This window comes from Corallococcus terminator (assembly GCF_049194865.1).
In the GTDB taxonomy this organism is placed as follows: Bacteria; Myxococcota; Myxococcia; order Myxococcales; family Myxococcaceae; genus Myxococcus; species Myxococcus terminator_A.
This window is the reverse complement of the sequence record NZ_JBLZWL010000058.1, coordinates 1-57,671: the sequence shown is the minus strand read 5'-3', so window position 1 is coordinate 57,671 and position 57,671 is coordinate 1. Positions and strand designations below refer to the sequence as shown.

General features: G+C 69.4%; 21 protein-coding genes (1 of these 21 running past the window's edge). 8 read left to right on the top strand and 13 right to left on the bottom strand.

Annotated elements, in window-relative coordinates; all coding sequences use genetic code 11:
- The 3 genes from ACN469_RS19310 to ACN469_RS19300 form a co-directional block, all read right to left on the bottom strand.
- Positions 1-36,435 carry the 5' portion of a non-ribosomal peptide synthase/polyketide synthase gene (locus tag ACN469_RS19310; RefSeq protein ID WP_498770012.1) on the bottom strand. It extends 9,387 nt beyond the left edge of the window, so the window shows 36,435 of its 45,822 coding nt (coding positions 1-36,435); the start codon lies at positions 36,433-36,435; its stop codon lies beyond the left edge, outside the window.
- A gap of 946 nt (positions 36,436-37,381) precedes the next feature.
- Positions 37,382-37,843 carry a hypothetical protein gene (locus ACN469_RS19305; protein ID WP_498770010.1) on the bottom strand — a complete coding sequence of 154 codons (462 nt, stop codon included), beginning with the start codon at positions 37,841-37,843 and terminating at the stop codon, positions 37,382-37,384.
- 207 nt (positions 37,844-38,050) lie between these two features.
- Positions 38,051-38,956 (bottom strand): LysR family transcriptional regulator, encoded by a 906-nt coding sequence (locus ACN469_RS19300; RefSeq protein WP_498770008.1) that lies wholly within the window; start codon positions 38,954-38,956, stop codon positions 38,051-38,053.
- A 207-nt stretch (positions 38,957-39,163) separates the two neighbouring features.
- Here ACN469_RS19300 and ACN469_RS19295 point away from each other — a divergent pair, with 207 nt between their 5' ends.
- The 3 genes from ACN469_RS19295 to ACN469_RS19285 all read left to right on the top strand — a co-directional run bounded on the left by ACN469_RS19295 (position 39,164) and on the right by ACN469_RS19285 (position 41,854).
- The gene (locus tag ACN469_RS19295; RefSeq protein ID WP_498770006.1) at positions 39,164-40,234 is read left to right on the top strand and encodes an alpha/beta hydrolase; all 1,071 of its coding nucleotides are present in this window, start codon (positions 39,164-39,166) and stop codon (positions 40,232-40,234) included.
- Between the two features lie 187 nt (positions 40,235-40,421).
- Positions 40,422-41,318, top strand: coding sequence for a signal peptidase I (lepB, locus tag ACN469_RS19290; protein WP_498770005.1), 897 nt, complete (start codon positions 40,422-40,424; stop codon positions 41,316-41,318).
- 173 nt (positions 41,319-41,491) lie between these two features.
- A complete protein-coding gene (locus ACN469_RS19285; RefSeq protein ID WP_498770003.1) occupies positions 41,492-41,854 on the top strand; it encodes a cytochrome c oxidase assembly factor Coa1 family protein in 363 nt (120 codons plus the stop codon).
- Between the two features lie 19 nt (positions 41,855-41,873).
- Here ACN469_RS19285 and ACN469_RS19280 read toward each other — a convergent pair whose 3' ends face one another.
- Positions 41,874-42,656, bottom strand: a complete 783-nt coding sequence (locus ACN469_RS19280) for an SDR family oxidoreductase (protein ID WP_498770001.1) — start codon at positions 42,654-42,656, stop codon at positions 41,874-41,876.
- A 116-nt stretch (positions 42,657-42,772) separates the two neighbouring features.
- Between ACN469_RS19280 and ACN469_RS19275 the strand changes: the two genes are divergently transcribed.
- Positions 42,773-43,570 carry a helix-turn-helix domain-containing protein gene (locus tag ACN469_RS19275; protein WP_498769999.1) on the top strand — a complete coding sequence of 266 codons (798 nt, stop codon included), beginning with the start codon at positions 42,773-42,775 and terminating at the stop codon, positions 43,568-43,570.
- Positions 43,571-43,573: 3 nt separating this feature from the next.
- On the opposite strand, the gene ACN469_RS19270 is transcribed toward ACN469_RS19275, so the two are convergent.
- Complete coding sequence (locus tag ACN469_RS19270) at positions 43,574-44,458, bottom strand: aldo/keto reductase family oxidoreductase (protein ID WP_498769997.1); 885 nt, start codon at positions 44,456-44,458, stop codon at positions 43,574-43,576.
- A gap of 133 nt (positions 44,459-44,591) precedes the next feature.
- Positions 44,592-45,464: an SDR family oxidoreductase gene (locus ACN469_RS19265; RefSeq protein ID WP_498769995.1), complete on the bottom strand. Its 873-nt coding sequence runs from the start codon at positions 45,462-45,464 to the stop codon at positions 44,592-44,594.
- A gap of 122 nt (positions 45,465-45,586) precedes the next feature.
- On the opposite strand from ACN469_RS19265, the gene ACN469_RS19260 reads away from it, so the two are divergent.
- Together ACN469_RS19260 and ACN469_RS19255 are read left to right on the top strand one after the other, a co-directional pair.
- A complete protein-coding gene (locus ACN469_RS19260; protein WP_498769993.1) occupies positions 45,587-46,309 on the top strand; it encodes a TetR/AcrR family transcriptional regulator in 723 nt (240 codons plus the stop codon).
- Positions 46,310-46,392: 83 nt separating this feature from the next.
- Positions 46,393-46,647, top strand: coding sequence for a hypothetical protein (locus ACN469_RS19255; RefSeq protein WP_498769991.1), 255 nt, complete (start codon positions 46,393-46,395; stop codon positions 46,645-46,647).
- Positions 46,648-46,684: 37 nt separating this feature from the next.
- Here the strand turns inward: ACN469_RS19255 and ACN469_RS19250 are convergent, their stop codons facing one another.
- Positions 46,685-47,716 (bottom strand): DUF3592 domain-containing protein, encoded by a 1,032-nt coding sequence (locus ACN469_RS19250; protein ID WP_498769989.1) that lies wholly within the window; start codon positions 47,714-47,716, stop codon positions 46,685-46,687.
- Positions 47,717-47,752: 36 nt separating this feature from the next.
- Complete coding sequence (locus ACN469_RS19245; RefSeq protein WP_498769987.1) at positions 47,753-48,415, bottom strand: hypothetical protein; 663 nt, start codon at positions 48,413-48,415, stop codon at positions 47,753-47,755.
- Positions 48,416-48,590: 175 nt separating this feature from the next.
- Between ACN469_RS19245 and ACN469_RS19240 the strand changes: the two genes are divergently transcribed.
- The gene (locus tag ACN469_RS19240) at positions 48,591-48,959 is read left to right on the top strand and encodes an integrin alpha (protein WP_498769985.1); all 369 of its coding nucleotides are present in this window, start codon (positions 48,591-48,593) and stop codon (positions 48,957-48,959) included.
- A 32-nt stretch (positions 48,960-48,991) separates the two neighbouring features.
- Here ACN469_RS19240 and ACN469_RS19235 read toward each other — a convergent pair whose 3' ends face one another.
- From ACN469_RS19235 to ACN469_RS19225, 3 genes are all read right to left on the bottom strand, one after another.
- On the bottom strand, positions 48,992-49,675 hold the full coding sequence (locus ACN469_RS19235) for an ankyrin repeat domain-containing protein (protein ID WP_498769983.1): 684 nt from the start codon (positions 49,673-49,675) through the stop codon (positions 48,992-48,994).
- Positions 49,676-49,760: 85 nt separating this feature from the next.
- On the bottom strand, positions 49,761-52,715 hold the full coding sequence (locus ACN469_RS19230) for a PQQ-dependent sugar dehydrogenase (protein ID WP_498769981.1): 2,955 nt from the start codon (positions 52,713-52,715) through the stop codon (positions 49,761-49,763).
- A gap of 257 nt (positions 52,716-52,972) precedes the next feature.
- Positions 52,973-53,914: an AraC family transcriptional regulator gene (locus tag ACN469_RS19225; protein ID WP_498769979.1), complete on the bottom strand. Its 942-nt coding sequence runs from the start codon at positions 53,912-53,914 to the stop codon at positions 52,973-52,975.
- Positions 53,915-54,026: 112 nt separating this feature from the next.
- On the opposite strand from ACN469_RS19225, the gene ACN469_RS19220 reads away from it, so the two are divergent.
- Positions 54,027-54,770: an SDR family oxidoreductase gene (locus ACN469_RS19220; RefSeq protein ID WP_498770028.1), complete on the top strand. Its 744-nt coding sequence runs from the start codon at positions 54,027-54,029 to the stop codon at positions 54,768-54,770.
- A gap of 150 nt (positions 54,771-54,920) precedes the next feature.
- Here ACN469_RS19220 and ACN469_RS19215 read toward each other — a convergent pair whose 3' ends face one another.
- Both ACN469_RS19215 and ACN469_RS19210 read right to left on the bottom strand, forming a co-directional pair.
- Positions 54,921-56,999, bottom strand: coding sequence for a PKD domain-containing protein (locus ACN469_RS19215; protein ID WP_498769977.1), 2,079 nt, complete (start codon positions 56,997-56,999; stop codon positions 54,921-54,923).
- A gap of 208 nt (positions 57,000-57,207) precedes the next feature.
- Positions 57,208-57,671, bottom strand: a 464-nt coding sequence (locus ACN469_RS19210; protein ID WP_498769975.1) for a sensor histidine kinase, incomplete at its 5' end; no start/stop codon positions are given.

Here is a 57,671-nt window from a genome sequence, read left to right as displayed (position 1 = left end):
CTGGGCAAGCAGCTCGCGGAAGGTGGCGCGCGGTTCGATGCGGGAGCGCAGGACGAGGGTGTTGACGAAGAAGCCGATGAGGCCCTCGGTCTCCGCGCGGTTGCGGCCTGCGATGGGCGAGCCGACGGAGATGTCGTCCTGCCCGGAGTAACGCGAGATCAGAACCTGGAAGGCGGCCAGCACGCCCATGAAGAGCGTGGCCCCTTCCGCTTGGGTGAAGGACTCCAGGGCCGAGGTCAGCGCGTCGGGCAGGTGGAACGGCAGGGCTCCACCCTTGGAGGACTGGACCGCGGGGCGGGGCCTGTCCGTGGGCAGCTCCAGCACGGCGGGCGCGTCCGCGAGCTGATGCTTCCAGTAGTCGAGCTGTCGCCGGAGCACCTCACCGCGCAGCCACGCGCGCTGCCAGGCGGAGAAGTCGGCGTACTGCACCGGCAGTGGCGCGAGGCCGGGTGACGTGCCCGTGGCCATGGCCGAGTAGAGCGTGACGAGCTCGCGCACCAGCACTTCCATGGACCAGCCGTCGGAGACGATGTGGTGCATCGTCACCAGCAGCACGTGCTCGCTCGCGTCCATCCGGAGCAGCGAAGCGCGCAGGAGCGGGCCGGTGGCCAGGTCGAAGGGCTTGAGGGCTTCTTCGTTGATGAGCCGCTGGGCCCGGGTCGCACGCTCGTCCCCGTGCGTGTCGCTCAGGTCCACGACCGGCAGCGAGAAGGCAGGGGCCGGGCGGATGACTTGCACGGGCTCGCCCTCGTGAGAGGTGAACGTGGTGCGCAGGGCCTCATGACGTCGCACCAGGGCGTCGAAGCTGGCCTCCAGTGCGGTGGTGTCCAGCGCCCCTTCCAGCCGCAGCGCGGCGGGCATGTTGTAGAGGGCGCTGCCGGGCTCGAGCTGGTCGATGAACCACAGCCGCTGCTGCGCGAAGGACAGCGGGAGCGCACCGGTGCGCGGCACGGGCACCAGCGGCGGTGCCGTCAGGGGATTCGACTCGGAGGCGGCGTCGATGCGCGCGGCCAGGGTCGCCGGTGTGGGGCTCTCGAAGAGGGCGCGCAGCGGCAGCTCGACCTGGAGTGACGCGCGAATACGGGAGACGAGCTGGGTGGCGAGGAGGGAGTGGCCACCGAGCGAGAAGAAGGAGTCGCTCGCTCCGACGCGATCGACGCCCAGGAGCTCGGACATGAGCCGAGCCAGGATCTTCTCGGTGGGAGTCGAAGGCGGGCTCCACGCGGGCTGCTCGGAGGCAATGACCGCGGGAGGAGGCAGGGCGCCGCGGTCCACTTCTCCGTCGGGCAGGCGGGGCAGCGCCGCCAGGGGCACGAAGGACGACGGCACCAGGTACTCGGCGAGCCGCTCCTTGAGGAACGCGCGCAGCACCGTCAGGTCGAGCGCACCCTGGGGCACGAGATAGGCGACGAGCCGCTTCTTTCCGGGGACCTCCTCCCGGATGAGGGCGACGGCCTCACGGACCTGCGGGTGGGAGCGCAGCGCGGCCTCGACGTCGCCGAGTTCGCCTCGCGCGTCTCGCGGCGCGGCGCGGGGGGCGACCTGGCCCAGGTGCTCCAGGGAGCCGTCCGCGCGCCAGCGGACCTTGTCGCCGGTGCGGTACAGGCGCGCACCAGACAGGCCACTGAGCGCATCCGGGAGGAAGCGCTCGGCCGTGACTTGCGGGCCCTGCCCGTAGCTGAGAGCGTGGTGCACTCCGCCCAGGAACAGCTCACCCGGGGCTCCCACGGGGACGGGCTCCAGGTGCGCGTCGAGGACGTAGGCCCGCGTGCTCGAGGTGGTGTCGTTCCACTCCACGAGGAGGCGGTGCCGCTCGGCGGAGTCCATGAGCGGCAGGGTGGAGACGGACGCCTCCGGGTGCTTCACGGCGGCACTGAGCAGGGTGAGGAAGTGCACCACCATGCGCGAGGCCGTGGAGGGATCGAAGAGCGCGGTGGCGACCTGGAGTGCGCCCTCGTAGCCAGAGGGCGTTTCGGCGAAGGAGAGGTCGAGGTCGAACTTGGCGGGTGCGTCACCTCGGTCGACGGAGAGCAGGCGCAAGCCGGGCAGCTCCAGGTCTCCCATGGGCGTGTTCAGCAGGGAGAACATGACCTGGAAGAGCGGCGTGACGTCGAGGCTGCGCTCGGGCTGCAGCTCCTCGACGATCTTCTCGAAGGGCACGTCCTGATGCTCGTAGGCCCCCAGCGTCGTGGCGCGGACGCGCTCCAGCAGCTCCAGGAAGGAGCCGCTCGGGTCGATGCGCGCGCGGAGCACCAGCGTGTTGACGAAGAAGCCGATGAGGCCCTCGGTCTCCGCGCGGTTGCGTCCTGCGATGGGCGAGCCCACGGAGACGTCGTCCTGCCCGGAGTAGCGCGAGAGGAGGAGCTGGAAGGTGGCCAGCAGCGTCATGAAGGGCGTGGCGCCCTGGCGCTGCGCGAGTGACCTGACGGCGTCGGAGAGCTCGGTCCCCAGGGAGATGGGGAGGATGGCGGCCTCACGCGACGCGGGGGCGGAGCGCGGTCTGTCGGTGGGCAACTCCAAGAGCGCGGGGGCTCCCTGGAGCTGCTGCTTCCAGTAGGCCAGACGCGTCCGCAGTGCCTCGTCCCGCAGCCAGCCGCGCTGCCACGCCGCGAAGTCGGCGTACTGCACGGTGAGCGCCGGAAGCTCGGCGGGTTCGCCGGACAGGTGCGCCGCGTAGAGCGTCCCCAGCTCGCGCACCAGCACGCCGGAGGACCAGCCGTCGGAGACGATGTGGTGGACGTTGGTGATGAGCAGGTGCTCGCGCTCCGCCAGCTTGACGAGGCAGAGGCGGAACAGGGGACCGGAGGTCAGGTCGAAGGGGCGCTCCACTTCTTCCGCCGTCAGTCGTCGAGCCTCGGCCTGGCGGTCGGCTTCCTCCAGGTGCTGGAGGTCGATGAGCGGAATGGAGACGGGCGCCGCGGGGTGGATGACCTGGGACGGTTGTCCGTCGATGGAGGCGAAGGTGGTGCGGAGCGCCTCGTGGCGAGAGACGACGTCGGAGACAGCGCGCTCCAGGGATGCGACGTCGAGCGCTCCTTCGAGGCGAAGCGCCGTGGGGATGTTGTAGAGGGCGCTGCCGGGCTCGAGCTGGTCGATGAACCACAGTCGCTGCTGCGCGAAGGACAACGGCAAGGCGCCCGTGCGCGACACGGGCGTCAGCGGCGGGACTTCCAGCCCCTGCTGCTCCTGCCGCGAGGCATCCAGGTACCGCGCCAGTCCGGCGACGGTGGGGGCCTCGAAGAGCTCTCGCAACGGAAGCTCGACGTTGAAGGCGGAGCGGATGCGGGAGACGACCTGGGTAGCGAGGAGGGAGTGGCCTCCCAACTCGAAGAAGTCGTCCCGCGGGCCCACTCGCGAGACACCGAGCACCTCGGCGTAGATGCCCGCGAGCGCTGCTTCCGTGGCGGTGCGAGGCGCTTCGGGCGCCTCTTGGGTCGGGGCGCTGGCTCCGGGCGGCGGGAGGGCCTTTCGGTCGACCTTGCCATTCGCCGTGAGCGGCAGCTCCGTCATCGTGACGATGGCCGACGGCACCATGTACGCGGGCAGCCGCTCCTCGACGAAGCCGCGCACGGCGCTCGGGTCCAGTCCCTGCTCCGAAGGCACCACGTAGGCGACGAGTCGCTTGTCGCCCGGCAGGTCCTCGCGCACGACGACGATGACCTCACCGACGCCTGGGTGCTGGCGCAGGGCGCTCTCCACTTCACCGGGCTCGATGCGGAAGCCACGCACCTTGACCTGGAAGTCGGCGCGGCCCTGGAACTCCAGGGTGCCATCCTGCCGCCACCGGGCCCTGTCGCCCGTGCGGTAGAGCCGCGTGCCCGGAGCCCCGAAGGGATGGGGCACGAAGCGCTCCGCCGTGAGGTCCGGCCGCCCGAGGTAGCCCCACGCGAGGCCGTCGCCTCCGACGTACAGCTCTCCCGTCACTCCGGGAGGCACCGGCTGGAAGGAGCCGTCCAACACGAAGGCGGAGGAGTGGGGCACCGGCCCGCCGATGGGGACGGAGTCGCCCACCGTATCCCCCGCGCGCAGGGCGTGGGTGGCGGAGAACGTGGTGTTCTCCGTGGGGCCGTAGCCGTTGATGAGCACGCCGCCCGGAGGCAGCAGCGCGAGGTGTTCACGCACGCGCCGCGCGGGCAGCACGTCTCCACCCGCGAGCACCTGGGAGACGCCAGCCAGGGCTTGCGGCTGGTACGTCACCATCTGCTCGTAGAGGGCCGCGGTGAGCCAGAGCGAGGAGACGCGGTGTCGCGCGAGCAGCGCTCCCAGCTCCTCCAGGGACAGCGCGCCAGCAGGTGCGAGGACGAGCCGGGCGCCGTGCAGCAGCGCGCCCCACAGCTCAAGGGTGGAGGCGTCGAAGGCGACCGGGGCCGCCTGGAGCCAGACCTCGTCGGGCCCGAAGCGGATGACGCCCTGGGGCTGCACGAGTCGGACGACTCCCCGGTGCGGTACGGAGACGCCCTTGGGCTCGCCGGTGCTCCCCGAGGTGAACATGACGTAGGCCAGGGCGTCCGCGCTCGCGGGCACCTCCAGAGCCGAGTCCGGCTGGCGGGCGATATGCGCGGCCTCTTCGTCCAGGACGACGAGCACGACGCCCAGCTCCGGCAGCTCGTCCGCCACCGAGGACTCCGTCAGCAGCACGGCGGCGGAGGACTGGCGCAGGACCCACGCCATGCGCTCGGTCGGCCAGGTGGCATCCAGCGGGACGTAGGCGGCTCCCGCCTTGAGGGTGCCCAGCAGCGCGACCACGAGGTCCACGGAGCGCTTCAGGTGCACGGCGACGCGGCTGCCGGGCTGCACACCCAGGCCGCGAAGATGATGGGCGAGCCGGTTCGCGCGCGCTTCGAGCTGCGCGTACGTGAGGCTCGCGTCCTCGGACTCGACGGCGACGAGGTTCGGCGTGAGCGCGGACTGGCGGGCGAAGAGCTGGTGGATGGTCGCGTCACGCGGGTACTCCGTGGCGGCGGCGTTCCACCGCACGAGGACCTGGTGCCGCTCCTCGGAGGACAGCAGCGACACGAGGCCCAGCGGGCGCTCCGGCGCGGCGGTGACTGCCTCCAGCAGCACGGCGTAGTGGCGCATCAGCCGCGTCACCGTGTCCGCATCGAAGAGGTCGGTGTTGTAGTTGAGGGCGCCGGAGAAGCCCTGGGGCCCCTCTTCCAAAAGGAGGCTGACCTCGTACTGCGACGTGGTGACGTGCGCGGTGAGCGGCGAGAAGGAGAGCCCCGGGAGCTGGGCGGCCTCGACGGGGGTGTTCTGGAGGGTGAGGGTCGCCTGGAAGAGCGGGCTGCGAGCGAGGTCGCGCTGGGGCTGGAGTCCCTCGACGAGCTTCTCGAAGGGGATGTCCTGGTGCTGGTACGCGGCCAGCGTTGAACTCCTCACGTGGGCGAGGAGCTGGAGGAACGAGCCACGGGCGTCGATGCGCGAGCGCAGGACGAGCGTGTTGACGAAGAAGCCGATGAGGCCCTCCGTCTCCCCCTGCTGTCGGTTGGCGATGGGGAAGCCGACCGAGATGTCGTCCTGCCCGGCGTAGCGGGAGAGGACGAGCTGCCAGGCCGCGAGCAGCACCATGAACGGCGTGACGCCCTCGCGCTGGGCCAGCGCGCGCACGGAGGCGCTCAGCCCGCCCGTCAGCTCGACGGGGAGGAGGGTGCCCTTGTGGGACTGGATGGCCGGACGGGGCCTGTCCGTGGGCAACTCGAGCACACCCGAGGAGCCAGAGAGGTGCTCCTTCCAGAAGTCGAGCTGGCGCTGGAGCACGTCTCCACGCAGCCAGGAGCGCTGCCACGCCGCATAGTCGGCGTACTGCACGGGCAGCAGGGGCAGCCTGTCCGGGGTGCCCGTGGTCCGGGCCACGTACAGCGTGGCCAGCTCGCGCACGAGGACGCCCGTGGACCACGCGTCGGAGACGATGTGGTGCATCGTCACCAGGAGCACGTGGGCCCGCGCGCCATGCTTCAGCAACGAGGCTCGCAGGAGCGGCCCCGTCGAGAGGTTGAACGAAGCGAGGGCGTCCGCCTCGATGAGGGCCTGGGTCCGCGCCTGTCGCTCCTCTTCGGACAGCGCGCTCAGGTCCACCACGGGCATGTTGAAGCCCGAGGCGGGACGGATGCGCTGCACGGGCTCACCGTCGCGCACGGCGAAGGTGGTGCGCAGCACCTCGTGACGGTTCACCAGGGCATTGAAGGCATGCTCCAGCGCTCCGACATCCAGGGCCCCCTCCACGCGCAGCGCAGTGGGCAGGTTGAAGAGCGGTGTGCCCGGGGAGAGCTGGTCGATGAACCACAGGCGCTGCTGGGAGAAAGAGAGCGGCAACGCCTCCGTGCGAGGCACGGGCACCAGGGGCGGCACCCCCGGAGTCGTCTCTCCCCGACTGGCGTCGATGCGCGCGGCGAGGCCCGCCACGGTGGGGTCCTCGAAGAGGGCGCGCAGGGGCAGGTCCACCCGGAACGCTGTCCGGATGCGCGAGGCGAGCTGGGTGGCGAGCAGCGAGTGGCCGCCCAGGGTGAAGAAGCTGTCCTCCGCTCCCACCTGCTGGACGCGGAGGATGGCGGCCATCAGCTCCGCCACCGTCTTCTCCGTGGGCGTGCGCGGAGCAATCCACGAGGACTCCGAGTCGACATGCGCGTCCAGCGCGGGCAGCGCCTTGCGGTCCAGCTTGCCGTTCGGCGTGAGGGGCAGCGCATTCAGCACCACGAAGGCCGCGGGCACCATGTACTCCGGCAGGCCCGTCAGCAGTCCTTGCCGGAGCTCCGTGGCCTCGAGCGTGCTCCCCGCTCGTGGCACCACGTAGGAGACCAGCAGGTCATCGCGCACCAGCACGGCGGCCTCCTGGACTCCCGGCTGTCGAAGGAGGGCGGCTTCCACTTCACCCAGCTCGATGCGCAGGCCGCGCAGCTTCACCTGGAAGTCGATGCGGCCCAGGTAGTCGAGGGTGCCATCCGCCCGCCACCGCACCTTGTCTCCGGTGCGGTAGAGGCGAGCGCCGGGGCTGGCGGCGAAGGGGTCGGGGAGGAACCGCTCGGCGGTGAGGTGGGGCTGGTGCAGGTAGCCGCGCGCCAGACCGGCGCCACCCAGGTACAGCTCGCCGGGCACGCTGGTGGGGACTGGCCGCAGGTCCGCGTCCAGGACATAGGCCTGGGCGTTGGCCATGGGCCGACCGATGGGAGACACGGGCCCGGTGAAGGGCTCGACCGCCCACGAGGTGGCGTCGATGGTGGCCTCCGTCGGGCCGTAGTTGTTGTCCAGGCTCACGCGCGGCAGCACCTCGCGCACGCGGGGCGGCAGGTCCGCCGGCAGCGCCTCGCCGCCGGAGATGATGCGGCGCAGGCTCGTGGCGCCGCGCAGTCCGGGCTCCTCCAGCAGGACTCTCAGCAACGACGGCACCACCTGGAGCACGGTGACGTGGTGTCGCACCACGGTCTCCAACAGGAGGGACGGGTCGCGGTGCGCCTCGAGCGGCGCGACGACCAGCGTCGAGCCGGACAGGAGCGTGGCGAACAGCTCGGAGACGGACACGTCGAAGCTGAGGGAGGTGAGCAGCAGTGGCCGCTCACCAGGCCCCAGGTCGAACCGGGAGCGCATCCACGCGGCGTGGTTGGAGAGTGAGCGATGGGTCAACACGGTGCCCTTGGGCCGACCCGTGCTGCCCGACGTGTAGATGACGTACGCCGCGCTCTCGGAGGGCACCTGTTCGCTCAGGGGTGCCTTCGCGTCGGGCAGCCTGGCCTCCCATCCGGAGTCGAGGCACACCACGGAGGGACCTTCGGGCAGCACTCCGACGAGGTGACGCTGGGTGAGCAGCACCGGAGCGGAGGTGTCCTGGAGCATGAAGGCCAGCCGCTCGCGCGGGTAGGCCGGGTCCAGCGGCACGTAGGCGCCACCGGCCTTGAGCACACCGAAGACGGCGACGGGCACCTCCAGCGAGCGCTCCATGCACAGTGCCACGAGCGTCCCGGGCTTCACGCCCAACGAGCGCAGGTGCGCGGCGAGGAGGTGGGAGCGCGCATCGAGCTGCGCGAACGTGAGCGAGCCTGTGTCGGAGACGACGGCGAGCGCGTCCGGGGTGAGGGCGGCCTGGGCGGAGAGCTGGTGGTGGACGCAGGCGTCCTCGGGGACGGGCGCCGAGGTGTCGTTCCACTCCCGGAGGACACGATGCAGCTCGGCCTCGTCCATCAACGGCAGGGCGGAGAGCGACTGCTCGGGGTTCGCCACGACCGCGCGGAGCAGGGTGAGCAGGTGCTCCACCATTCGCTCCATGGTGGCGTTGTCGAACAGGTCGACGTTGTAGTCGAGCGAGCCCACGAAGCCCGCCGGCGTCTCCACCAGGGAGAGGTCCAGGTCGAACTTGAGGGGCATCTCGTTGTCCCCCAGGCCCTCCAGCCGCAGCCCTGGCAACTCCAATGCACCCATGGGGGTGTTGAGCACCGAGAACATGACCTGGAACAGCGGTGAGTAGCTGAGGCTGCGCTCGGGCTGCAGCTCCTCGATGAGCTTCTCGAAGGGCACGTCCTGGTGGTCGAAGGCCTCCAGCGTGGTGCGCTTCACCTGCGTCAGCAGCGAGGCGAAGGAGGCGTGTGGCTCCAGCCGCGCGCGCAGCGCCAGGGTGTTGACGAAGAAGCCGATGAGGCCCTCGGTCTCTCCTCGGTTGCGCCCTGCGATGGGCGAGCCGACGACGATGTCGTCCTGGCCGGAGTAGCGCGCGAGGAGCACCTGGAACGCGGCCAGCAGCGTCATGAAGGGCGTGGCGCCGTGCTGCTGGGACAAGGCCTTGATGGCGTCGGAGAGGTCCGTCGACAGCACGACGGCGCGCTGAGCGGCGTTGCGCGTCTGGACGGCCGGACGGGGCCTGTCGGTGGTCAGCTCCAACAGCGCCGGAGCGCCTTCGAGCTGTCGCTTCCAGTAGCCCAGGCGCGTGTGGAGCGCCTCGTCGCGCAGCCAGCCACGCTGCCAGGCCGCGAAGTCGGCGTACTGCACGGGCAGCGGCGGCAGCTCCGCGCGGGTTCCGGACAGGTGCGCCGCATAGAGGGCGCCCAGCTCTCGCACCAGCACGCCCGTGGACCAGCCGTCGGAGACGATGTGATGCATCGTCGACAGCAACACGTGCTCCCGCGCCTCCACGCGCAGCAGCGTGACGCGGAAGAGCGGACCCGTGGTGAGGTCGAAGGGCTGAAGGGCCTCCTCGCGGGCACGGCGGAGCACCTCGGCCTCGCGCTCGGCGGCGGGCAGGGAGCTCAGGTCCACCACCGGCAACAGCACGGGCGTGGCCGGGTGGATGTGCTGCACGGGCTCACCGTCGCGTGAGGCGAAGGTGGTGCGCAGCGCCTCGTGGCGCTCCACCACGTCGGAGATGGAGCGCTCCAGCGCCTCCACGTCCAGCACGCCCACCAGCCGGAGCGCGGAGGGCATGTTGTACAGGGGGCTGCCCGGCTCCAACTGGTCGATGAACCACAGGCGCTGCTGCGCGAAGGACAACGGCAGCGCGTCCGTGCGAGGCACGGGCACGAGCGGAGGCAGACCCAGGCCTCGCCGCTCCAGGCGCAGGGCATCCACTTGCCCGGCCAGCGCGGAGAGCGTCGGGGACTCGAACAGCTCACGCAGGGCCAGCTCCAGGTCGAACGTCGCCCGGATGCGGGAGACGACCTGGGTGGCGAGGAGCGAGTGTCCGCCCAGCTCGAAGAAGTCGTCATTCCGCCCGACACGCTGGACACCGAGCACGTCGGAGAAGATGCCGGCCAGCGCCACTTCGGTGGCACCGACGGGCGTCATGAAGGCGTCGGCGCCCGAGCCCTCCAGCTCCGGTGCCGGCAGGGCCCTGCGGTCCACCTTGCCGTTCGGCGTCAGCGGCAGGGACTCCAGGCACACCAGGGCCGAGGGCACCATGTACTCGGGCAGCTTCTGGCGCAGGAAGTCCTTCAGCCCCGCCACGTCGACGTCGGGGGCCACGACATAAGCCACCAGGCGCTTGTCGCCGGGCGCGTCCTCGCGCACCACGACGATGGCCTCGCTCACGCTGGCGTGCAGCCGCAGGACGCTCTCCACCTCGCCCGGCTCGATTCGGAAGCCGCGCACCTTGACCTGGAAGTCCGTGCGGCCGAGGAACTCCAGCGCGCCGTCGTCCCGCCAGCGCACCTTGTCGCCCGTGCGGTAGAGGCGCTCTCCCGGGTTGAACGGATGAGGGACGAAGCGCTCGGCGGTGAGGTCCGGACGGCCGAGGTAGCCCCAGGCCAGTCCATCTCCTCCGGTGAACAGCTCGCCCGGCGCTCCGGGGAGCACCGGCTCGAACCGCTCATCCAACACGTAGACGCGGGTGTTGGAGATGGGGCGGCCAATGGGCACGGAGGCGCCGACGACGGCGCCCGACTCCAACCGGTGGCACGCCGTGAAGGTCGTGTTCTCCGTGGGGCCGTAGCCGTTGACGAGCACCGCGTCGGGAGCCATGCGCGACAGGTGCTCGCGCACGCGCCGCACGGGCAGCACGTCGCCTCCCGCCAGCACCTGGCGCACGGAGGCCAGGGCCTCGGGCTGATGAATCGCCATCTGCTCGAAGAGGGCCGCGGTCAGCCACAGGGTGGTGATGCGGTGGCGCACCAGCACCGCGCCCAGCTCTTCCAGAGTGGGCGTGTGAGGCGGGAAGAGGACCAGGCGGGCGCCATGGAGCAGCGCGCCCCAGACCTCCAGCGTCGAGGCGTCGAACGAGATGGGCGCGAGCTGGAGGAAGACCTCCTCGGGACCGAAGTGGATGAAGTCGCCGCTCATCACCAGACGGGTGATGCCTCGGTGGGGAATGGCGACGCCCTTGGGCTGCCCCGTGGAGCCCGAGGTGAACATGACGTACGCGAGGCTGTCCGCGTCCGCGCCAGTGTCGAGCGCCGACACGGGCTGCAGCGCCACCTGCTCCCAATCGGAGTCGAGGCAGACGAGGAGCGGGACGTAGGCGGGCAGCTCGTCGGCGAGCCGCTCCTGCGTCACGAGGACGGAGGCCCCTGTCCCCGCGAGCATGGCGTTCAGGCGCTCCGCCGGGTAGGCGGGGTCGAGCGGAACGAAGGCCGCGCCCGCCTTGAGGATGCCAAGCAGGCCCACGGGCAGCTCCAGGCTTCGTTCCAGGCTCAGGGCCACGCGCGTGCCCGGCGTGACGCCCAGCGTACGCAGGTGGTGCGCGAGCTGGTTGGAGCGCTCGTCGAGCTCCCGGTAGGTGAGCGTGCCCGTCGTGGACTCGACGGCGATGGCGTCCGGCGTGCGCGCCGCCTGCTCGGTGAAGAGCTGGTGCACTCCCGCCTCGCGCGGGAAGGCGCGCTCTGTCCGGTTCCACTCCACCAGCGCGCGCTCGCGCTCCGCCTGGGTCACCAGGGAGAGGGAGGACAGCAGGGCCTGGGGCCGGGCCAGCATGGACTCCAGGGCCGTGGCCCAGTGGCGCAGCACCTGCTCCAGCGCCGACGACTCGAAGCGCTGCGTGTCATGGACGAGGCGCAACTCCATCCGAGGGCCGGGCAGGACGATGGCCACGAAGGGCATGTCGGACTGCTCGGCGCTGGCGAGGTCGCGGACCTGGAAGTCGCTGCCACCGGAGTAGACGGCGTCGTCGACGGGGTAGTTCTCGAAGACGTACAGGCTCTCGAACAGGGGCTGGCCGCGAGGCACGTCGCTCCAGGCCTGGATGCGCGCCAGCGAGGCGTGCTCGTGCTGATTCAGCGCCTGCATCTGCGCATGTTGCGAGGCGAGCCACGTCACCACCGGCATGTCGGGTTCCAGCCGACTGCGCAGGGGCAGCGTGTTGATGAACAGGCCCACCATGTGCTCGATGCCCGTCACGTCGGCGGCGCGGCCCGAGACGGTGGTGCCGAAGACGACATCGCGCTCACCCGAGTAACGGGCGAGCACCAGCGCCCAGGCGCCTTGCAGCACGGTGTTGGCCGTGAGCTGGTGCTGGCGTGCGTACGCCTGCAGGGCATGGGTCGTCTCGACGCTCAGGAAATGCGAGCGCTCGCCCTGCGTGTACGGCGCGTCCTGCGTGTCGGGGAGCCGGGCGCCGGGGAGCGGCGTCGGCGCGGTGAAGCCTTGGAGGGCTTCGCGCCAGTGGGCTTCGCTGTGCGCGCTGGAGTCGTCACGCAGCCAGGAGATGAAGTCCCGGTACGCGGGCGCGGCTCCCAGCTCGGGACGCTGGCCCTTCGACGCGGCGTCGTAGGAGGCGAACAGCTCCTTGAAGACGAGGCCGAGGCTCCAGCCATCCATCAGCAGGTGGTGCGAGGACCAGAGGACGCGGTGCAGCCCATCGTCCAGCTTCACCACTGTCAGGCGCATCAGCGGCGACTGGCGCAGGTTGAAGCCCCGGACGCGGTCGGAGGCCATGAGGGCGTCGAAGCGGGCCTTCTGCTCGTCCGGCGTCAGGCCACGCCAGTCCAGCTCCTCCCAGGGCAGCGCGACGCGCGGGCTCACCACCTGAAGCGGCTCATCCAGCCCTTCCCAAGCGAACGCGGTGCGCAGGGGCGCATGACGCTCCACCACCGTCTCCCAGGCGCGGCGGAAGAGCCCCAGGTCGATGCGAGCGCCGAACGTCCAGCCGAACTGCGTGACGTACACGCCGGAGCCCGGCGCCATCAGCGAGTGGAACAGCATGCCCTGCTGGAGGGCGGACAGCGGGTAGACGTCCTCGACGGGCACGCCCGGTGGGAGCACCCTGTCCTGCGTCGCCTGCGTCAGGCGCGCCAGCGGGAAGTCGGCCGGCGTGTATCGCAGGGCATCGGGTGTCGCTCGGCCCGCGACGAGCAGGCGCAGCGCGTCCCGGAAGGACTCCACGAGCGCTTGCGCGGTGGCCTCGTCGTGGAGGTTCCGGCTGTAGGTGAGGGAGATGCGGAGCTGTCCTCCTTGGACGACGGCCGACACGTCGAGCAGGTGCGCGCGCGGTGCACGCGGGCTGATGGACGCGCCCTGGGACTCCGGAGCGAACGTGAACAGCGAGGCGTCGCTGGAGGTCGAGTCCACCTGGCCCAGGTAGTTGAGGGAGACCTCGGGGACGGGCAGGTCGCGCAGCCGTGCACGGGTGTCGTCCTCGCGCAGGTGGCGCAGCAGGCCGTGCCCCAGGCCGTTGGCGGGCAGGGTGCGCAGCGAGTCCCGCGTGGCGCGAACGGTGTCACCGGGGCTGTCCCCGGCGCCCACCTGGAGCAGCACCGGGTAGAGGGAGGTGAACCAGCCCACCGTGCGTGACAGGTCCACGTCGGTGAAGAGGTCCTCGCGGCCGTGGCCCTCGGCTTCGACGAGGAAGCGCGACTGTCCCGTGCGCGCGGCCAGGGCGCGGCCCAGCGCGGCCAGCAGCACGTCCTGGAGTCGGGCGCGGTACGCCGCGGGCACTTCGCGCAACAGCAGGCCCGTGTCCCCGGCGTCGAGGCTCGTGGAGACGGTGTGCGAGGAGGCGACGGTGTTCGCTCCTTCCGCCCTGTCACGGGGCAGCGGGACAACACGCGCGCGGGCCTCGTCCAGCCAGTAGGCGCGCTCGGCGTCGAGCGCCTCGGACCGGGCATGCTTGTGCAGTCGCTCCGCCCAGGTCTTGAAGGACGTCGTCTTGGCGGGGAGAGAGGGGGCCTCGCCACGCAGGGCCTGCCTGCAGAGGGTCTCCAGGTCCTCGACGAGGATGCGCCACGAGACGGCGTCGACGACGAGGTGGTGGGCCACGAGCAGCAGTCGCGCGGACTCTCCCGGGCCGAATTCGAAGTGGACGGCGTGCAGCAGCGGCGCCGAGCCCAGGTCGAAGGAGCTTTGGGCCTCGGTGGCGATGGCCTCCACCTTCGCGGTCCGCTCCTCCGCGGACAGCGAGGACACGTCCTCCCGGCGCAGCGACGGAGCGTGCTCCAGGCCCGTGCCGTGCTGGCTCCACCGGCCGTCCTCCTGGACGAAGCGGATGCGCAGGGCGTCGTGGTGTTCCACGAGCTTGCGCAGCGCGGCTTCGAGGACGGAGGGCTCCACCGGCTCGCGCAGCCGCAGCATCAGCGCCTGGTTGTAGTGGTGCGGCTCGGGGTTCGCGTCTTCGAGGAAGGCGCGCTGGATGGGCGTGAGGAGCACCGGGCCGACGACGGGCGTCTGCTCGGCGGTGGTGGCCTGGAGTCGGGAGACCTCGGGGGCCAGGGTGGCGACGGTCTGCGACTGGAAGAGCTGCCGGGGCGCGAAGTGCAGACCGGCGCGGCGGGCGCGCGCGACGAGCTGGAGGCTGATGATGGAGTCGCCGCCGAGCTGGAAGAAGTTGTCGTGGATGCCGACGCGCGGGACGCGCAGCACCTGGGCCCAGACCGTGGCGAGGGCCTCCTCCACCTCGTTGCGAGGCGCGACGTAGGAGTCGGTGCTCACGGAGTCCGGCGAAGGCAGCGCGGCGCGGTCGACCTTGCCGTTGGAGGACAGGGGCAGTGCCTCCATCGCGACGATGGCCGAGGGCACCATGTACGCCGGGAGCCGCTCACCCAGGTGCGTCCGCAGCACGCCGAGGTCGGGGAGGGAGGCGCCCGTGTGCGGCGCGACGTAGGCCACGAGCCGTGCACCCGAGGGGCCGTCCTCGCGCACCACCACCACCGCGTCTCCGACGGAGGCATGGGTGCGCAGCGCGGATTCAATCTCTCCCAGCTCGATGCGATAGCCACGCACCTTCACCTGGAAGTCGGCGCGGCCCAGGTACTCCAGCCGCCCGTCGGCGCCCCAGCGGACGCGGTCGCCTGTCCGATACAGCCGGGCTCCGGGCTGCGTGCTGAAGGCGTCGGGGATGAAGCGCTCCGCGGTCAGCTCGGGGCGCCGCCAGTAGCCGCGCGCCACACCCGAGCCGCCGATGAACAGCTCACCGACGACGCCCACCGGCACCGGGCGCAGGTGAGCATCCAGGACGTACAGGCGGGTGTTGGCGATGGGACGGCCGATGGAGATGGGGCCGCTCGCCGCGTCTCCCGGCGCCACGGTGTGGATGCTGCAACCGACCACCGTCTCCGTGGGGCCGTACTCGTTGATGAGCAGGGTGTCCGGAGCGTGCTGGCGCCAGAAGGCCACGCCCTCGGCGGTCAGGGCCTCGCCACCGATGACGAAGGCCCGCGTGCGACCGGCCGCCTCGCCCTGTGTGAGCTGGGAGGCGAGCAGGTGCAGGTGCGTGGGCGTCAGCTTCACGAGGCTGAAGTCGCTGCCCTCGCGCAAGGCTTCACCCAGTCCCTCCACGCCCGCTTCCTCGGGCACGAGCACCACGGGTCTCCCTGCGATGAGCGGAGCGATGAGGCTGGTGACGGTCAGGTCGAAGGAGAGCGGCGAGTGGACCGGTGAGCCGGAGCCCTCGGCGATGCGGTACGCGCGCAGCGCCCAGGTGAGGTAGTTCACGACGCCTCGGTGCTCCACCATGACGCCCTTGGGGAGACCGGTGCTGCCGGAGGTGTAGATGAGGTAGGCGAGGTCGTCGGCGGTGGCCAGGGGCGCGGGCGCCGTCGTGGGCTGCTTCCCCGCCGTGACGTCCCAGTCTTCATCGACGCGGAGGACATTGAGCGCGCTCGCGGGCAGCGCGTCCGCGAGCACCGACTCGGTGAGAACGATGGCGACGTGGGTGTCCTCCAGCAGGAAGGCGATGCGCGAGTCGGGCAGGGCCGGGTCGAGCGGCAGGTAGGCGGCGCCGGCCTTGAGCGTGGCCCAGAGGGCGACGACCATCTCCGGGGAGCGTCGGAAGTACAGGCCCACCCGGGACCCTCGCCCCACACCCAGGTCGTGCAGCGCGTGGGCGAGCTGATTGGCGCGGGCCTCCAGCTCACGGAAGGTGAGCTGCGCGTCGCCCATGGACACGGCGGGCGCGTCGGGAGTGCGAGCGACGGTCTCCTCGAAGAGGGCGTGGACGGTGGTGTGCGCGGGGAAGTCCGCGCGCGTGTCGTTCCACTCCACCAGGACGCGGCGCTGCTCGGCCTCGTCCATGAGCGGAAGAGACGCGACGGGAGCATCCGGCTGGTCCACCGCGGCGCGCAGCAGCGTGAGGAAGTGGGACGCCAGCCGAGTGATGGTGGCGGCGTCGAACAGGGCGGTGGAGAACTGGAGGGCGCCCTGGAAGCCCGACGGCGTCTCGCTGAGGGAGAAGTCGAGGTCGAACTTCGCGACGGCGTTGTCGAAGTCGACGGGGAGGATGCGCAGGCCGGGCAGCTCCAGGTCCCCCATGGGGGTGTTGAGGAGCGAGAAGAAGACCTGGAACAGGGGAGAGAAGCCGAGGCTGCGCTCGGGCTGGAGCTCCTCGACGAGCTTCTCGAAGGGCACGTCCTGGTGCTCGTACGCCTCCAGCGTGGAGGCGCGCACCTGGGCGAGGAGCTCGCGGAAGGAGGCTCGCGAATCGATGCGCGCGCGGAGCACGAGCGTGTTGACGAAGAAGCCGATGAGGGGCTCGGTCTCCGCGTGGTTGCGGCCGGCGATGGGCGAGCCGACGGTGAGGTCGTCCTGCCCGGAGTAGCGCGAGAGCAGGAGCTGGAAGGCAGCCAGCAACGTCATGAAGGGCGTGGCGCCTTCACGCTGGGAGAGCGCCTTGACGGCCTCGGAGAGCCGCGCGCCGAGGGACACCGGATGGGATGAGGCCGTGCGCGATTGAATCGCGGGGCGCGGCCTGTCGATGGGCAGGTCCAGCAGCGCCGGAGCCCCCTGGAGGTGCTGCTTCCAGTAGTCCAGCTCCGTGCGGAGCGCCTCGTCGCGCAGCCAGCCTCGCTGCCAGGACGCGAAGTCGGCGTACTGCACGGGCAGCGGAGGCAGTGAGGCCCGCACGCCGGCCAGGTGCGCCGAGTAGAGCGCGCCCAGCTCCCGCACCAGCACGCCGGAGGACCAGCCATCCGAGACGATGTGGTGGACGGTGAAGAGCAGCAGGTGCGCGTGCTCCTCCAGACGGACGAGGCAGAGGCGGAAGAGGGAGTCCGAGGTCAGGTCGAACGGGCGAGCGGACTCCGCCAGGGCAAGGCTCCGCTCCTCGAATGCGCGAGAGGCCGGGTCGAGGTGACGAAGGTCGACGTGCGCGATGTTGACGGGAGCCGCCGCGCGGATGCGCTGGAGAGGCTGGCCGTCAGCGGAGGCCGCGAAGGTGGTGCGCAGCACTTCATGTCGAGCGACGACCTCGGAGACGGCGCGCTCGAGGGCGACGACATCCAAGGCGCCTTCGAGGCGCAGGGCGATGGGGATGTTGTAGAGGGAACTCCCCGGCTCGAGCTGGTCGATGAACCACAGGCGCTGCTGAGCGAACGACAGCGGCAGTGCCCCGGTGCGAGGCACGGGCGTCAGGGGAGGCGTCTTCGAGGTGCTCCCGCGAGCGCTCGCGTCGATGCGCGCGGCGAGGGCCGCGACGGTGGGCGCCTCGAAGAGGGCCCGGAGGGGCAGCTCGACCTGGAAGGCCGCGCGGAGGCGTGAGGCGAGCTGGGTGGCGAGGAGCGAGTGGCCGCCGAGCGCGAAGAAGGAGTCCTCGGCGCCGACGCGCTCGATGCGCAGCAGCTCCGCCATGAGGGTGGCCAGCGTGCGCTCGGTGTCGGTGCGAGGCGCGACGTAGGTGTCGGTGAGGACAGCGTCGGGAGCCGGCAGGGCGCTCCGGTCGAGCTTGCCGTTGGCCGTGAGAGGCAGGGCCTCCAGCGGCACCAGCGCGGAGGGCACCATGTACTCGGGCAGACGCGCCAGGAGGAAGGTGCGCAGGGCCGCGACGTCCACCGTCTCGCTGGCCACGACGTAGCCCACGAGGTGCTGGTTGCCCGGCGAGTCCTCGCGCACCAGCGCGACGGCTTCACGAACGTCGGCGTGCGCCAGGAGCGCGGCTTCGACTTCACCCAGCTCGATGCGCTGGCCGCGCAGCTTCACCTGGAAGTCGAGGCGACCGAGGTACTCGAGGGTGCTGTCCACGAGCCAGCGCGCCTTGTCTCCGGTGCGGTAGAGGCGGCCACCGGGCTCGGTGCTGAACGGGTCTGGGATGAAGCGCTCCGCGGTGAGGTGCGGGCGGTGGAGGTAGCCGAGCGCGAGCTGGGCGCCGGCGAGGAACAGCTCGCCCGGGACACCCGTGGGGACGGGCTGGAGGAGCGAGTCGAGGACGTAGGCCCGTGTGTTGGAGACCGGCCGGCCGATGGGAATGGCCGCGCGAGACTCCGACGGTGAGGCGACGGCGAACGTCGAGTCGATGGTGACTTCAGTGGGGCCGTAGAGGTTGACGAGCCGGGCCCTGGGGAGCGTGGCGTGGACGCGGCGCGCGAGGTCGGAGGGCAGGGCTTCGCCACCGCAGAAGAGGAAGCGGAGGTGGGAAGCGGTCTCGAGCCCTTCCTCGTCGAGGAGGAAGCGCAGCATCGAGGGGACGACCTGGAGGACCGAGACGCGGTGCCGCAGGACGGTGGCCAGGAGCGCGGCCGGGTCGCGGTGGGCGTCGGCGGGCGCGAGGACCAGGGGGAGTCCCGTGAGGAGCGGCGCCCAGACCTCCCAGATGGACGCGTCGAAGCTGAGCGGCGTCTTGAGGAGGACCCTGTCGCCGGGCAGGAGCGGGAAGGCGGAGAGGAACCACGCCATGTGGTTGGCGAGGGCCTGATGCGAGACGAGTGTGGCCTTGGGCTGGCCGGAGGAGCCGGAGGTGTAGATGAGGTACGCGGGGCTGGAGGGCGCCACGGCCACCTCGGTGACGTAGCGGCTCGGGTCTTCATCACCCTGCTCGCCCCATTGCGAATCGATGCAGATGACCGTGGGGCCCGAGGGCAAGGTCGCCTGGAGGTGGGGCTGGGTGAGGAGCACCGGGGGCGCGGCGTCCTGGAGCATGAAGGCCAGTCGCTCACGGGGGTAGGCCGGGTCGAGCGGGAGCCACGCGGCGCCCGCCTTGAGGATGGCGAGCAGGGCGATGGGCAGCTCGAGTGAGCGCTCCATGAAGACCGCGACGATGGAGCCTGGACGGACACCTCCCTGGAGGAGCCGGGCGGCGAGCCGGCTGGCGCGGGCCTCGAGCTGGGAGAAGGAGAGGCTGCCATCGTCCGAGACGACCGCGGTGGCGTGTGGCGTGATTCCAGCCCACACGGAGACCTGCCGATGGACGGGGCTGTCCAACGGGAAGTCGAACGCGGTGTCGTTCCACTCGACGAGGAGGCGGTGCCGCTCGGCGGTGTCCATGAGCGGCAGGGAGGAGACAGGCACCTCCGGCTGCGCCACGGCGGCGCGGAGCAGGGTGAGGAAGTGCGTCGCCAGCCGCGCGACGGTGTCCGCGTCGAAGAGCGCGGTGGAGAACTGGAGCGCACCCTCGAAGCCCGTGGGGGACTCGGAGAGGGTGAGGTCGAGGTCGAACTTGGCGAGCAGCCCCGTCGGCGCGAGCGGGCGCAGGCTCAGTCCGGGAAGCTCCAGGTCGCCGGTGGGCGCATTGAGCAGGGAGAAGGTGACCTGGAAGAGCGGAGAGAAGCCGAGGCTGCGCTGGGGCTGCAGCTCCTCCACGAGCTTCTCGAAGGGCACGTCCTGGTGCTCGAACGCGCCGAGGGTGGAGTGCTTCACCTGGGTCAGCAGCTCGGAGAACGTCACGCGCGGGGCCACGCGGGCGCGCAGCACCAGGGTGTTGACGAAGAAGCCGATGAGGTCCTCCGTCTCGGCGCGGTTGCGTCCCGCGATGGGCGAGCCGACGACGACATCGTCCTGCCCGGAGTACCGGGCGAGCAGGAGCTGGAACGCCGCCAGCAGCGTCATGAAGGGCGTGGCGCCATGGCGCTGGGAGAGCGCCTTGACGGCCTCGGACAGCTCCGCTCCGAGAGCGACAGGGCGGAGCGCAGCCTCGCGCGAGGGCAACACCGCGCGGGGCCTGTCGGTGGGCAGCTCCAGCACGGCGGGAGCGCCCGCCAGCGACTCACGCCACCACGCGAGTTGCTCCTCCAGGGCCGCGTCTCGCAACCAGCCGCGCTGCCACACGGCGAAGTCCGCGTACTGCACGGCCAGCTCCGGCAGGGGAGACGGAAGGCCCTCGCGGAAGGCCGCGTACAGGGCGACCAGCTCGCGCACCAGGACGCTCATGGACCAGGCGTCGGCGACGCCGTGGTGCAAGGTGACGAGCAGCACGTGCGACGTCGTGGCCCGCCGCAACAACGTGGCGCGCAGCAACGGACCGCGTGCGAGGTCGAACGGGCGCAGGGCCTCCTCCGACGTCAGCCTCCGCGTCTCGCGGGCCTGCTCCTCCGGCGCGAGCGACGCCAGCTCCACCACGGGCAGCGGGAACGGCGCTGCCGGGTGGATGCGCTGGACGGCCTGTCCGTCCATGGCGCCGAAGGTGGTGCGCAGCGACTCGTGGCGCCGCTGGAGTTCGGTGAAGGCGCGCTCCAGCGCGGGGACCTCCAGCGGACCCTCCAGCTCCAGGGCCGTGGGGATGTTGTAGAGCGAGCTGCCGGGCTCCAACTGGTCGATGAACCACAGCCGCTGCTGGGCGAAGGACAGTGGCAAGTCCCCCGTGCGCGGCGCGGGTGTCAGCGCGGGGACCTTCGTGGTGCTCGCGCCTTCCTGAGCCAGCGCTTCCAGCCGCGAGGCCAGCTTCGCCACGGTGGGCGCCTCGAAGAGCTCACGCAGGGGCAGCTCGACCCCGAAGGCGACCTGCACGCGTGAGAGGGCCTGGGTGGCCAGGAGCGAGTGGCCACCCAGCTCGAAGAAGTCGTCATGGACGCCGACGCGCTCGACGTGCAGCAGCTCCTGCCACAGCGTGGCGACTCGCGACTCGGTCTGCGTGCGGGGCGCGACGTACTCCCGGACCTCGGCCTCGCCCGCGCCTTCGGGCGGAGGCAGGGCATTGCGGTCCACCTTCCCGTGGGCCGTGAGCGGCAGCACAGGCAGGACCGCGATGGCGGAGGGCACCATGTGCTCGGGCAGCCGCTCCTTGAGGGCCGCGCGCAGCGAGGCCGGGTCGACCGACTCGTCCTCCTCGGCGACGACATAGGCCACCAGCCGGGTGAGGCCGGGGACATCCTCGCGCACGACGGCGACGGCCTCGCGCACGGTGGGGAGTCGCGAGAGGACGGACTCGACTTCGCCCAGCTCGATGCGGAAGCCGCGCAGCTTCACCTGCGAGTCGAGACGACCCAGGTACTCGAGCGTGCCGTCCGCGCGCCACCGCGCCCGGTCTCCGGTGCGGTAGAGCCGCGCTCCGGGCACTCCAGAGAGTTCGTCTGGGATGAAGCGCTCGGCAGTGAGCGCCGGCTGCCCCAGGTAGCCTCGCGCCAGACCGACGCCACCCACGCACAGCTCGCCAGGAACGCCGATGGGCTGAGGACGCAGCGAAGCATCCAGCACGTACACCTGGAGGTTGGCCCAGGGGCGGCCGATGGTGAGGGGCTGCCCTGCCGTCAGTGGCTCGGTGATGGAGGCGCAAACGGTGGTCTCGGTGGGGCCGTACGCGTTGAGGAAGCGCACGTGAGGGGCCCAGCGACGCACCAGCTCCGGCGTGCAAGCCTCGCCCGCGGAGACGAGCGTCTGGAGCGAAGGGAAGTCCTCGGGCGACAGCTGCGCGAGGACCGAGGGGGTGAGCGTCACGGCGGTGATGGACTCGTCCCGGGCCAGCGCACGCAGGGGTGCTCCGGGGAGGAGTCGCTCACGCGGCGCCAGCACCAGGGTGGCACCCGAGAGCAACGCGCCGAAGAACTCCCAGACCGACGCGTCGAAGCCAGCGGAGAAGAACTGGAGGACGCGGCTTCCGGTGCCGAGCCCCATGGCGCGGCCTGTCTGGAGGGCCGTGTTGCACAATCCACGGTGCTGCAGGAGCGTACCCTTGGGCCTGCCGGTGCTGCCGGAGGTGTAGATGATGTACGCGAGGTTGTCGGCGCCGGTGGCCGGCTCCGGCGCTCGGGTGGGCTGTGCCGCGATGACGTCCGCCTCGGCGTCGAGCAGGACGAGCTGTTCGCTCCCCGCCGGGAGTTCGTCGGAGATGGCCTCGGTGGTGACGAGGACGGGCGCCGCGCAGTCGCGCAGCATGAAGGTGAGGCGCTCGACAGGATAGCTGGGGTCGAGCGGAACGTAGGCTCCGCCCGCCTTGAGGATGCCGAGGATGGCGACGGCGGTGTCGAGCGAGCGCTCCACGCAGAGGGCGACGGGCACGTCCTCGCGGACGCCGAGGCCCCGCAGGTGGTGCGCGAGCTGGTTGGCGCGAGCGTCGAGCTGCGCGTAGGAGAGCTGCTGGTCCTCGAAGCGCACGGCGATGGCGTCCGGGGTCCGCGCGGCCTGCGCCTGGAAGAGCTGGTGTGCGCCGACGTCACGCGGGAAGTCGCGCGCGGTGGCGTTCCAGTCGACCAGGAGCTGGCGCTGCTCCGCCTGGGCCATGAGGGGCAGGTCGGCGATGAGCGTGCCGGGGCTCGCCGAAGCGGCCTCCAGCACCACGCCGAGGTGGCGCACGAGTCCGTCGATGGTGGCGGCCTCGAAGAGGTCCGTGCGGTACTCGCAGGTGCACTCCAGCCCGGCCTCCGTCTCGACGATGGCGAGGGTGAGGTCCAGGCGCGAGGTGCCGGACTGCGAGTATTCGGGGCGCAGCGTGAGGCCGGGCACCTCCAGCGCGGCGGCGGGCTGGTTCTGCAGCACCAGCTTCACCTGGAACAGCGGCGTATGGCCGAGGCTGCGCTCGGGGTTGAGGGCCTTGACCAGCTCCTCGAACGGCAGGTCCTGGTGCGCGTGGGCGCCCAGCGTGACATCGCGCACCTGGGTGAGCAGCTCGCGGAAGGTCATCTCCGGCGAGGTGCGCGCGCGCAGGGCGAGCTGGTTCACGAAGAAGCCGATGAGGCCCTCCGTCTCCACGCGGTTGCGATTGGCGATGTCCGTGCCGACGACGAGGTCCGCCTGCCCTGAGTACCGGGAGAGGACGATGTCGAAGCCGGCCAGCAGCGCCATGAAGAGGGTGGTGCCCTCACGGCGCGAGAGCGCCTGGAGTGACTCGGCCAGCGTGCGCGGCAGCGTGCGGGTGAGGGTTGCGCCCTGGAAGCCCTGGATGGCGGGCCGAGGGAAGTCCGTGGAAAGTTCAAGGAAGCGAGGAGCGCCCTGGAGGTGCTCGCGCCACCAGGAGAGCTGCGAGTCGAGCGCCTCGCCCTGGAGCCAGCCGCGCTGCCACGCCGCGTAGTCCGCGTACTGGATGGACAGCTCGGGCAGCGGAGAGGTGTGGCCCGCGCGGAAGGCGGCATAGAGCGCGGCGGACTCACGCACCAGCACATCGACGGACCAGCCATCCGACACGATGTGGTGCAGGGTCAGCAGCAGGACGTGTCGCGACTCGGACAGCCGAAGCAGCGTGGTGCGCAGCAGCGGTCCACGCGTGAGGTCGAACGGGCGCCGCGCCTCCTCGCGAGCGAGCCGCCGGGCTTCCGCCTCTCCTTCAGCGGAGGCAAGCGCGGAGAGGTCCACGCGAGGCAGCGGAACCGGGGCCGCCGGGTGGATGACTTGAACCGGCCCCTCACGGAAGGTGGTGCGGAGCACCTCGTGGCGGCGCACCAGCTCGGTGAAGGCGTGCTCCAGCGCGGGGATGTCGAGCGTCCCCTCCAGCCGGAGGCCCACGGGCATGTTGTAGAACGGGCTGTCCGGCTCCAGCCTGTCGAGGAACCACAGGCGCTGCTGAGCGAAGGACAGGGGCAGCTCGCCCGAGCGCGCGACAGTCCGAAGCGGCGGCGGGGCGTGACGGTCCACCGTACGAGTCGAGGCCTCGACCCTGCGCGCGAGCTGCGCGACGGTGGGCGCCTCGAAGAGGGTGCGCAGCGGGAGCGTGACTTCGAGCGCCTCACGGACGCGTGAGACGACCTGGGTCGCGAGCAGGGAGTGGCCACCCAGCTCGAAGAAGCTGTCCGAGGTGCCAACGCGCTCCAGGCCGAGCACCTGCGCGAAGAGTCCGGCGAGGACTTCTTCCGTGGGTGTACCCGGTGCGACGTAGGTCCCCGAGGTCTCCGGTCGCTCCGGGGCGGGGAGCGCCTTGCGGTCGAGCTTGCCGTTGGGCGACAGGGGCAGGGCCGGCAGCGTCACGAAGGCCGAGGGCACCATGTACTCGGGCAGTCGCTCCGAGAGGACGGTGCGCAGGGCCTGCGTGTCCACGGCCTGGGATGTACCGACGACGTAGGCGACGAGGCGCTGGTCACCGGGAGAGTCCTCGCGGACGAGGACGACGCAATCGCGGACGCCAGGTGCGGCGAGGAGCGCGGCCTCGATTTCGCCCAGCTCGATGCGGAAGCCGCGCAGCTTGACCTGGAAGTCGGCGCGGCCGAGGTACTCGAGAGAGCCATCGGGCAGCCAGCGAGCGACGTCACCGGTGCGATAGAGGCGCGCGCCAGGAGTGGCGCTGAAGGGGTCCGAGGTGAAGCGCTCGGCGGTGAGGAGAGGCTTGCGCCAGTAGCCGAGGCCGACCTGGACGCCGCCGATGAGGAGCTCGCCCGGGACACCGATGGGAGTGGGGAGGCCGGAGGGGTCGAGGACGTGGAGCTGCGTGTTGGAGACGGGGCGGCCGATGGGGACGAAGTGGCGCGAGTCGCCGCGAGCGCAGTGCCAGAAGGAGACGTCGACGGCGGCTTCGGTGGGGCCGTAGAGGTTGTGGACCTCGGCGGACGCGGGCAGGCGCGCATGGGCGCGAGCCACGAGGTCCGCGGGGAGGGCCTCACCACTGCACACGACATGGCGCAGTCCAGAGAGCCGCTCGATGCCCGGCTCCTCGAGGAAGACGCGGAGCATGGAGGGGACGAAGTGAAGCGTGGAGACGCGCTGCTCGGAGATGAGGCGGACGAGGTAGGCGGGGTCCTGGTGTCCGCCTGGCTTCGCGAGGACGAGACGAGCACCCGTCATGAGCGGCCAGAAGAACTCCCAGACGGAGACGTCGAAGGAGAACGGCGTCTTCTGGAGGACGGTGTCGGAAGGGGTCAGCGTGTACTGCCGCTGCATCCACAGCAGGCGGTTGACGACGCCTGAGTGGCCATTCATGGCCCCCTTGGGGCGACCCGTGGAGCCAGAGGTGAAGATGACGTAGGCGAGGGCGTCGGGACCGGCGAGCGATTCGAGAGACGAGACGGGCTGTCGTGAGACCGCGTCCCACTCCGAGTCGAGGCAGAGCACGCGAGCGGAGTGCTGGGGGAGCGCGGCCTTCAGGTGCTCATGCGTGAGGAGCACGGGCGCGTCCGCGTCCTCGAGCATTCCCGCGAGGCGCTCGCGTGGATACGCGGGGTCCAGGGGAACGTAGGCGGCGCCGGACTTGAGGACGGCGAGGAGCGCGACGACGAGGTCGAACGAGCGCTCCAGGCAGACACCGACGAGGACGCCGGGGCGAGCACCGAGAGCGCGCAGGTGGTGAGCGAGCTGGTTGGTGCGCGAGTCGAGCTGCGCGTAGGTGAGGACACTGTCCTCGAAGCGCAGGGCCTCGGCGTCGGGAGTGCGGCGAGCCTGGGCCTCGATGAGCGAATGCAGGCTCACGTCACGCGGGAGGTCGGCCACGGTGTCATTCCACGCTCGGAGCTGCGCAAGCTCGTCTCCCGTCAGCATCCCCAGCCCGTGCATGGGCCGGTCAGCCTCCGTGGTGACGGCCTCCAGCAGCACCCGGTAGTGGCGCGCGAGCCGCTCCGCCGTCCCCGCGTCGAACAGGTCGGTGTTGTAGGTCAGCGCTCCGGTGAGGACTCCATCGACCTCCTCGACACCCAGGTCGAGGTCGAACTTCGCCGTCTCCGACTGGGGAGGCAGCAGCGCCATCTCCAGGCCGGGAAGCTTCAGCGGTTCGGTCGGCGCGTTCTGGAACGTGAGGGTGACCTGGAACAGCGGACTCCGGCTGAGGTCGCGCTGGGGCTGCAGCTCCTCGACGAGCTTCTCGAAGGGGACATCCTGGTGTTCGTACGCGGCCAGCGTGCGCTCACGGACCTGCGCCAGCAGCTCGCGGAACGACTGTCGGCCATCGATGGTCGACCGCAGCACGAGGGTGTTGACGAAGAAGCCGATGAGGCCCTCCACCTCCGAGCGGTGACGGTTCGCGATGGGCATGCCGACGGAGATGTCGTCCTGCCGCGAGTAGCGTGAGAGCAGCAGCTGCCACGCCGCCAGCATCACCATGAAGGGGGTTGCGCCCGCGCGTTGCGCCAGCGTCTTCACCGCGTCGCTCACCTCACGAGGCAGCACGAGGGGCAGCGTGGCACCCCGGTACGTCTGCGCCGAGGGGCGAGGCCTGTCCGTCGGCAGCTCCAGCGCGTGGGAGGCTCCCGCGAGCTGCTGGCGCCACCACTCGAGTTCCTGCTTCAGCACCTCACCCTGGAGCCACTGCCGCTGCCAGAGGGAGAAGTCCGCGTACTGCACGGGGAGTGGAGCCAGCGCCGAGGGAGGTCCACCCGTCAGCTCGCGGTAGTACGCGCCCAGCTCCTTCACCATGACGGCCGAGGACCAGCCGTCCGAGATGATGTGGTGCAGCGTCACGAGGAGCACGTGTCGTCGAGGCGCCAGGCGCACCAGCGAGGCGCGGACCAGCGGTCCACGCGCGAGGTCGAAGGGACGCTGGGCCTCCTCACGTGCCAGTCGCCGCGCCTCGGCGTCCCGCGCGCCGTCGGCCAGCGAGGACAGGTCCACTACCGGAAGCTCCAGGGAGAGCTCGGCGTGGAGGTGCTGCACGGGCTCGCCATCCCGCGCGATGAAGGTCGTCCGCAGCGACTCATGCCTGCGCACGAGCGCATGCAGCGCGGCGCGCAGGGCCTCCACGTCCAGGGCGCCTTCGAGCTTCAGCGCCGTGGGCAGGTTGTAGGCAGCGCTGCCGGGTTCAAGCTGATCCAGGAACCAGAGCCGCTGCTGCGCGAACGAGAGAGGAATGGCCCCGTCACGCGCACCCGGGCGTAGCAAGGGGAGCCCTGTCGCCGTGCCCTCGCCGCTCCTCGAATCAATCTGTCGGGAGAGCTGCTCGACGGTGGGCGACTCGAAGAGGGCGCGCAGCGGCAGTTCCACCCCGAGCACGGAGTGGATGCGCGAGACGATTTGCGTGGCGAGCAGGGAGTGGCCGCCGAGCGCGAAGAAGCTGTCCTTGGCTCCGACGTGCTCCACGCCCAGCACCTGCTCGAACAGCCGCGCGAGCTGCTCCTCGGTCCGTGAGCGCGGCGCCGTGTAGCGAGGGACGGAGTCGGTCTGCGCCGGCGCGGGAAGGGCCTTGCTGTTGAAGGAGCGAAGGACCTGCTCACGCTCCTCTCCCGAGAGCAGGGAGATGGATCCGAGGCGCGCCTCCGGGGCAGCCATCAGCGCCTGGAGCGCGATGCTCCAGTGGTGAAGGAGGCGCTCGGGGGTGGCGGGCTCGAAGCGCGCGGCGTCGAAGAGCAGGCGCAGCTCCAGCGACTCCCCGGGGATGACGTACGCCTCCAGCGGCGTGTCCGTCTGGTCCACGATGGTGAAGTCGCGGATGCCCAGCGCTTCTCCGGCCGAGTTGACGGCGGCGTCGACAGGGAAGTTCTCGACGATGAAGAGCGACTCGAACAGGGGCGTGCCGCGCGGCACGTCGCTCCACCCGTGCAGGCGCACGAGGGAGGTGTGCTCGAACTGGCGCAGCTCGAGCTGCTGGGTGTGGAGCTGCTGGAGCCAGGAGAGCGCGGTGGTGTCGTCGTCGACGAAGATGCGGACGGGCACCGTGTTGATGAAGAGCCCGATGGCGCGGTCGATGCCGGAGACGTCGGCGGAGCGACCCGAGGTGGTGGCGCCAAAGAGGATGTCCTGCTCACCCGTGTGGCGTGAGAGCACCAGCGTCCAGGCGGCCTGGACCAGCGCATTGAGGGTGAGGTGGTGCTGGCGGACGAAGGCCTGGAGGGCCAACGTGGTTTGCGCGGGCAGGTGGAGCTGGAGGCGCTGACGCTGGAGCACCGAGTCCGGGTTGCGAGGAAGGGCACCGGGCAGGGGCGTGGGGGAGGTGAAGCCACGCAGCGTCTTGCGCCAGTAGAGCTCCGCGGGCTCCATCGGCTGGCGTTCGAGCCAGGTGATGTAGTCGCGGAAGGTCGTCGCTTCACTCCGGACCCACACCAGCCCCGCGCGAACCTGCTCGTAGGTGGCGAAGAGGTCCTGGAAGAGGAGGCCCATGCTCCAGCCGTCCATCAACACGTGATGCGTGGTCCCGATGACTCGCCAGGCCTGCTCATCGGTGCGGATGACCGTCAGTCGCAGCAGCGGCGGCGTGCGCAGGTCGAACCCGCGAGCGCGGTCCTCGGAGAGGAGGACCTGGAAGCGGGACTGTTGCTCGGCTTCCGCCACTCCGCGCCAGTCGAGCTCCTCCCAGGGCAGGGCCGCGCCCGGGTGGACGAGCTGGAGGGGCTCTTGCGCGCCGCCCGCGAGGAAGGACGTGCGTAGCAGGGGCTGGCGCTGGATGACGGCCTCCCAGGTGCGCCGGAACGCCTCCAGGTCCACGGCGCCACCGAAGGTCCACGTCAGCTGGGTGACGTAGACGCCGGAGCCCGGCGCGGCGAGGGTGTGGAAGAGCATGCCCTGCTGCAAGGGCGACAGCGGATAGAGGTCCTCCACCGGCGTGCCCGCGGGGACCAGTCGGTCCGCGATGGCCTGCTTCAACCGATTCAGGACGACGTCCGCCGACTCAGGACCCTTCGAGTCCGCCGACGCGCGCAGGGTGAGCGCGAGCAGCGCCGAGTCCGGCTGCTCGGCCCATGCGCCGCCTTCGAGTTTCACGACACGGGCCAGGGCCTCTAGCGTCGGGTGCTGGAAGAGCTGCTGGGTCGTGAGCTGGACGCCCGCGTTGCGTGCGCGGGAGACAATCTGGATGGAGAGGATGGAGTCGCCACCCAGCGCGAAGAAGTTGTCATGACGCGTGACACGCGGCACGCGCAGGGCCTCGGACCAGATGGCGGCGAGGACCTTCTCCTGCGGTGTCCTCGGCTCGGCGTCGTCGACGACGAAAGCGGACTGCGGGCCCTGGCTCAGCGGCGCGGGGAGGGCCTTGCGGTCGACCTTGCCATTGGGCGTGAGCGGGAGCGCGGGCAGGGCGACGAAGAGGGACGGCACCATGTGCTCGGGCAGGTGCCGTTGGGCGAAGTCGCGGAGCGCGGAGGAGTCGAGCGCGAGCCCAGGTTGAGGGACGAGCCATGCGACGAGACGTCCGTCACCGGAGGCGTCGAGGTGGACACCCGCGACGGCCTGGAGGACGGAGGTGTGGCGTGAGAGGACGGCCTCGACTTCGCCCAACTCGATGCGGAAGCCGCGCAGCTTCACCTGGAAGTCGACGCGGCCGAGGAAGTCGAGGGAGCCGTCAGGGCGCCAGCGAGCGAGGTCTCCGGTGCGGTAGAGGCGAGCGCCGGGGATGCCGGAGAAGGCGTCGGGGAGGAAGCGCTCCGCGGTGAGGTCGGGGCGGCCGAGGTAGCCACGGACGACGCCTTCGCCTGCGATGAAGAGCTCACCGGGCGCGCCGATGGGGCAGGGCTGGCCGGCGGAGTCGAGGACGAAGAGGCGGTTGTTGGTGAGGGGCGTTCCGATGGGAAGGGTGGAGGCACCTTCGTCGGAGCGGGAGGCGGGATGTGACGAGGACCAGACGGTGGTCTCCGTAGGCCCGTACATGTTGAGCAGGGAGGAGTGGGGAAGCGCGGCGCGCAGCTGTGACGCGAGAGGGCCGGGCAGCGCCTCACCGCCGACGAGGAGGAAACGAAGGGACGCGAGCGCGGAGAGCGAGTCGTGCGCGAGCACCCTGGCGCGAGCGAAGGAGGGCGTGCACTGGAGGTGGGAGACGGGGTGGCGGCGAAGGACCTCGGGCAGGGTCAGCGCGGTGCCGAGGCGAGACGCGGCGCGCTCGTCATGAAGGACGACGTGGAAGCCACGGCAGAGCGTCCAGAGCAGCTCGAGGACGGAGATGTCGAAGGAGATGGAGGTGACTGCGAGCCACGTTCCGGGAGTGGAGCCGAGGCGGTCATCCATGGCCGCGAAGAAGTTGGCGGCGGTGCGGTGCGGCACCATGACGCCCTTGGGCCTGCCGGTGGAGCCCGACGTGTAGATGACGTACGCGAGGTTCTCGGCGTCCGCGTTGCCAGGAGTCCGCGCTTCCTCGTCGCCCGTCTCATCGAGAAGGAGGACCTGCGCCTCCGATGAAGGGAGTGAGTCGAGGAGGTGGCGTGAGGTGAGGACGAAGGGAGCGCGAGAGTCCTGGAGCATCCAGGAGAGGCGGTCCGATGGGTAATCGGGGTCGAGAGGAACGTACGCGCCGCCCGCATGGAGGATGGCGAACATGGCGGCGACCATGTCGGCGGAGCGGTGGAGGAAGAGACCGACGGGTGCGTCCGGGCGGAGGCCGAGGGACTGGAGTCGGTGCGAGAGGCGGCGGACACGCTGGAGGAGGTGGCGGTAGGAGAGCGAGACGTCACCGAAGGACAGCGCGGTGGCGTCGGGGGTGAGCGCGGCCTGGGCCTCGAACTGCAAGTGGAGGCAGGACGAGTCGAAGTGGCGCGAGGAGGCGTTGAAGGAGCGAAGGACCTGCTCGCGCTCCTCTCCCGTCAGCAGGGAGAGCGTCCCCAGGCGTGCGTCGGGACGGGAGATGAGGGCCTGGAGCGCGACGCCCCAGTGGCGCAGGAGGCGCTCGGGAGTGGAGGGCTCGAAGCGCGCGGCGTCGAAGAGCAGGCGCAGCTCCAGGGAGTCCCCGGGGATGACGTACGCCTCCAGCGGAGTATCGGCCTGCTCGCGCGCGCTGAAGTCGCGAATCCCCAACTCCGCGCTGGCCGAGTTGACGGCGGCGTCGACGGGGAAGTTCTCGACGATGAAGAGGGACTCGAAGAGGGGCGTGCCACGGGGCACGTCGCTCCACCGCTGGAGATGGGTCAGCGGCGTGTGCTCGAACTGGCGCAGCTCGAGCTGCTGGGTGTGGAGCTGCTGGAGCCAGGCGAGCGCGGTGGTGTCTTCGTCGACGAAGATGCGAACGGGCAGCGTGTTGATGAAGAGGCCGACGGCGTGCTCGATGCCTGAGACTTCGGCGGAGCGACCCGAGGTGGTGGCGCCGAAGAGGATGTCCTGCTCACCCGTGTGACGTGAGAGCACCAGCGTCCAGGCGGCCTGGACCAGTGCATTGAGGGTGAGGTGGTGCTGACGCGCGAAGGCCTGGAGGTCCGCGGTGGTTTTCGTGGGCAGCCACGCGTTCAGTTGCTGGCGTCGGAGCACCGAGTCCGAGCTTCGGGGCAGGGCACCCGGAAGGGGCGTGGGCGCGGTGAAGCCACGCAGTGTCTTTCGCCAGTAGAGCTCCGCGGGCTCCAAGGACTGGCGCTGGAGCCAGGCGATGTAGTCGCGGAAGGAGGTCGATTCGCTCGCGGACGGGAGCCGACCGGAGCGCACCTGCTCGTAGGTGGTGAAGAGGTTTTGGAAGAGGAGCCCGAGGCTCCAGCCATCCACGATGAGGTGGTGCAGCGTCCAGAGGATGCGCCACGTGCGCTCCTCCGTGCGGATGACCGTCAGGCGCAGCAGCGGCGGCGTGAGCAGGTCGAAGCCACGAGCACGGTCCTCGGAGACGAGGATCTCGAAGCGGCGCTGCTGCTCGGCCTCATCCACTCCGCGCCAGTCATGCTCCTCCCATGGGAGGGTGGCCTCGGGGTGGACCCACTGCAGGGGCTCGTCGGCGCCCTCGGCGACGAAGGACGTGCGCAGCAAGGGCTGCCGCTGGATGACGACTTCCCAGGTTCGACGGAAGGTGGCCATGTCCACGGCGCCGCCGAAGGTCCACGCCAGCTGTGTGACGTAGACGCCGGTGCCCGGTGCTGTGAGCGTGTGGAACAGCATGCCCTGCTGCATGGGCGACAGCGGATAGAGGTCGTCCGCCAGCGTCCCCGCGGGCAGCACCCGGTCGAGCACCGACTGGGACACCCGCGTGAGGGGGAAGTCGGCGGGAGTGAAGCGGTGGGCGTCGTCGGAGCCGCGGTCGTCGATGAGCCGCCGCAGCGTGTGCAGGCATCGCTCGGCCAGGGACTGGATGGTCTCTTCGCGGTGCGCGGCCTGGCTGTACGTCCACACCAGGGTCAGCCGGCCCTCGAAGACGTAGCCGTTGATCTCCAGCAGGTGGGAGAGCGCTGCCTCCGGAGCGCGCAGGGCGCCCAGGGGCTCACGCGTCGCGGTGAACGGGTTCAGCACCGAGCCGTCCCCCGCGGACTGGTGGAACTGGCCCAGGTAGTTGAAGAGCACCTGCGCCCGAGGCAGCGCGCGGAGCTCTCGTGTCTGAGCCTCGTCCGCCAGGTGGCGCAGCAGGCCGTAGCCGAGGCCCTTTCGAGGAAGGCGCCGCAGTGAGTCCCGCACCGCGCGCAGCCGGTCGCCCAGGCTGGCGGTGCCCGAGACATCCAGCGTCACGGGATACAGCGTGGTGAGCCAGCCCACCGTGCGAGACAGGTCCACGTCGTCGGAGAACGGCTCGCGGCCGTGGCCCTCCAACTCCACCTGAAGGCGAGGCTGGCCCATCCAGTGCGTCAGGCTGTCGGTCACCGCCGTCAGCAGCACGTCGTTGATGTGCGCCCGCCAGGCCGTCGGCGTCTCCTGCAACAGCAGTCGCGTCTGGGCCTCATCCAGGGAGACCTCCACCGTGCGCGAGGAGGCCACGGACGTGGCCCCTCCAGCGCCATCCCTGGGCAGGGAGGGAGCCACGAGTCGCCCCTCCTCCAGCCAATAGGTCCGCTCACGCGCGACCTCCTCGGAGCGAGCGAAGGTGCTCAGCTTCGAGGCCCAGGTCTTGAAGGAGGTGGACCTGGGCGGCAGCATCACCGGACGGCCCTGCCTCGACTGCACATACGCCGCGCCGAGGTCCTCCAGCAGCGTGCGCCAGGAGACGCCATCCACGCCCAGGTGGTGCACCGACAGCAGGAGCCGAGAGCCTCGCTCGGCGCCGAGGTGGAAGAGGGCGGCACGCAGCAGCAGCCCTTCATCCAGTCTGTGGCTGGCGTGGAGGCGGGAGGCTTCGGACTCCATTGCCGAGCGCAGCTCTGCCTCGGGCATGGAGGAGAGGTCCACCTGCTTCAGGAGGACAGGGGCCTCCAGGCCGGTGAACTCCTGGAGCCAGGTGCCATCCTGTCGGCGCGTGAACCGCAGGCGCAGCGTGTCGTGGTGGGCGACGACAGCGCGCAGCGCCGCTTCCAGGCACGGGACGTCCACCGGCTCGCTCGACGCGAGCATGAAGGCCTGGGCGAAGTGGTGGGGCTCGACGAGCTCCTTCTCGAAGAAATCGAGCTGGATGGGCGTCAGGAGAGAGGTCCCGAGCACCAGGCCCTGGTCGAGCTGAGGTCCATCTTGCTGCTTCGCCACGCGCGCCAGTGCTTCCAATGTCTGGTGTTGGAAGAGCTGGTTGGCGGCCAGATGCAGGCCGGCCTGACGCGCGCGTGCGACGACCTGGATGGCGAGGATGGAGTCGCCGCCCAGCTCGAAGAAGTTGTCGCGGAGGCCGATGCTCGGCACGCCCAGCAACTGGGTCCAGATGGTGGCGAGCGCCTGCTGTCGCGGAGTCTGGGGCTCGAGGAAGTCTCCCGCGTCGCGGGGCTTCAGCTCCGGAGCCGGCAGGGCCCGCCTGTCGACCTTGCCGTTGGGCGAGAGGGGCAGGGCCGGCAGCGACACGAAGGCCGAGGGCACCATGAACTCGGGCAGGCGCTCGGAGAGGGAGGCGCGCAGGGCCTGGAGGTCTAGCTCGGCGGAGGTGACGAGGTAGCCGACGAGGCGCGGAGCTGAAGCGTCCTCGCGGAGGACGACGACGGCATCGGAGACGCCGGGGAAGGCGAGGAGGGCCGCCTCGATTTCACCCAGCTCGATGCGGAAGCCACGCAGCTTGACCTGGAAGTCCGCGCGGCCGAGGTACTCGAGAGAGCCATCCGGCAGCCAGCGAGCGAGGTCCCCGGTGCGGTAGAGGCGCGCGCCAGGAGTGGAGGAATAGGCGTCGGGGAGGAAGCGCTCGGCGGTGAGGGAGGGACGGTTGAGATAGCCGAGGCCGACCTGGATGCCGCCGATGAAGAGTTCGCCCGGGACACCGACGGCAGAGGGGCGGCCGGAGGGGTCGAGGACGTGGAGCTGCGTGTTGGAGACCGGGCGACCGATGGGGACGAAGTGGCGGGAGTCGCCGCGAGCGCAGTGCCAGAAGGAGACGTCGACGGCGGCTTCGGTGGGGCCGTAGAGGTTGTGGACCTCGGCGGACGCGGGCAGGAGTGCGTGCGCGCGGCGGACGAGCTCGGCGGGGAGGGCCTCACCGCTGCAGATGACGCGGTGAAGGGAAGACAGGGACTCCAGGCCCGGCTCCTCGAGGAAGGCGCGGAGCATGGAGGGGACGAAGTGGAGCGTGGAGACGCGCTGCTCGGAGATGAGGCGGACGAGGTAGGCGGGGTCCTGATGTCCACCGGGCTTCGCGAGGACAAGGCGAGCACCTGTCATGAGCGGCCAGAAGAACTCCCAGACGGAGACGTCGAAGGAGAACGGAGTCTTCTGAAGGACGGTGTCGGAAGGGGTCAGCGCGTACTGCTGCTGCATCCACAGCAGGCGGTTGACGATGCCCAGGTGCGAGTTGATGGCGCCCTTGGGGCGGCCGGTGGAGCCCGAGGTGAAGATGACGTAGGCGGGAGCGTCGGCCCCCGCGAGGAGCGGCAGCGCGTCGGAGGAGTGCGCCGCGACGTCCTCCCACTGCGAGTCGAGGCAGAGGACGTGCGCGGCGGAGGGAGGCAGGCCCGCGAGGAGGTGCTGGTGGGTGAGGAGGACGGGGGCCTGGGCATCGTCGAGCATGCCGGCGAGGCGCTCGCGCGGATACGTGGGGTCCAGGGGAACGTAGGCGGCGCCAGACTTGAGGACGGCGAGCAGCGCGACGACGAGGTCGAGGGAGCGCTCCAGGGAGACACCGACCAGGGAGCCAGGGCGAGCGCCGAGGGAGCGCAGGTGGCGGGCGAGCTGGTTGGAGCGTGAGTCGAGCTGGGCGTAGGTGAGGGTGGAGTCCTCGAAGCGCAGGGCCTCGGCGTCGGGAGTGCGGCGAGCCTGGGCCTCGATGAGCGAGTGCAGGCACACGTCGCGCGGGAAGTCGTCCTGCCGGCCCTGGAAATCGGAGAGCAGTTGGAGTTGCTCATCCTGCGTGAGCAGGGGCAGCTCGGACAGCCGCGTGTCTGGGTTCTGCGCCACCGCGCCGAGCAGCGAGTAGAAGTGCCCCCGCAGTCGCTGGATGGTCGCGACGTCGAAGAGGTCGGTGTTGTATTCGAGCCAGCCGAAAATCTCGTCCGGCCGGTCCTCACGCAGCTCCAAGAGCAGGTCGAACTTCGCCGAGCCCGGGTCCACCAACAGATACGTGGACTGCAACCCCGGCATCGACAGGTCCTGTCGCGGGGTGTTCTGGAAGCTGAACATCACCTGGAACAGCGGGTGACGGCTCAAGTCGCGCGGGGGCTTGAGCTCCTCGACCAGCTTCTCGAAGGGCAGCTCCTGGTGCGCATACGCGGCCATGCACACGTCCTTCGCGCGGCGCAGCAGCTCGCGGAAGGTGGGGTTGCCGTCCAGGTCATTGCGCAGCACCAGCGTGTTGACGAAGAAGCCGATCAACGTCTCCAGCTCCGGCACGTTGCGGCCGGCGATGGGGGAGCCGACGGTGATGTCCGTCTGCCGCGAGTGCCGGTGCATCAACGTCTGGAAGGTGGCCAGCAACGTCATGAAGAGGGTGGCGCCCTCCTGCTGGCTGACCTCCTTGAGGGCGCGCGTCAGGGCCACCGGGAGGGTGACGAACTGGCGGGAGCCTCGGTAGGTCTGCTCGGGCGGACGGGGCCTGTCGGTGGGCAGCTCCAGCGGCGCGGGCAGCGTGCGCAGGTGCTGCTTCCAGAACTCCAGCTCCGTGCGCAGCCGCTCGCCTTGCATGCGCTCGCGCTGCCAGACGGCGAAGTCGGAGTACTGGATGGCGGGCTCTGGCAGCTCGGGCGGCTGTCCGGTGACTCCCGAGGCGTAGAAGGCCATCAGCTCGCGGACGAAGACGCCCAGGGACCAGCGGTCCGTCACCAGGTGGTGCATGGTGACGAGGGCCACGTGGTTGTCGGGGCCCAGGCGCAGCACCTTGCCGCGCAGGAGCGGCCCGCGCGCCAGGTCAAACAGGCGCTGCGACTCCTCGCTGGTGCGCCGCTCCACCTCGACGTCCTGCTCCTCCTTCGACAGGTGGGAGACGTCCTCCACGGGGACCTGCAAGCGCAGCTCCGGCAGGACGACTTGCACGGGGATGCCGTCCTCGCGCGCGGCGAACACGGTGCGCAGCGACTCGTGGCGACGGACCACCTGATTCACACACCGTTCCAGCAGGGCGACGTCGAGCGCACCGGTGAACTGGACGGTGATGTGGACGTTGTAGGCGAAGGCGCGACCACCCTCGAGCTGGTCCACCACCCACAGTCGCTGTTGCGGGAAGGAAGCGGGCGCGGGCCCGGTGTCCTCCCGGCGCGGGATGGTCCGCTCCACCGCCTTCGTGGTCGCGTCCTGGAGCTGACCCTTCTTTTCCTTGAGGAGCAGCTCGTACAGCGCACGCTGCTTGGGGGTGAGCTTCTCGAGGTTCTTGGTCCCACCGCTCATAAAGACTCCGAGCGCCAGACCTGGGGGGCCAGGAGGCGCGAGCACCAGCCGACCGACACGTTGTCGATGCGGCGTCACGGGGATGAAAGGGGCCGGGCTACGTCATCAAGCCAGCTTCACGGATGGCTGACGTCCTGGCTGCATCACTCGGTGGCCGAGCCACCCATGAAACATGTCAACAGCTGTATTCAAGTATCCGCGAAGAGCGCGGCAATACGAGACACAGTCTGTCGGCGGGGCTGCGGCGAGTGTCGAGGATGTCGGACATGCTCCCGACAGAATCCCATTGTCCTGGAGATTCGCCAAAATTGGGCGCGAACTAGAGTCTCAGCATGTAGGAGTTTCCAGGCGAGCAAGGGGTCACAGGGATGGCCGGGGCTCGAGGGTGACAGCGCTTCACTGCGCGCCGTCCAGCGCGCCACCTGCGGTGTGGGGATGCAGGTGTCGTTACCGGGTGGGCACACGGTCAGTGCTTCGAACGAGGCGCCTTCCCATTGCGTGGAATTCTTCCCCGGCACCGATGTGGACGAGACCGGTCCATTCAGGGGATGTGACGCGGGAGCCGTGCGAAGGCGACCGCCCGGCAGGGAGGCAGCCCAGGGGCGGGGCCTTGCCCGGAGCACTGGCGGTGATGCCGCCGTCGTCAGCATCCCGGCCGTTTTCGGAAGCTCCACCCACAGTCGTGGCGCAGACTCCGTCTAACGGAGCCAGGGCTGTACCGGTTGTTACTCGCGGCAGCTCGACGACGCATGCCGTGCGTGGGAAATGAAAAGGGCCGGACCCGGAGGTCCAGCCCTGTGCCCGAAGGCCTCACTACGAGGCTTCTCATGGGAGGCACCTGCTGCCTGCTCTGCGCGGGGCAGACTCCCGGAGCCCACGCAAGCGGCGCCGAGAGGTTTCCGGTTGCCGCACCGCTTTCAGGGGCTCGCGGTCCCTCAATCAGGCCTTAGTACCTAGTGAAGCTCCAACCACTATTGCCCAATGAATAAAATTCAAGGAAGGAAGTGGGGGCATTACCGCCGCAGGCGCCATAGGCAATGAATCTCAATGAGATGGGAACCCACGTAGGGGTCGAAGAACACATCTCATACTTCTCGCCAGTGTACCAACGCTCACAGCCGTTTTGAAGATGGCTGAACACGAGGTTCCGATAGATGGGCGAATTGAAAAAACAGTTACCCGGCGGCCATGATGGGGAGGTCGTGATTCCGTTGCCACTTCCGTCAATGGTGATCAGGTGATCGCCGCCGACTCCAAGGTAGTAGTTTCCGATGATGGGGTCGCTCGGGTCAAGATTTGCCTTGTTGATGCCGGGTTCTTGCTCCTGATTGTTGGCGGTGTCTGCCGGTCCTCCACATGCAAAGGTGGAGAGGGCGAGGATGGCGATGAGGAGGCGGGTTGGCTGCATGCTGGGACTCGCGTGCAAGGTGTGAGGCCGTCGGCCTGACGGGTCTTGCGTGTCTATCATGATGTGCGGTTTGATGGCTGGGAGATCTGCAAGCCAAGCCAATCCTTGTCTTGAGCGGAGACAGCTATTTGATGGGTAGCCGTTCGCCGACAGGTGTCCGGTTGAATGGACTGCCCATGGGCTTCGTCATGTCTGAGAGGGCGGTCATCACACCGTCTTCACCGCAAACTCCTTGGCCACGTCGATGAAGAGGCGCAGCGGCCCCGAGCGCTGTGCCCTGCTGGGGAAGTAGAGGAAGAACCCGGGCACGGTGGGCGCGTACTCCTCGAGCACTCGCACGAGCCGTCCGGTGCGCAGTTGCTCCTTCACCGCCGGCTCGAAGGCGTACGCCAACCCGAGACCCTGCTCCACCAGGGTCAGCGTCAGTGCGCGGTCGTTGGTGAGCACGCCGCCCCGCACCGGCACCCGCCAGTTCCTGCGCCCGCGCTCCAGCTCCCAGGCGTAGAGGCCTCCGCTCGACGGCATGCGAATGGTGAAGCACTCGTGGCGCAACAGGTCCTCGGGACGCTGGGGCGTACCGTGTCGCTCGAGATAGGAGGGGGCACCCACCACGACGAAGCGGAAGGCGGGGGTGAGGCGCACCTGCACCATGTCGCGCTCGAGGGCCTCGTGCAGGCGCACGCCCGCGTCGTAGCCCTCCGCGACGATATCCACGAGTCGGTTCTCCGCGACGACCTCCACTTGCACCCGAGGGTGGCGCGCGCGGAAGGCGGGCAGCACCGGGGTGATGACGTAGGGCACCGCGACTTCCGGCACCGTCAGCTTCAACTGTCCCACCGCTTCGCCCGGCTGCGCCGCCACCTCCGTGAGGCTCGCGAGCGCCTGGCTGAGGCCCGGTCCCGCGCCCTCCAGGAGCCGCCGTCCCGCGTCCGTGAGCGACATGCTTCGGGTGGTCCGAGCGAAGAGCACCACCCGCAGCTGCGCCTCGAGCTGGCGCACGGATTGGCTCACGGCGGCCGGAGAGACGTTGAGTTCGCGCGCCGCCGCGCTGAAGCTCTTCAGTCGCGCCACCACGAGGAACACCTGGAGCTGTGGGAGGAGCGTCGTCTTCATGGCGAGTGTCCGTACGGGCCACCGATGCCTCTCCGCGGGCGCGAGGCGCCCCGAGCGTCGGCACCCGTTCAGGGACAGTGTCCTAGCCGCGGCCCATCTTCAATCGCAGCTTCAAGGCCCATGACCGTCTACCCACCTGTCCCTCGGCCCCCGTGACGGCTACGTCTCTTCGCTCCGGCTTCCGCCGAACCCATTGAAAGGACCGACATGAACCGGCTCGCCCTTACCGCGATGGTGCTCCCTCTGGTGGCCTCGGCCTGTGCCCACACCACGACAGGGGCGCGGGCGGTAGACCTCGTGCTCCGAGAGCAGGGGAGCTTCGCCGTTGGCGGGACAGTCGTAACCAGTCCGGGGACCTTCGACCCGCGCCGTCCCTCGCCGGAGGGCGCGACGCTTCACGGCGACCACGCGTATGTCTTCTATCAAGTCCCAAGCGACGCGCGTCGTCTCCCATTGGTGTTCTGGCACGGCGCCGGCCAGTCCTCGAAGACGTGGGAGACCACCGCTGACGGTCGAGAGGGCTTTCAGAACCTCTTCTTGCGACGCAGGTTCTCGGTCTACCTGCTGGACCAGCCACGTCGCGGAGACGCGGGGCGCAGCACCGTCCCGTCGACCCTCCCGGCGACTCCCGACGACCAGACCTGGTTCGGCATGTTCCGGATGGGCGTCTGGCCTGACTACTTCCCTGGGGTGCGGCTCTCTCGTGAGCCGGAGGCGCTCAACCAGTTCTTCCGCTCGATGACGCCGAACACGGGGCCCTTCGATGCGGAGGTGAGCGCGAGCGCTGTCTCCGCGCTGTTCGACCGGGTGGGGCAGGGCATCCTCGTCACGCACTCCCAGGGAGGCGGCCCCGGCTGGCTGGTCGCGATGCGCAACCCGAACGTTCGAGCGGTGGTCTCGTATGAGCCAGGCAGCGGCTTCGTCTTTCCAGAGGGAGAGGTTCCGCCACCCATGCCCAGCCTCACGGGCCCACTGGAAGCCGTCGGTGTTCCGTTGTCTCGGTTCAAGTCGCTGACCCAGGTCCCGATTGTGTTGTACTTCGGGGACAACATTCCGGAGGAGCCCTCGTCGAATCCGGGTCAGGACAACTGGCGTGTTCGGCTCGCGATGGCGCGGCTCTGGCGCGACGCGGTGAATCGCCATGGCGGGGACGTCACGCTCGTCCATCTGCCGGAGCTTGGGATTCGAGGCAACACGCACTTCCCGTTCTCGGACACCAACAACGTGGAGATCGCGGACCTGCTGTCGAAGTTCCTCGCCGACAAGCACCTGGACTGAGCAGGACCCAGGGCGTGTCCCGTCCGACGCCATGGGCGCCTCGGGCGGGACACGGGCGCACCCTCTCAACGAGGAGTGGCACTGAAGGTTGTGCGGCAGCGCAATCTTCATCGATGCTCAGGCGATGACGGTCGACACCGAATTGGCCATGCCTCTACCCCGGCCGCTTTCATCCCGGCGCAGGGTCGTGGCGACCCTCCTCACGCTGGTGGCCAGCCCCGGCGTGGGGCATGTGCTCGTGGGGCGGTGGCCGCGCGGCGCGCTGTGGGTCGGTGCCATGATGGTGCTCAACTCGAGCCTGCCGTTCGTGGGCTTCGCAGGCGTCGTGACGGTGCTGGCACTGCTCATGGCGGCCGTCGTGGATGTGGTGCGTGTGGCTCCACCCGTCTCGGGCGTACCTCCTCGCTGGCGCGCGTTGCTGCTGGTCGCGGGAGTCTGGTTCTTGAGCAGCGTGGCGGTGGCTGGGATTCGCGCCAGCGTCGCGAAATCCTGGCGCATCCCGTCCGGGGGAATGGACCCCTCCCTTCTTCAGGGTGATGTCATCATGGTGGATGCCAGCGTCGCGTCTCCCCTGCGGCGTCGCCTTCCGCGGCGCGGTGAGGTGTTGGTGTTCGACCCTCCGCACGCCCCCGAGAGCCCCTTTCTGCAGCGCCTCATCGCCTCGGGCGGGGACACCGTGCGGATGGAAGGGGGCAGGCTGTGGCTGAACGGCCAGCTCATCCCTCGCCGGCCCACCGAGGATGCGTGCGTCGCGACCGGAGCGACGCAACTGTCGCCCGGGTGCGTGGTGTATGAGGAGACCTTGGGAGAGCTCAGCTACCGCACCCAGGGCGGCGGGGAGGGCGTGTCCGTCCCCCGTGAGGGGGGCCTCTGCCCAGCCCTCCTCGAACCGGAGGGCACGAGCTGCAAGGTGCCCCAGGGGCACCTCTTCCTCGTGGGAGACAACCGTGGCAACAGCTTCGACTCGCGCTACTTCGGTGCCGTGCCGGAAGCCAGCGTCCACGGTGTGGCCGCCTATATCTTCTTCGCGTGGGCCCCCGGTCGCGGGGTGGGTTGGGACAGGCTCGGCCAGTGGCTCCAATAAGCCTGTCCTCCACTATCTGGTTCCTGCGCTCGCATTGCATCGCGGGGCCTTGAACGTCAGTCATTCAGGGACCCCGGTGTGCCGGGGGCCCTGTCTGCTTTCGTGGGTGCTGGCAGACGCTTAGAGTGTTCCCATCCATGCCGTCAGGCCCGAAAGGGCAGGGGGAGCCAGGAATGTCACCGACGCTGAAGTGGGTGCTTGCGGGACTGGTAGGACTTCCATTGATGTGCTGCGGCGGTGGTGGCCTGTGGTTCCGGAGTCAGTTCCCCCACGATGAGGCCCTGGCGCGGGTGGTCAATCATCAGCAGGTCGTCCAGGCCCTGGGCGCGCCTGTGAGTGGCAGCTTTCTCTTCTCGGGCAAGACCCAGTTTCGCGACGATAACGCGGTCGCCGAAATGCAGATTGCTCTGTCCGGAAGCAAACAGGATGGCGTGCTGCAGGTGAAGGCAGTTCAGACAAGCCAGGTCTGGGGATTCAGCCGCCTTCGCGTGATGGCGCAGGACGGCAAGGAGATCAACGTCGTCGGAGGGTATTGATGGCCGGTACCCCCCAGCGTCAACCCGGCTGCTTCTCCAGGTACTCCCGCACGCGCGCGAACGCGTTCGGCTGGGTATAGACGTCCCCGCGACTGCTCAGGGCCGCGTCGCACACCACATGCGCGACTTCTTGCGCCGTCTGCGTCGAGCCGCCGATGGCCGCGAGGACCTCGGCGGGAAGCTTCCCTGCATCCATCATGCGCTGACCCAGCGCGTTCTGACCGAAGTCGGTGGTAATCCGCCCGGGGTAGACGACCACCACGCGGAGCTGGGGATGCGAGCCCGCCAGCTCGATGCGGAACGCCTCCGAGAGCGACATCATCGCTGCCTTCGCCGCGGCGTAGGCGGCGCGCGGAGGGAGCGGGGTGCGGCCGAGGAGCGACGACACGTTCACGATGGCTCCCGTGCCCCGGGCCTGGAGGTGCGGTGTCACGACCTGCATGCCGTAGAGCACCGACTTCATGTTGTCGCGCATCATCGCGTCGACGTCGTCGTCGGTGATTTCGAGCAGGGGGCGGCCGATGCCTCGACCGACGTTGTTGATCCAGATGTCGACACGGCCGAACTTCGCGACGGCCTCGTCGAAGATGTGCTGCACGTCGGCGCGCTTCGTCACGTCGGCGACGACGGCGTGGGCCTGGTTCCCACAACGCCTGGCCACTTCACCGAGGGGACCGGCGCGGCGCGCGGCCAGGACGACGGATGCGCCACGTCTAGCAAGCTCCTCGGCGGAGGCAGCGCCGACTCCCCCGCTTGCCCCGGTGACAACCACGACATGGTCCGCGAAATCTGGGTGGGTCATGCTGCCTCTTGTAGCTCCCGCCGTGGTTCTCCGATTGGAAGGACCGGACATCTCCAGCGCCTCCTCGCCGGCTTGAACGGCCTCGGTGGCCGCGCGAGAGTGCGAGGGTGCCGCGCATGATGGATTCCTCCGCCTTGACGTTCTCGCTCTCCCGCTTCGTCGAGGACGTTCGCGCTGTCGTGCCAGTCGCTGGACGCGCGCGTCACTTCGCACGGTTGCCGGACGGAAGAACGACCCTGGTCATTCGAGTGCTGGAGGAGGGACGGAGCGGGGATGTGTGCGTCGCGGGTCCGCGAACGAGGGCGCTGTTCAAGAACACGACCGGCGTCGCGCGGGCGGTCATCCTTCTGTTCAAGCCCGGCTGGTCGGCGCCGCTCCTGGGCGTGGGAGCAAGCGCGCTGACGGACCGGGTCGTCCCGTTGGAAGACCTCTGGGGCCGTTCGGGCGGCGACCTCCGCCACGAGCTCCTCGCCGCGCGAAGCCTGCCGGAGGTTCTTGAGCGACTCTCCTACGCGATGGCCCTTCGCACCCGCCAGACCTTCGAACCGGCATCGGCTCGACTCGCTCGCCGCGCGGTTCGCCTGCTGGAGGGAGACGCGGTGCGGGTGGAGAGCGTGGCGGAGCGGCTTGGCGTCACGGCGCGGCACCTTCGCCGCGCCTTCACGGAGAGCGTCGGCATCGGGCCGAAGGATTTCGCACGCACCGTTCGGCTGCAGCGCGCCGTGCGGATGGCGGCGACCTCGAAGGACTGGGGACGCATCGCCGTGGATGCGGGCTACTACGACCAGTCGCACCTCATCGCCGACTTCAGGGAACTCATCGGCCTTACACCGGGCGCCTTCCTCAAGCGTGCGGGCGAGCGGTTTGGCTCCGGTGACGCGGAGGCCGAGCTCCACGACGCAACAGGGAGATGAGCCTCACGCTCTGGCGGAGCCGAGGTCCGCCATGGTGTCCAGCGCCCGGACAGTCTCATCCGGGAGCTTGAGCTCGGCGGAGGCGAGGTTCTCTCGCAGGTGCGCGAGGGACGAGGTGCCAGGAATCAAGAGGATGTTGGGCGCGCGACGAAGGAGCCAGGCGAGCGCGACCTGCATGGGCGTGGCGCCGAGGCGCGCGGCGACGTCAGACAAGGTCGACGACTGCAGCGGCGTGAAGCCGCCGAGCGGGAAGAACGGCACATAGGCGATGCCCTCGCGGGCGAGTTCGTCGAGCAACGCATCGTCCCCTCGATGCGCCAGATTGTATTGGTTCTGCACACAGACGATGTCGCAGATGCGGCGTCCTTCCGCGATCTGCGTGCGCGTGACATGGCTCAACCCGATGTGACGGATGAGCCCTTGCTTCTGGAGGTCGGCGAGCACGCGGAGCGGTGCCTCCAGGGAGCCCTCCGCGGGGTGATGCATGTTGAACATGCTGCGAAGGTTGACCACGTGGAGCGCCTCCAGCCCCAGATTGCGGAGGTTGTCGTGGACCGCCTGGGTCAGCTCCTCGCGCGAGAAGGCGGGGCGCCACGAGCCATCCGCTCCCCGCAGGGCGCCGACCTTGGTGACGATGGTGAGCTCATCGCGATAGGGGTGCAGCGCTTCCCGGATCAACTGATTGGTGATGTGCGGGCCATAGAAGTCGCTGGTGTCGATGTGGTCGACCCCGCTCGCGACGGCCTCGCGGAGCACCGCGAGGGCCGCATCCCGGTCCTTGGGAGGGCCGAACACACCGGGCCCCGCCAACTGCATGGCGCCATAGCCGAGCCGCTTCACGCGGCGCTCGCCAAGGCTGAACGTCCCGACCTGATTGATGCTGGACATGCACGCTCCTTCAACGCTGAGGCAGAGATAGGCCTCCGCCGGGCTGGCGAGAACCGGGTACTCTCCGCATGGGCTGTGCGGAGTGGTGAACGGGGCTCCTGGCGGGTTGGAGCCTCCGCGCCTGAATGCGACGTCAGGAATCGCGTGTCCCTCCCTGGGCAATCACCTCGCGCATGCTCGTCGGCGTGCGCCCGAGCAACTCCTGCAATGTGGGGTCGACGGCCGCGAACTCGCCATCGCGGCTCGCGCGGTAGAGGCCAAGCGAGATGTCGACCACGGCCGCGGGCATGCCGGCCGCCTGGAGCCTCGCGCGCATCTCGCCCTCTGACACGATGCTTCGACGGAGCGGACGTCCCAGGAGGCTCGACGCGAGGTCGCACAGCGCTTGGAAGTCGAGCGCCTGCGCGGCCGTGAGCGGCGGCGTGGGCCCGTCGTACCGCCCCTCGTTCGCCAGAATCACGGCCGCCGCCTCCGCGAGGTCCGCGTGCGTGGTCCAGGAGACCTTGCCGTCCTCGGGCGCCTCGAAGACGCCGGCCTCCATGCCCTTCGCCAGCAGGAACATCCCGCTCGTCGCGTAGAAGCCATTGCGAAGCGCGGTCCACTCCAGACCGGAGTCGCTCAGCAGCTGCTCCGTCGCCGCATGGTCGAGCATCGGGGGAAACACCGATGAAGGGCTCGCCGCCATGTGGCTGGTGTAGACGATGCGCCGCACACCCGCGGACCGCGCGGCGTCGATGGCGCAACGATGCTGGGCAAGGGTGTCGCCGCCATACGCACGCGCATTCGAGGAGACGAGCAGGACCTGGGTCGCCCCCTCGAAGGCGTGCGCGAGGCTCGCTGGATTGGCGAAGTCACCGCCTCGCACCCGGACGCCGCGTGCCGCCAGGTCCTGGGCCTTCTTCACGTCGCGGACGCTGACGGCGACCTGCCCTACAGGCACCTGGGTGACGAGTCTCTCCACGATGAGGCGGCCGAGCTGCCCCGTCGCTCCAGTCACGACAATCATCGAACGCTCCTTGGGATAGCGGTGGAATCGAAATTCCGTTTCCGCCGTTAACATAGTTCCCGTTAGCGGCGATATCAAATGCGGGTTAGCGGTGCTCTCGGGCTGCGTGTTATCTCCGTCCCATGACGGACCGCGAGAAGTTCGCCGCCGAAGACGCGGAGGGCTCCGATGTGCGCGCACGCATCATCGAGGCCGCCGCCGAGCTCATCTCCTCCGGCGGGCCCGATGCGGCGACCACGCGTGCCGTGGCCGCCGCCGCGGGGGTGCAGGCTCCGACGCTGTACCGGCTCTTTGGAGACAAGCGCGGCCTGCTCGCGGCCGTCATCGAGCACGTGATGAAGCGCTACGTGTCGGAGAAATCCAGGAAGAGGGCGCACCCGGACCCGCTCCAGGACTTTCGCGATGGCTGGGACATGCACGTCGCGTTCGGCCTCCGCCATCCAGGGCTGTTCGCCATCATGAGCAGTGATCCGCACCTGTCCTCGCACTCGCCCGCGCTCGGCGATGGGGAGGCCGTTCTGCGGCGTCGCATCCGGAACATCGCGCTCGCGGGCAGGCTGCGGGTCAGTGAGGAGCGGGCGCTCGGCCTCGTGTCGGCGATGGGCACCGGGGCGGTGCTCACGCTCCTGTCTCAGCCCGAAGGGAAGCGCGACCTCGGGCTCGCCGATGCCGCGCGCGAGGCGGCCGTGGCGGCGATCACGAGCGAGGCGGTGACTCCGGCGAACGCGGAGGTCCGCGCGGTGGCCACGGCGCTGCGTGCATCCGTGGACCGGCTCCGGGTGCTCTCACGAGGCGAAAGCCTGCTGTTGAGCGAGCTGCTCGAGCGCATCGCCAACGCCGAGTGACACAGGAGTTCGGAGCCGCGCTCGACTCAGGGCCGCGGGCCCTCCTGCTTCAGCACTGCAATGTCCTGGGATAGGTTTCGCGCATGCGCGACCTGCAATCGCACCGCTGGATGTGGGTCAAGGCGATCCTCTTTGTCGTCATCGGCCTTGTCGCGTCGGCGCTCATCCTCCTGGAGCTCCCCGACTGGCGCACCCTGGTGCTGCTCATCCTCGCCAGCTGGGCCTTCTGCCGCGCCTACTACTTCGCCTTCTACGTCATCGAAAAATACATCGACCCCTCGTTCCGCTTCTCCGGTCTCACCTCGGTCCTTCGATACCTCGTCAAGAAGAGCCCCTGACCCAGGCTTCGATGGATGTGATTGGAGCGCCCCTGGGTCAGGCGGAGCGCAGCTCGTCCGGAGCGGTCTCCTCCACCTTGAGGTGCTTTCGCAGCCAGCGTGCCAGCGCTTCCGCATCCTCCTGGCGGGTGAACTCGGCGATGGCTTCCTGGCGCCCTCCGCCGTCGGCGGTGGAGAGTTCGAGTGTGAGACGGTAGCCGCGCACCTCCTTCTCCTTGGGCTTGCGGAGCTGGGGTTCGATGCGGAGCGCGAGCACGTCGCGCCACCGCAGGTCGAGCCGGTGCTTCCGTGCGGAGAAGGGCGGCAGGGAGAGGCTTCGCGCCCGGGTGTGGAGGCGCAGGTCGTAGCGCCCGGCCTTCAGGCGTGCGCGCGCCTTCTGCCCGGCGAACACTCCGCAGGCGATGACGACCCCCCAGGCCCCCACGCCCAGGGGCAACGGCGCGGTGAATCCGCCCAGGGTTCCCCCGAGCGCGAAGCACACCAGGCCGGAGCACCCCAAGGCCAGGGTCGCCCACCTGATCGGCGAGGGTGCATCGAGCGTCACGCCCTCGCCGCCGTCCTCCTGCCTGAAGGGGGACACGAGCGGCTCTGGCTTCGAGGGCGACATCATGATGGCCCACAGCCAGAGCGCTATCAGGTTGAAGGGCAGCATGCCCATGAGCACGAACAGCTCCGTGCTATCCAGGCCCACCTGCAACACCGCTTCCGACGGCTGACCAGGTCGGTAGTACACGGGGACGCTGGCCCCGAGGGGGTAGCGCGCCACCAACTCCTCCGAGTAGGCGCGGACCCCCGAGCGCCCCGAGGCGTAGCGGTGCCGGGTGCCCTCATGGCGCTGCCCGTCGACGGAGTAGTCGTAGGCCACCTTCAGGCCGTACGTGGTGCTCTTGTTCGAGCGCACCGACTCCACCTCGCTCCGGGTGATGGTGCCCTGCACGGAGGGCCAGCTCGCCGCCTGCGTCTGGCGGACCATGGTGGAGATGGCGAAGTAGTCCGCGACCCCCGTGAGGGCCGTCCACGGCAACACGAACACGAGCAACACCAAGGACGAGCCCACGCGAGAAGCCATGGCTCAAGTCTACAGGGATGCTCCGGGCCGGTGTCGTCAGAACCGGCCCGACAGGGCCAGTGTGCTTCCCCGTGCATCCATGGACAGCACCGGCAGCAGGCTCACCGCGTCGTCGGCGGGCCGGGGTGCCATGTTCAAGGCGTGGGACACCTCGTAGCCGATGAGTGAGCCGGCCATGGCGAATGCCGGGAAGAGGAGCGGCGCGACATCCCCGTGCTTCTTCGGAACCAGCGTCGACGCCAACAGCCCAAGGCCGCCTCCGGCTCCAGCCCCCAGGAAGACGCCTTCCAAGCTCCCTTGTCCGCGCGCGGCCCGCCCACCCAGCCAGACGCCCAGCGGAGCACCTATCGCGCAGCCCACGAGAAACCCACGCCCTGCTCCATCAAAGTTCGGGAAGTCGAGGGTGGAGCGTGAGTCCCCCGACGGATTCAGCGCGCCGATGAGCATCCCGGAAACCCCCACCGTCAGCGATGTCGCCGCCATGAGTCCCAGCTCGGCCGCGATGCGCCCCACCTTCCGTCCTCCACTCTCTTCCCGAGGCGCGTCCAATCGCTGGCCTTCGCTGGGAGGCAGTGGGCCTGGCGCCAGGGCCCCTGGTGACTCCTTGGCTTCCGATGCGAGGCCGACTCCTGGCGCGAGGAGGACCCCGCCCAGCGCCACGAGCCATTGGCAGTTCGACAGACTCATGAATGCATTCATGCCGTTGATTCCTAGCAAGAAGCCGGCCCCTGTCCCGTCCTCCTCATCCTCGACAGGCCCGGTGCCTTGCTGTGCAATTCCCTGCACAGTCTGGAGGGAACCGCGAACGCGGCTACGCGGGCTGCGGGTCTACCACGGGAGCGCGACGGGGCTGGCCACCACTCCGGCGCGCACGTTGCCCCTCGGCTCGGCGGTTGTCGGCATCACCGCCGGCAATTTCGATGGCGACCTCTTCGCGGACGTCGTCCCGGGCACTCCGACGTTCGAGGACTATTTCGGTTCAGCGGTGGCTGGGTTGGGCGACATGGATGGGGACACGTTCGGCGAGGTGGCCGTTGGCGCCCCCCACGGCCGTGCGCCGTGGCTCCGACGCTGCACGGTCGATTTTGGAGATGGCTCGTCGCCCGTCACCGTTCAGCCCTGTGGTGACGTGCAGGTAGGCGCGCTGGCGCATCGCTATTGGCTACCGGGGCGCTACACGGTGACGGTCTCCATGACCTCCGGCGAGAGCCAGTCGAGCACGACGGTCGACGTGACGGAGTGATGGGACGACTACGAATCGCTCGGCGCAGGTCTTCAGCGTCCAAGAAGGCCAATGATCCTGTCCCATGTTCGCGGGTCGTGCTTTTCACGGGGGGGTAGTTTGTCGCGCGCGGTCTCGTCGTACTCATCCAGCGCCTGCGGGTCCGCGCCCGCCGCCATCAAGAGCTCGATGATGGGGAGGTTGAACTTGCGAGCGCCCATGCCGAGCGGCGTCAATCCGCGAAGCCCTCCCCACTCGTTCATGGTTCTTCCTGCGCCATGGCGCAGGAGCAGCGCCGTCATCTCCAGATGTTCATGCTCGACGGCCAGCTGCAAAGGCGACTCATGCGTCGACCTGCGGACGTTCGGATCCGCGCCAGCTTCGAGAAGAACCCGTGCGACCTCGAGCTCCGGAGGTTCCATGGCGCTAAGGATCGGCGTCTCGTGATGATTGGCATCCCATGCGTTGACGTCCGCACCGTGCTCGAGCAACAGCTTGATGAAGTCAATCGTTCCCCCAGCGCCAATCTGGCCGATGGCGACATGCAGAGGTCGCCAGCCATCGTCCCTGGGCAGGTTGGGGTCCGCACCGCGCTCGAGCAGCGCGCGAACACGTTCCAGTTCATGCTGGACGATGGCCTCCAACAAGTCAGATGACCGCATTGAGCTCATGACCGCTCTCGAATCTGGGAGGAGCCGCCGCTTCGCCTTCGCGACGAAGCGGCGGTGCTTGAGCAACTCCTACTCCAGCCGAGGCCACTCAGGCGAGGAGCGAAGCACGTCTCGCTCCTTCACCCACCGGATGCGTCCCTGCGCGAGCGCGCTATCGTCCTGCTGTCGGGCAGGTCGCGGGCTCGAGGTAGAAGGCCTCCCACGAGCCAGCATCGGTGGGATTGCAGATGCCCCCGTTGCCGCCATTCCCGCTCTGGATGGGAGCGCCGAGGGTGTTCTCCTTCCAGTTGCGCGCGGTGCCCGTCGACGCTTCGAAGCCATATCGATTGCGGCCACCGTGGATGCCGCAGTCGTGGCGGGTGAACGGCTCCGCCGTGCCGAGCGTGGCGCTCACGGTGAGCTGGTCCGTGACCACCGCCAGGTACGTGCCGCTCGCTCCCTTGAGCTTGTATTTCGTGCCGCTCGTGACGAGCTCGAAGATCTCTCCACCGGCCTGCGTCGTGCTGATGGCGGCCACCTTGCCAGCGCCGTCGACGGTGAACCACTTGTCGCTGCGCTCGCTCTGGATGCGGAAGCAGCCCGCGGCGCCGGTCTCGATGCGGCACGTCGCATCGCAGCCATCGCCCGACTGGGTGTTGCCATCGTCGCACTGCTCGCCGCTCTCCACGGTGCCGTTGCCGCACACGGGGCCGGAGCCGCCACCCGGGCAGGTCACCGGTTCGAGATAGAAGCCCTCCCAGGCGCCGCCATCGGCCGCGTTGCAGGCGCCGCCATTGCCGCCGTCACCGCTCTGGATGGGCCCGTCCGCCGTGGTCTCCTTCCAATGGGGCGCGCTCCCCGCTGAGGCCTGGAACCCGACACGGGTGCGCCCGCCAAAGCCGCAGGGGATTTGCGTGAACGACTCCCCGCTGGCGAAGTTGGCGCTCATCGCGAGCTGGTTCGTCACCACCGCCAGGAACGCGTCACCCGAGCCCTTGAGCTTGTACCCGGTGCCGGTCGGAACGAGCTGGAAGATCTGCCCTCCTGCCTGCGTCGCGCTGCTGGCGACGACCTTGCCCGCGATGTCCACGGCGAGCCACTTGTCGCTGCGCTCGCTTTGAATCTGGTAGCAGCTCCCGCCCGACGTCTCCGTGAAGGTGGCCGTGTAGGTGGCCGCGCTGCCCGGCGTGGTGAAGGCATGCGTTTTCGCGCCGCCGTCAGACCACGACGAGAACGCCCAGAATCTTCCGTTCGCGTACTGCGGCGAGTCGACGCCCACCGAGCGCATGACGCCCACCACGCCCGTCGTGGCGTGCGGCGCGGCGAACGGCTGACCGTCCATCAGCACTTGCAGCCCGCTCGGCACGCTGGTCACCGTGAGCGGTACGGTGACTGGGTGGACGTCGCGATACGTCGTGTGGGTGAGGCCGACGGAGTCGCGCACCGTGAGCCACACGCGATACCAGACATTGGCCGAGCTCTCGCCGACGTTCGGGATGGGCCAGCTTCCGCTCGTGATGCCGGTGGTATCGGGCATGGCTGGGTGCGTGTGGGTATCGTGATGGAAGACGATGCCCCAGGTCATCGCGCTCGGCGGCAGCGCGCCATCCTCCAGGTCGCTGGCCGAGCCGGAGAACAGCAGGTCGGTGGCCGCGATGTAGGTCGCGCCCGTGGCCGGCGTCACAATCGTGGCCACCGGCGGCTTGTTGGACGTCACCGTCAGCACCGCCTCGGCGCTGGTGACCGAGCCAATCCCGTTGGTCACGACCACTCGGAAGCGCGCGCCGCTGTCGGAGAGCTGCGCGGCATTCAACACGTAGCTCGGCGAGGTCGCGCCGGCGATGTCCACGCCGTTGCGCTGCCACCGGTAGGTGAGGGGCTGCTCGCCGCTCGCGGACACCGTGAAGGTCGCCGGAGTGCCCACGGAGACCAGCGTGCTCGCCGGCTGCTGCGCGATGCTCGGCGGCAGCGAAGCCGTGTAGGCGATGCGACCCACCTGGCCCGAGCTGCGCGCCAGATAATAGAGCGCGCCGTCAGGTCCCACGTCGAGGTCCACGGGCCCCGGGACGGCTGTCGCGAACAGCGACCTCGCGCCGGAGTTCGGGTCGATGCGGGCGATCCAATCGTTGGTGTAGTCCGCGAAGAAGAATTGACCGACGTACGCGCTGGGGAACGCGGGAATCGGTGGGTTGTAGAAGGCACCCCCGGCGATGCAGTTGCCGGAGGCCGTGCCGGGGCCATGCGGGTACGCGAAGAACGGCTGCGTGAGCCCCGGGCGGTTCGTGAAATAGCCTTCCGTCATCGGCCAGCCGTAGTTGGCGCCGGCCTGTCCGCGGTTGATCTCCTCCCAGCCGCCTTCGCCCACGTCATTGATGAACAGGATGCCCGTACCGGGCTGGACATCGAAGGTGAAGGGGTTGCGCAGCCCCATCGCCCAGGTCGCCTTGGCCAGCCCGGTGGCGGTCGCGTAGAACGGATTGTCCGTGGGGATGCTGCCGTCCGAGTTGAAGCGCAGCATCTTTCCGAGCGGCGTGTTCAGGCTCTGTGAGTTGGAGGAGACCGCGTTCTCGCCGACCGACACGTAGAGCTTGCCATCGAGGCCGAAGCGAACCGCGCCGCCGTTGTGGTTGGCGGCGTCGAGCGTCGGAAGGTCGGCGAGCACCAGCTCGCTTCCTGGAACCACCACGTTGCCGTTGGCGGTGAAGCGGCTGACTCGATTGTGGATGGTGCCGGCGACCGACGTGTAATAGACATACAGGTGGTTGTTGCTGGCGAAGTTGGGATCGAACGCGACACCCATCAGCCCCCGCTCGTTGCCGGTGTCCACGGCGAGCGTCATGAACGGAGTCGGCAGGAGCTGGCCGTTCGCGACGATGCGCAGCGAGCCGTTCTTCTCCGAGACGAACAGGCGCCCGTCGGGCGCGAAGGTCATCGTCGTCGGCCCCTGGAGGCCACCGACGAAGACGGAGTCCGCGAAGTTGGCGTCTTGAAGGACAGCGCCCGCGCGCACCTCCGAGAGGTCCGCGGGCTCCTTCGTCTCGGGCGTCGAGCAGCCCACGGCGAGAGAGAAGACCGCGCACGCGACGATGAGCGACCTGGGGCACCCGTCTCTGACACTCGTTCTCACCTGTAATTGCATCGCGACTTCTCCCGGTTGGACAGGCTCACGCGGCCCATGGACTGCGTGAACGTTGGTGGTGTTGTCCGGGTTTACCTTGAAGTCCTGTTCATCGGGAACGCGCGTGTGAGGTGAAGTTGGAGGCCGCGGGCGAGCCAAGCCCACCTTGGCCTACTGCGCTGTCGCGTGCTGCTGGCACATTGAACCTGAGGCAGAAGATGAACTTGGGTTCAGGGGCGCCCGCCCCTGTTTTCCCTGTCGTCTTGTCAGATGGGAATGACGGCGTTCAGCCCGCTTGCCTTTGACGACACCTCGCTTGCCCGCGCATAGCGGCCCGGAGACTGGCCCACGTGTCGGCTGAACGCCGTGCTGAAGGTGCTCGCCGAGCTGTACCCGACGCGCTCGGCGACCTCGGCGATGGCGAGCTCGCGGCGGCGCAGCAACCCCCGCGCAACGGCCATCCGCCAATCCAGCAGGTACTCCATCGGGCGCAGCCCCACGGTGCGCGTGAAGCGAGCAAAAAACGCCGAGCGCGAGAGCGCCGCGCTCTTCGCGAGCTGCGCCACCGTCCACGGCCGCGTGAGGTGGCCGTGCATCTGCCGTATCGCCGGTGCGAGCCGCGCATCCGCGAGGCCGCGCAACAGCCCCGGGGGCGCGTCGTCGCTCGAGGTCGACCGCAGCGCCTCGATGAGCAGCAGCTCCACGAGACGCGTGAGCACGAGGTCTCTGCCCGAGCGCTGCTCGCTCGTCTCGTCGCCGACGAGTCGTACCAGCACCGAGAGCCGCTCCACGCCGCGCACGTGCACCAGGGCCGGGAGCAACGACACCATCAGGGCCGCGTCAGGCGAGTCGAAGACGAAGTAGCCGCCGAGAATGCGCACGTCGGGACGGCCGCCGCGCGTGCCGTGACGGACCTCACCCTTCGGAGCGGGCGTCGCCTTGGGGTTGATGCGCTCGGGTGTCACCGGCTCGAAGCCGGACATGGTGAAGCCCGGCGTCGCCGGCAGGAGGACGAAGTCGCCCGCCTCGAGCGTGAGGGCGGGCTGGCCGTCGACAGCGAGTCGGCAGCGGCCTTCGAGCACGGCACAGAAGCTCGGCTGGCCAAAGTCCGAGTAGCGAACACCCCAGCGGCCCGCTCCGCTGATGCCTTTCGAGAAGACGGCTCGTGGCTGAAGCAAGGCGATGACTTCCGAGAGCGGGTCGGTCATGGCTGGACTCTAGCAAAAGAAATATGGACCCCACGTGGTGGAGAGTCCTGTCGGCCGCACGTACCTTCAGACCATCGACGCCGCGCGAATCGCGGCCATGCAAGGAGTCGACATGAAGACGGTGCTCATCACGGGTTGCTCTTCCGGCTATGGACTCGAGACCGCGCGTCACTTTCACGAGCACGGCTGGAACGTGGTCGCCACCATGCGGACGCCGCGCGAGGAGGTCCTCCCTTCGTCCGAGCGGATGCGCGTGGTGCGGCTCGACGTGACGAAGCCCGAGAGCATCGCGGCGGCGCTGGAGGCGAGCGGGCCCATCGACGTGCTCGTCAACAACGCGGGCCTCGGGCTCATGGGGGCCTTCGAGGCCACGCCGATGGCCACGGTGCGAGACGTGTTCGAGACCAACGTCTTCGGTGTGATGGCGATGACGCAGGCGGTGCTGCCCCAGTTCCGCGCACGCAAGTCGGGAGTGGTGGTGAACGTGACGTCCAGCGCGACGCTGGCGCCGATGCCGCTGGTGGCGGTGTACACCGCGAGCAAGGTGGCCATCGAAGGGTTCACGGCGTCGCTCGCGTTCGAGCTCGAAGCCTTCAACCTGCGTGTGAAGCTCGTCGAGCCGGGCTACTGCCCGAGCACCCGTTTCACGAGCAACGGCGGCGCCCGCATGGAAGGGCTGTTCCCCGAGCCGTATGCGCCGTTCGCACAGCGCATCTTCGCCGCCTTCGGGCAGCCGGCCGCGGTGACGCGCGAGTCCGACGTGGCCGAGGCAATCTGGCACGCCGCGAACGACACGTCGGCGAAGCTGCGTTTCCCCGCGGGGCCCGACGCGGTCGCGCTGGCCCGGTCGGCGTGAGCAAGCCCGCGGACGTGGATGTCAGTGAAATCATCATCCGTCCCACCGCGAGCCCCTACTGAGTGGCTGTTGAAGCGGCGACGTCCCAGGCGCCTTTGACCTGGCGCCTGGGAGATGGCCTTCAGTCAGCGCTGGCGGAATGGGTGGCGGTTACAGCTCACAGGTCGGTGCACTGTACGTCAGGATGACCAGTCCGGCGTTGCCTCCCTGCTGTCTCTTCTCACCGGCTTCATCGGGAAGGGTCGTGGCGCTTGCCCAGGTGTTGGCACCGAGTCCCATGGTGTCCGGGGTGCCCCCACCGTTGCCTCCCGCGGAGCCGCCCGGCGACGCGCCCGATCCGCCGCCCCCACCATAACCTCCACCTCCGCCCGCCGTGGTTCCCGCGCCACCGTTGAGGCCCGTGCCTCCCTTGCTCATGGAGTTTTGTCCACCAGCGCCGAAGGTGCCGGCTGTGGGATTGATATTGTAGTTATTCGTACCCGCAGCTCCTCCCGTGCGGCTCCCTCCTTGACCGGCATTGCCCAGACCACCACCAACCCCTCCGGCCGCGACATTGATGATCTGCCCCCCACTGAGGATCGCGCTGCTCCCACCGCCACCGCCACTGCCGGCTCCTCCTCCCATCAGTCCCCCGCCGCCGCCCCCGTAATATCCGGCTCCGCCCGCTCCAGCACGGCCGTGGAAGTTGTCGCCACCTCCACCACCTCCACCGACGAAGACCTCCAGGTCGCCGGCTCCCAGCGTGAATGTGCCCGACACTCTGGCGCCACCGAGCCCCATGTATTGATTATTCGCACCGCCCCCTGCACCTCCAGCCATGGCGTAGGCCACGGAGAGTGGTGCGCCATAAGGATTGGCTTTCTTCAAGTAGGAGGTGACGGTCTTGACACAAAGTTGATCCGGGAAGCCGACCGTGAAGCTATGAGTGGTCTTCTGCCCGTCCGCATCCTGAACCACCAGGGTGATGGGTATCGGATTGCCCGGAGCCGGAGCCGTCCAGACAACCTCACTCCGTGATGCGCTGTTGACAGGCGTGCTCAGGGCACCCGTGCTCGCGCTCCACGTGAAGGTGAGGGCCGTACCCTCGGGATCGTGTGCGTTGACACTCAGGGTCACCGTGCCTCCGGAGGGGATCACACTGTGAGATTGGAAGGTATGGTCGACGACCGGCGCCGCGTTGGGGATGGGGGGCAACCCCACGCCGATGCCCAACCGTCCCGTCGTGCTCCCACCCCTTCCATCGCTGACGGTCACCGTCACCTGACACACGCCGCCCGTGGGGGCCGAGGCGGGGGCCGTCCAGGCCGGATTCTTCACGGCCGGGTTGCTGAAACCGCCGCCACAGTCATCCGCCCAGCCATAGGTGAGCGCATCACCATCTGGCTCCACCGCCGACACGTCCAGGTTCACGGCCGCGCCAGGGGCCACCTGGCCCAGCGGGGTACCCGTGACCTGGGACACCACGGGCCAGGCATTGAATGAGACCGAAGTGCTCGCGCTCCCTCGGGTACTCACGACGGCGATCTTCAGGGAGATGCCCGTCTGCCCGCCCTGTCCATCGGTCACGCTCACGCTCAACGTGTACGTTCCCTCGGTGAGGGGCGCGTTCCATGTGGGGCTCGCGGTGGTTGCCTGGGTGAAGGTTCCTCCTGTCGCCGTCCAGGCATAGGCAAGGGGGTGCCCGTCCGCGTCGGTTGCCGTGACCGTGAGCGCGACCGGTTGGCCTGGCTTCACGTGCGAGACAGAGGTGCTGAGCCCGGTGAGGCGGGGGACGTTGTTCAGATAAGGAGTTGGAGCCGTGCTCTGTTGGAGCACGAGCACCACCGAGGCCGTCTCCCCCGCGGTGACAGTGACGTCGGAGGCGTGCCCTTCGTAGATCAGCGTGTTTGAAGCGTCGAAGGCTTGCGCCAGGAAAGTACGCTGGGTCCCTGTTGGGATGCTCCCGATGATTCCACGGAACGTGCCCCCGGCTTGCTGCAAGTCCTGCACGATACTGGGGGAGATATCGGAGGCGCTCACCGTCAGGGTGACCTTGGCCACGTCCGAGGCCGAAAGCGACTGAACCGAGACGCCGACGTCGGCCTCGCCCAGGGTGGACTGGGGACCACATGCAGCGAGAAGCAGGATGAGGCAGGGGATGAGCTTCGGAAGCTGGAAGTCCAGGACGAGCCTGCTTCGTGATGCGCGTATTTGACGCATGGTCCCTCGCGAGTGCTTGTTGATGGGCATGGGCATTTGCCCGGGCCAACAATACGCGTGAGGCGACTCAGGTCGCCTTCCCTCCGTTTGCCTTTATTGGCGGAAGGGGAGACGGCCTATGTTTTCGAGCCCTGTGTGCCCATGTGTCAGGGCAATCTCATACCCATGGGGCGCGGCAGACTCAGCGGCGCTTGCTTTTGTATTGGAGGTACCGAGGCCCCAGCCGATACGGGGAGGACTACTCGAACACCCGGGGCTGCTTGGGCCAGTAGACGTGGAACGTCGCCCCGGCGCCTGGCGTGGACTCCACGGCCACGCGCCCGCCTCGCGTCTCGACGATCTTCTTCACCACCGAGAGGCCAATCCCCGTTCCCTCGACCTTGTCGCGCGCTTCCAGGGTCTGGAAGATGCCCCAGATGCGGTCGTGGAACCGAGGATCGATTCCGGGACCGTTGTCCTTCACCGCGAAGTCGTGGAAGGCCCCCGCGTCGGTGCAGGTGACCTCGATGCGCGCGTCCGTCCTTCCCACATGCTTCAGGGCGTTGCTCATCAGGTTCAGGAAGACCTGCTGGAGCGGCACCCGCTCCGCCTGGAGCGTGGGCATCCCCGCGCCGATGACGATGGTCGCTTCGGCGGGGGGCGCGAGGAGGTCGCGGCTCTCCCGCAGCAGCACCTCCACGTCCACCGTCTCCAGCTTCTCGC

Excerpts from the sequence above, each read along its gene's own strand:
- ACN469_RS19305 (WP_498770010.1), bottom strand. The coding sequence starts at position 37,843 with ATGCAGCCAACCCGCCTCCTCATCGCCATCCTCGCCCTCTCCACCTTT.
- ACN469_RS19300 (WP_498770008.1), bottom strand. The coding sequence starts at position 38,956 with ATGAAGACGACGCTCCTCCCACAGCTCCAGGTGTTCCTCGTGGTGGCG.
- ACN469_RS19295 (WP_498770006.1), top strand. The coding sequence starts at position 39,164 with ATGAACCGGCTCGCCCTTACCGCGATGGTGCTCCCTCTGGTGGCCTCG.
- ACN469_RS19285 (WP_498770003.1), top strand. The coding sequence starts at position 41,492 with ATGTCACCGACGCTGAAGTGGGTGCTTGCGGGACTGGTAGGACTTCCA.
- ACN469_RS19280 (WP_498770001.1), bottom strand. The coding sequence starts at position 42,656 with ATGACCCACCCAGATTTCGCGGACCATGTCGTGGTTGTCACCGGGGCA.
- ACN469_RS19275 (WP_498769999.1), top strand. The coding sequence starts at position 42,773 with ATGATGGATTCCTCCGCCTTGACGTTCTCGCTCTCCCGCTTCGTCGAG.
- ACN469_RS19270 (WP_498769997.1), bottom strand. The coding sequence starts at position 44,458 with ATGTCCAGCATCAATCAGGTCGGGACGTTCAGCCTTGGCGAGCGCCGC.
- ACN469_RS19265 (WP_498769995.1), bottom strand. The coding sequence starts at position 45,464 with ATGATTGTCGTGACTGGAGCGACGGGGCAGCTCGGCCGCCTCATCGTG.
- ACN469_RS19260 (WP_498769993.1), top strand. The coding sequence starts at position 45,587 with ATGACGGACCGCGAGAAGTTCGCCGCCGAAGACGCGGAGGGCTCCGAT.
- ACN469_RS19255 (WP_498769991.1), top strand. The coding sequence starts at position 46,393 with ATGCGCGACCTGCAATCGCACCGCTGGATGTGGGTCAAGGCGATCCTC.
- ACN469_RS19250 (WP_498769989.1), bottom strand. The coding sequence starts at position 47,716 with ATGGCTTCTCGCGTGGGCTCGTCCTTGGTGTTGCTCGTGTTCGTGTTG.
- ACN469_RS19245 (WP_498769987.1), bottom strand. The coding sequence starts at position 48,415 with ATGAATGCATTCATGAGTCTGTCGAACTGCCAATGGCTCGTGGCGCTG.
- ACN469_RS19225 (WP_498769979.1), bottom strand. The coding sequence starts at position 53,914 with ATGACCGACCCGCTCTCGGAAGTCATCGCCTTGCTTCAGCCACGAGCC.
- ACN469_RS19220 (WP_498770028.1), top strand. The coding sequence starts at position 54,027 with ATGAAGACGGTGCTCATCACGGGTTGCTCTTCCGGCTATGGACTCGAG.
- ACN469_RS19215 (WP_498769977.1), bottom strand. The coding sequence starts at position 56,999 with ATGCCCATCAACAAGCACTCGCGAGGGACCATGCGTCAAATACGCGCA.